Genomic DNA, 53987 nt, shown 5'->3' with positions numbered 1-53987 from the left:
AGCATTCGGCGCTGAGCGCGAAGTTGCGCGAACTGCAGTAGTGCCGTGCCGCCGCGGCGACACCGTCATGGTCCTGTCGACGGAAACAGAGCACCTCACGGTGATCATGAACGACCCGGTGTTTTCCCCCGAGCATGGGTGGGACGCCGTGCTTTGTATCAACTTCACGAGTGTCCATCCCAACATTCCGCATGACGATGCCTGCATCGCGGATGAGGGGTGCCACCGATTCATTCGACATCCCAGCTACGCGATCTATCGTCTGGCCACCGTTTTCAAGGCCGAAACACTTCGTGCGAAGCTGGACTGCGGCGAAATCCGCTCGCACGACCCGGTGTCCGAAACGCTGTTCGAAAGGCTTCGTGCCGGCCTGTTCGTATCGACCTTCGTCAGCGAAAAGATCAAGCGGTTTGTGCGCAACTGTGCGCCAGGCCTGATGCACTGCAGCCTGCAGGAAACAGATCGGAAGTCTTGATCGCCCGCGCCGCGATGTCTCCGTCATGCCGCGCAGCGCGACAACTCCGTCGCCCCTGGCATGCGCCTGCGCAATGCATCGCAGCACGTGGCGTGCACGGCCCTCGACCGCGCCGAGGCCTGCGCGCAGAACTAAGGAATGGTGCCGACACCCGGATTCGAACTGGGGACCTACCGCTTACAAGGCGGTTGCTCTACCAACTGAGCTATGCCGGCGCGGCGCGGATTCTACCCGATCGGGCACGGTCGGATGCGCCCGCTCACTCGCAGGCCACGTCCTGGGTGCCGACGCCGACGTAGCCGCCCAGGCGTACGCGCCAGTCGACGTCCGGCTGCACGGCAAGGTCGATCCAGTAGTTCGGGATTTCGTCCGTGCGCGGTTGCAACTCCGGTTCCAGGCCCGCGGCGCGCACCTGGTCGCGGCGTTGTTCGGCGTTGGCAAGGTCCCGGAACAGGCCGAGAGAAATCGTGTTCTCGCGTTCGCCGGCGGTGACGACGTAGTAGTCGCGCAGGCCCTTGGCCGAGAGTTCGCGTGCTGCCGCCAGCGCCGCCTCGCGGCTGGGCTGCGCCGGCAGGAACACCCAGAAACCGCGGTTGGCGAGGACGCGGGTTTCGCGGAACTGGATGCGTTCGGCGTTGGGCGTGAGCGCGTTCACGGCGCGGCGCAGGTCGGCCTGGGTCAGGAACGGGCCGATCTGCAGGCAGCGCAGGTCGGCAAGATCGGCCTCGGTGGTCCGCGGCGCGGCGAGCTCCGGCACCGGCGTGTCCGGATCGGCGCGCTCGATCTCGCTGAGCAGGCGCAGCGGCGGGATGCCCGGCTCGCTTGCCGGCAGCGACGGCGCCGCCGGCGGCGTGCGCAGCATCCACCACGCGGCGACGCCGAGGTTCATCAGCAGCAGCAGGACGAACAGGGCGCGAGCGAACATCGGAACCGGAGCGGAGGACGTGCGTGCATTCTAGAGGAGAGCGGTGCGGGCCGATGCCCGCGCCCGGTCGGCCTGACGTTCATCCCGCGGTCGTGTCCGCGCGAAGGCTCATTCCCCGCACGCGTCGGCCGCCCAGGCAAGCAGGCCGTGCAACACGAGATCGGGCACGTGCTCGTGCGGCGGCAGCCAGCGGCGCAGCGGTTCGCTGCCGCCGCCGGACAGCAGCAGGCGCGGCGCCGCAACCTCGAGCCGGTGCGCAAGCTCCTGCCAGCTGCGCTCGATCAGCGCGGCGGCGGCAAGGACCGCGCCGCTGCTCACCGCATCCTCGGTGCTCGCGGCAAACCGCCGCACCTGCGCCGGCGCGCCGCGCAAATGCGGGGCGCGTGCGAACAGCGCCTCGCGCATGGCGTCTGGCGTGGGTGCGATGAGGCCGCCAAGATGCAGGCCGTCGACGTCCACCGCGTCGACGGTGAGCGCCGAGCCCACGCTCGCGAGCAGCACGGGCGTGGACGCGCGCGCGCGCGCCGCGAGCATCGCCAGCCAGCGATCGACGCCCAGCCGCTCGGGCTGCGCATAGGCCACGCGCAGCGCGGAGGTCGCCGCCTGCACCGCCGGCTGCCGCACGCGGTGTCCGTGCCGCGCCAGCGTCTGCGTCACGCGCCGCGTCAGCGCGGGCGCGGCGACCGACGCGAGCAGCGCGTCCGTCGGCGCGACCCCGCCCGCGAGCCAGGCATCGAGCTGCGCGAGGGCGGCATCGGCATCGTCGATGTGCGCGAAGGCCTGCACCGGCTGCAGTACGCCGCCGTCGTGTAGCGCGCACTTGAGCCGGGTGTTGCCGAGGTCGACCAGCAGGGTCATGCGCGGCGCAGACTCACGTCGCCGCTGAACACGGTCTCGACCGCGCCGCCGATCTCCACCTGCAGCGCGCCGCTGTCGGCGATGCCGCGTGCGATGCCCTGCCGCTCGCCGTGTGCGCCCACGATCCGCACCGGCGCGTCGCGCAGCGCGTCCAGCCGCTCCCAGCGCGCGCGGAACGCGGCGAGGCCGTCGCGTGCGAATTGATCGAACGCGTCGAACCAGGCTTCGATCACCGCGGCGGCGAGCGCCGCGCGCGAGACATCGATGCCGAGGCCGGCGAGGTCGATCCAGGCCTGGTCGATGTCGTGCCGCGCGCTGTCGGGCATGCGCAGGTTGAGCCCGAGGCCGGCCACGACGCCGTCGCCCTCGCCCGTCGTTTCGACCAGCAAGCCGCCGAGCTTGCGGCCGTCGGCGACCAGGTCGTTGGGCCACTTCACCCGCACCGCCGCGGCGTCGCCGGAGGTCGGGCCGCGGGCGCGCACCGCCTCGGCCGCGGCGATGCCGAGCGCCAGGCTCAGGCCGGCCTGCGCGCGCACGCCGCCGGACACGCGGCGGAACATCGACAGGTAGAGATTGGAGTCCGGCGGCGACACCCACGCGCGCCCGCGCCGGCCGCGGCCGGCGGTCTGGGCGTCGGCCAGCAGCACGGAGGCGTCCTGTTGCGCGCGGCCGCGGCGCAGCAGTTCGGCCTGGGTCGAATCGACGCGATCGAGCACGTCCAGCACACCGAGACGCGCCCGCACCGCGGGGGCGAGCGCCGCGCGCACGGCGTCGGCATCGAAGCGCGCCGCCGCCGTCATCGCTGCCGCGCCCGCAGACGCGACCACACCCGTGCGCGCTCGAAGCGGTGCTCGGTGCCGGCGCGCAGCCGCGCGAGGTTGCCGCGGTGGGTGAAGAGCAGGAACGCGGCCGCGAGCACGGCGAACGCCAGCGTGGCCGGTCGCGCGTCCGCGGCGACGAACAGCGCCGCCGGCACCAGCAGCGCGCCCGCACAGACCGTCGCCAGGCCGACATAGCCGGTGGCGGTGAGCACCAGCAGCCACGCCGCGAACAGCAGCGGCGTCGCCGCCGGCCACAGCACGAACAGCCCGCCGACCAGCGTCGCCGCGCCCTTGCCGCCGCGAAAGCCGTGATACAGCGGCCACACGTGGCCGGCCGCGGCCGCCAGCACGCAGGCGAAGCCCTGCGCCGACGCCCGGAGCGGGGCGTCGGCATCGTGCAGTGCGACCCCGGCCCACGCCGCGAGCGCGCCCTTGCCGATGTCGATCACCACCACGCCGAACGCAAATTTCCATCCGAGCGTTCGCAGCGCATTGGTCCCGCCCGCGTTGCCGCTGCCGCGCTGGCGGATGTCGACGCCGACGAACCGTCCAAGCCACAGGCTGCCGGACACCGAGCCGATCAGATAGGCGAGCAACACGGCGGCGAAGAACATCGGCATCGCGACAGTGTTCCAGAGGCGCGCGGCTCAGGCCAGCGGCACCGCCGCCGCGATCATCTGTCGCGTCGCTGGAACGCCGCCACCAGCGCCTGCGGGCCGGCGTGCGCGCCGATCGCGGGACCGGCTTCCACCAGCCAGCCCGCCTCGCAGTCGAGCAGGCCGCGCAGCGCGTCGAGCAGCGCCTGGCCGTCGGCGGCCGCATCGCAGTGGCCCACCATCACCCGCCAGCGCTGCCCGCGCGGCAGGCGTGCGGCGAGATAGCGCGCGAAACGCGCCGGCACGTTGCGCGTTCCCCACAGCGCGCCGGCGATCGCGAGCCTGCCGTCGGGCTGCATCTTCGCCACCGGCGTCACGCCCAGCGCCAGCACGATCGGGCCGGCCCAGCGCGGCACGCGGCCGCCGCGCACGCCGTAACGGATGTCGCGCGCCACCGCCCAGGTATAGGTCTCGCCGCGCAGACGCGTGGCCAGCGCGGCCACGGCGGCGGCATCGGCACCGTCGCGCGCGGCCTCGGCGGCCGCCATCGCGATCAGCCCGACCCCGCACGACGCATGCCCGCTGTCCACCACGCGGATCCGCGCCGCACCGGCGCGCGCCGCGGCATGTTCGCCGGACTGCAGGGTGCCGCTGAGTGCGCGCGAGATGCCGGTGTACACCACGTCCGCGTGGTGGCTGAGCAGGAATTCGAACTGGCGGCGGAAGTCGCCCGGCGGCGGCTGCGAGGTTTTCGGCAACGCCGGCCCCGCATGCAGCCGACGGTAGAACTCGGCCGTGCTGATCGAGACCTTGTCGAGAAAATCCTCGTCGCCGAAATTCACCCGCACCGGCACCACGGCAATGCCGAGGCGCTCGCACTCGGCCGCCGGCAGGTCGGCGCCGCTGTCGGTCAGCACGGCCACGGCCTGCGCGCTGGAGGCGCTGCGGTGCTGCGCCAGCATGTCGTCCGCCTTGCGCCCGGTCACGCTGCCGAACCGCCCGGCCACCTCGAACAGCGCCGCCGGCGACGCCACGTGGGCATGCACGCGCACGCGCTCGCGCCCGCCGGCCACCACCACGCTCACCGCGTCGATGGCCGCGAACGCGGCGCGCAGGGCCGCCGGATCGAGCGCCTCGCCGGCGACGATGCATTCGGTGCACCACGGATGCGCGTGGTCGAATGCCTCCACGCCGTGCGCGCCGGCGAACGGCGCGGGCATCACGGCATCCGCCGCGCAGCCGGCCGCACCCGCATCGCCGGTGGCGATGAACGCGTGGATGCCTTCGAGCAGTTCGACGAATCCCATCGCGCCCGCATCCACCACGCCGGCCTGGCGCAGCACCGCGAGCTGCCGGGGCGTCTGCGCGAGTGCGCGGCGTGCCTGTTCGAGCGCCTGGCCGAACCAGACGGACAGGTTGCCGGACGGGGCGACCTGCAATGCCTCGGCGAACGCCCGGATCACGCTCAGGATCGTGCCTTCGCGCGGTTCGGACAGCGCCGCGCGGGCCTGCTCCGCGCCGGCCGAGACAGCGGCGGCGATGTCGCGCGGCGACAGCGAATGCGCATTGCCTGCCGTTTCGCTGGCGCCATGGAGGAACTGCGCGAGGATGGCGCCGGAGTTGCCGCGGGCCCCGTCGATGGCATCGTCCGCCACATCCCGCAGCAGCGTGCCCACCGACGACGCGCGCCGGCTCAGACTGCCGCCCAGCACGCTGCCCAGAGTGAAGGCCAGATTGCTGCCGGTGTCGCCGTCGGGCACCGGGAACACATTGATGCGATTGAGTGTTTCGCGGCAGGCCAGCACCCGCCCGGCACCGGCGAGCAGCGCGCGGCGCAAAGCCGGCGCACGGATGCGTGGCGCGTGCGCGGCGGGCGCGGGATCGAGATCGGGGACAGCCACCATGGCCGTGCAGTGTGCCCATGCGGCGTGCGGCGCGTCTTGCTGCGGCGCAGCGTGGATCTGCGCCTGCGCCGAAACGACACCGCGGCCGGATCGGGCGTCCTGCACGCGACCGTGGAAACGTCTACACTGCACTGTGTGGCCGGACTCCGCGTGTGCGTGCGCGGTGTCGATCCGGTCGCGACGGCACGTCCCCGGGGGATGCCATGACACGCGTCGCATTGAGTCTGTTCCTGTTCGCCTTTTCCGCGCTCGCGGCCGCGCAGGTCGTGACGCCCAGCCTCGCCAGCAAGGACGGCGGCGGCGGCTGCCCGGACGCGGCGACGCCCGAAGCGGAGCCCGCAGCACCCGCCGTCGGCCGCGCCGACGACGTCGCGCCGCCCGCCGCCGCGGCGGATGTGCCGGCCAAGGCCACGCCGCTGCGCCCGGCCCCGCCTGCCGTGCGTCCCAAGCCGGTCATGCGCTGGCACTCGTTCCTGCCGGGCATGATGAAATAAGCCGGTACGCGGCACGCTCGACAACGCGGGCTGAATCGGACAGTCACACGCGCGACCTGCGGCGGAACCTTGGCGCGTATGCGCGTTCCAACCCTGCACATGGATGTGGTGGCAAGGCGCGGCTCCCCACAACACTCCCCGCGCCCTTGCCATCGTTCCGCACCATCGCGACATTACGCCGTATGAAACGATGGTTGCGCCGCCTCGGCGGCCTGCGCACTTCCCCGCTCCGGATCGACGACGCGTCCTGGCATCGTCTGCTCCAACGCGTCACCGGAGCGCGGGAACTGCCGCAGGAGCAGCAGGTCCGCCTGCGCGACTTCGCCGGACGCTTCCTCGCCGACAAGGCCATCAGTGCCGCGGCCGACCTCGAACTCGACGACGACCGTCGGCTCCTGCTGGCGGTGTCGTGCTGCCTGCCGGTGCTGCACCTGGGCTACGACTGGCTCGACGGCTGGCACGAACTCATCGTCTATCCGGGCGAATTCGGCGTACGCCGACGCGACATCGACGAAGACACCGGCGTGCTGTCGGAGTGGGACGACGAACTCGTCGGCGAAGCCTGGGATCGCGGTCCGCTGATCCTGTCGTGGGCCGACGTGGTGGCCGACCTCGACGAACCCACCGCCGGCTACCACGTCGTCGCACACGAGATCGCACACAAGCTCGACGCGCTCGACGGCCACATGGACGGCACGCCACCGCTGCCCGATGCGGCGCGGCGGCGCGCGTGGATCGCCGCGTTCCAGCACGCCTACGACGCGGTGCGCGCGGATGTGGACGCCGGCCGCGAACCGGTCATCGATCCCTACGCGGCCGAAGCACCGGACGAATTCTTCGCGGTGACCACCGAGTACCACTTCACGGACGCGTCCTACTTGCGCGAGGTGCTGCCGGACGTGGCGCGCGAGCTCGCCCTGTTCTACGGCGAAGCGCCCGCCTGACACGCGCCGGGCGCGTCACACGCTCGGCGAGAACCGCACCACGAATGCCGCGCCACCGAGCTCGCGCGAACGCTCCACCTGCAGTTCGCCGCGGTAAGCCTTGACGATGTCCTGCACGATCGCAAGCCCGATGCCGTGGCCGTGCACGCGCTCGTCGCCGCGCACGCCGCGCTGCAACAGGCGATCGACCTGGTCGGGCGCGATACCGGGCCCGTCGTCCTCGATCGTCATCAGGATCCCGGCACGCCGGTTCGGCGCGATGGTCATCGTGCGCACGCTCAGCAGCACGCGGTGGTGCGCCCACTTGAACGCGTTTTCCAGCAGGTTGCCCATCAGCTCCATCAGATCGCCCTGCTCGCCGTAGAAGCGTGCCGAGGCGTCGATGTCGAACTCGCACAGGATGTTCTTGGCGGCGTAGACCTTCTCCAGACTGGTCACGATTTCTTCCGCGCACGGACCGATCGGCAACGGCGCGGCGAAGGTCTGGCGTCCGGAAGTCACCGCGCGCGAGAGCTGGTAGGCGACGATCTCGTTCATGCGCCCAACCTGGTCGCCGAGCGTCTCGCGCAGCTGCTCGCCCTGCGCGCCGGATTCGAGCTCGCTGCGCATCACCGCAAGCGGCGTCTTGAGGCTGTGCGCGAGGTCGCCGAGGATGTTGCGGGTGCGTTCGATCTGCTCGCGGCCCACGTCGATCATCTCGTTGAGGCTGTCGGTGAGCAGGGTGAGCTCGGTCGGATAGGCGCCGTCCAGCCGTTCCGCGTTGCCCGCCGTGACCTGCTCCATGTCCGCCACCACGCGGCGCAGCGGCCGGAAACTCCAGCGCAGCACGAGAATCTGCAGTCCGAGCAGCAGCAGCGCGGCGGCGCCGAGCCAGCCCCACAGCGTGCGGCGGAACACGGACACCTGGCGATCGAGCACGCCCGCCTCCTCGGCCACGTGCACGGTGAGCTTGGCTTCGCGCGTTTCGCTGATCTCCCACGCCATGCCGACGCTGGCGCGGTAGAGGCTGCCGTTGGGCGTGGCGATGGGACCCTCGAAGCGCTGCTCGCCCGGCGCGAGCGCATCGCTCAGCGGCAGGTTGCGGCCGAGCGCCGACTCCGAATCCCAGCGGAAATCGTCGGCGAGGATGGTGACGTACAGTCCGCTGCCCGGCCGCGAAAGCCGCGGATCCTGCGGCGTCTCCGGCGGCACGATGTCGCCGGTGCGCAGCAGTTCGGTGCCGCCCATGACCGCCCAGGCCATGTTCTCCAGCCGCTGGCGCAGGCCGCTGCTGGCGGTTTCGACGAAGGCGCGGTCCAGCGCGTAGCCGGTCAGCCCGAGAAAGGCGACCAGCCCCAGGCTTGCCGCCAGCAACTGGCGCGCCTGCAGCGAGACCATGCGGGTGGCCACGACCGATCCCTGGCGGAGCGACGCGGGTCTATTCGTTGCGCGGAATCGCGAAGCGGTAGCCGCGTCCGCGCACGGTTTCGATCGGCTTGAGAACGCCTTCGGGGTCGAGCTTCTTGCGCAGGCGACCGATGAAGACCTCCAGCACGTTGGAATCGCGGTCGAAGTCCTGCTGGTAGATGTGCTCGGTGAGATCGGCCTTGGAGACCAGTTCGCCGGCATGCAGCATCAGGTACTCGAGCACCTTGTATTCGTAGCTGGTGAGATCGACGCCGACGCCGTCGATGGTGACGGTCTGCGCGGCAAGATCCAGGCTGATCGGGCCGCAATCGAGCGACGGCTTGCTCCAGCCCGCGGCGCGCCGCAGCAGCGCATTGAGGCGCGCCAGCAGCTCTTCGACGTGGAACGGCTTGACCAGGTAATCGTCGGCGCCGGCCTTGAGACCTTCCACCTTGTCCTGCCAGCTCGACCGCGCCGTCAGGATCAGAATCGGAAATTTCTTGCCTTCGGTGCGCAGCAGCTTGACAAGCTCCATGCCGGACATCTTCGGCAGACCCAGATCGATCACGCCGACATCGAACGGCACCTCGCGCCCGAGGTAGATGCCTTCCTCGCCGTCCTGGGCGGAGTCGACGGCATACCCTTCGCGCTTGAGGCGCGCGGCGAGGGTTTCACGCAGGGGGGCTTCGTCTTCCACCAACAGGATGCGCATGCGTTCTCCTTCTTGTTGTGTGCCTGCGGACAGGCGTGGTGCGCGAGGGCGCGGGCAGACGCCCGCGCGCGACAGGTCACGTCGATGGTAGCGCGGATCAGCGCTGCGGCGAGCCGTCGTCGCGACGGCCGGACTGCTCGGGGAGGGGCGTCTGTTCAGGTCGCAACGCGCGCTGCACCATCAGCGACGGCACCTCGGACTGGGCGCCGCGCGACGGCACCGCGCGACCCCGGCCGCCGCGCTCGCCCACGTCCGGGCGTTCCGCGCGCTCGGGCCGGTCGCGCTGCGGGTCGTCCCACATGATGCGCACGCGGCCTTCGGGGGTATAGACCTTGATCCGGCTCACCTCGCGCCCGCCGCGGGTGCGGCGCTCGGCGGACAGCACGCGCCCGCCTGTCTCGCGCTCGATGCGGTTGACCGCCTCGGGCAAGCGGTTGCGCGGATCGTCCGCACGCGACTGCGCCGTGGCCGGTGGCAGCGCACACACGGTGAAGGCGATGGCGAGGAGGATTCTTGGCATGCTGAATTGCGAAATCTTAACGATCGGCCGGAAGACTGCAATCCCCTTGGCATTCGTTATTTACGCGCCAGTGTGGGTCGGAGGCGGTGAACTCGCAGTTAACTTTCCCGCCGGTCCGGCGGTCCGCTCAGGCACCGGCAGGCCAAGCGGCGGAGGGCGTTCAGCTTGGCGCGTGGGCGCGGCCGACCCGGCCTAGAAGATTTCCCCGACGCAGCAGCGCAGCGAGCCGCCGGCCTTTTCGATCTCGTCGAGCGCCACGCTGCGGATGCGGAAGCCGCAGTCCTCGAAACGCCACCGGGTCGACGGCCGCAACCGGTCCGCGGCGGCCTCGCTCATCCAGACGGTCTGCGGCCCCAGCGCGATGCAGTTGCCGGCGAACGCCTGCTGTTCCGCGCGATCGAGCGTGATCACGTGCGGCGCGTAGCGCGCGGCGATGGCGTCGGCGGCGGCGGGATCGGCAAACCCCTCCGGACAGATCACCAGCGCGCGCGAGGCCAGCACGCTCATCACCACGTTGGTGTGGTACTCGCCCGCCGCCAGCGCGAAGACGAAGCTGACGCCGAGCCCGAAGGCGGCGTGCATCGCGGCCGCGCCGACGGGGTCGCAGCGCTCGGACAGACCGCAATAACCGATGCCGCGGGCACGGTCGATCACGAGCGAGCCGGTCAGCTCGCAGATGCCCGCTTGCGTGCGCAGATCGATCAGGGTCCGTCCCAGCACCCTGGTGAAGAAATCGCGAATGTCCGCACGCTCGGCCTCGCGTTGCCGCACCGGGTGGCGCATGTGGCCCACGATGACGCGGCCCGGCGCGGTGGCGAAGACATTGTTCGGGAACACCGCGTCCGGCGTCGCGGGGTCGCCGGGAAAGCAGACCGTCGGCACCTCGTCCGCGAGTGCGCGCTGCAGGCCGCGGTGCTGCGCCAGCGCACGCTCCGGCGCGACCGTCCCCGACGCCATGTAGCGGTTGTCCAGCGCGGACTGCGCCGCGAGCGAAAACCCTTCGGGCGCGACAAGAAACGCGCCGCTCGCGCAGGCCGCGGAGTGCGTACCCGCCGGATCGGGCGCGGCGCGGAATGCCGCCGCGTCTGTCAGCAGCACGACCAGCCCCCGGCCCATGCGACGGCGGACCGCGGCGGCCCCACGCCGGCGTCCGGACCCGTCGCGACGGCGCTCATGCGGCGCGGCGCCCCTGCGCCTGCGTCGTCGAGATCGCACGCTCCAGCAGCGACCAGTCCGCGCCGTCGCGGTGCGCGCCCTCGCTCAGCACCTGGCGGAAGGCGCGCCCGCCGGGCTGCGCATGGAACAGCCCGAGCAGATGCCGCGCGATGTGCTTGAGCGCCAGGCCCTGCGCAAGCCGTGCCTCGACGTACGGCCGCAGCGCCCGCAGCAGGGCCTCGCGCGGCAGCGGTTCCACGGCGGGCGCGAACAGGGCGCGGTCGAGCAGATGCAGCAGGTACGGATCGTGGTACGCGGCGCGCCCCAGCATCACGCCATCGACGTGGGCAAGATGCGCCTCGGCGGCCTCCACGCTGGCGATGCCGCCGTTGATCACCACCGTCAGCTGCGGCCGCTCGCGCTTGAGGCGGTACACGTCCTCGTAGCGCAGCGGCGGAATCTCGCGGTTTTCCTTCGGGCTCAGGCCCTGCAGCCAGGCCTTGCGCGCGTGCACGACGAACGTGTCGCAGCCGGCGGAGGCCACGGTGTCGATGAAGTGCAACAGCGCAACGTAGTCTTCCTGCTCGTCGACACCGAGACGGCATTTCACGGTGACCGGCACGCCGCGCCCGGCGATCGCGGCGCGCATCGCGCCGACGCACTCGGCCACCAGCGCCGGCTCGCGCATGAGGCACGCGCCGAAGCGACCGGACTGCACCCGGTCCGACGGACACCCGACGTTGAGATTGACCTCGTCGTAGCCCGCATCCACCGCGATGCGCGTGGCTTCCCCCAGCAACACGGGATCGCTGCCGCCGAGCTGCAGCGCCAGCGGCCGCTCGACCGGATCGAAACCGATCAGGCGCGCGCGATCGCCCAGCACCACGGCATTGGCGTGCACCATCTCGGTGTACAGCCGCGCATGCGGCGCCAGCACGCGATGGAACACGCGGCAGTGGCGGTCGGTCCAGTCCATCATCGGGGCCACGCAAAGACGCCACCCCGCGTGCGGCGCGGAGCCTTCGACCGTTCCCGCCCGCAGCTTGCCATCGTCAACCATGCCACCGCTCCACCGCATCTTCGATCCGCAGGACCGTCACCTCGCCCCGTTGACGGCATCGGACAGGTTCTGGCGAACGGTCCGGCACGACGGGAGACGACCTCGGGCCGCCATCATCCCACGAAGGCGAAACCCGGTTCGAGGGTGACGCGGCGCGACGCATGGATCCTGCGGTGGCAACGACCCCGCAACCGGCGAACCTGGCAAGGAACGCGCGTCAGCGCGCGCTGCGGCGGGCGGCGGCCTCGTTGCGCAGTACGCGCAGTTCGGCCACGGCGGCGCGGGTGGCGGAGGTTTGCGGCAGGCGTCGCAGCGCCTGCTGCAACAGGTGCAGGTCCTGTTCGCGGCCGAGGGCATCGGCCGCCTGCGAGAGCTGCGCGAGATCGCCCATGTGATCGCGCAGCCAGCCGGTCGACGCGCGTGCCGATGCCGCCACGGGGGCCGACGTGTGCTTGCGCAAGGTACGCAATGCATTCCACTGCATGCGCAGCCGCCGCAGCCGGCGGCGCCAGCGGTGGCGTTGCTCGAGCGTGGAGCGCCGGGCCGCGACCACCGCCTGCGCGCGCTGCACGCGGTGGACGCTGCGCTCCAGCGCCCTGTGCACGGTGTCGGCATCGAGGGTGTTCCACGGCAGCGCCGCGATGGCGTCCGCCAGCGTGGCGACCTGCGCGCCGCGCGCCGCGAAGGCCGGGTCGGCGTCGCGTTCGGAGCGGAGCAGTGCGTCGCGGCGCCGCGCGAGCTGGCGGCGCAGCGTTGCCCAGCGCGTTCGTGCAGTTTCGTCCTCGATGCGGCGGCGCACGCGCGTCGCGGTCTCGGCCGCCACGTGCGCATCGCGCAGCGCCGACAGCGACGTCGCGAGCGCCTTCAGGCCGGCGTCGATCGCCGCGCCGTCGGCACGGAACGCCTTGCGCCCGAGCAGCAGGATCGAACGCAGGCGGCGGATCGCCTTGCGTGCCTCGTGCACGCCGCGGTGCGGCGAGCGTGCGTCGCCGAGTGCGGCGCGCAAGGCGTCGAATTCGCGCATGGCGAGTGTGCGCAGCGCAACGCCAAGATCGCCATCGTCATGCACGGGGCTCGCCTCGCAACGCACGCCGTGCCCGGTCGGGGCGCCATCGCGGGAGAAGGGATGCTGGCCGTCGCACACGCGCTCCTCGGTGGCCGCACGGACGCGGCACGCAACCGGCAAATCCTCGCATGCCGCACGAGCACGCTGCGTGACAGTTTTTTGACATCGCCGCGTCGCGGCGACGACGGTCTCACACGGCAGCGCGCGCAGGCAGGCGACCGACGAACCGGTAATACGGCACGCGCAACCAGGGCACGTAGGGCAGCGGCGCGCGCGCCTCGACGAGTGCGTGCCGCGGCAGACGGGCGATCAGATGATCCAGATGCGCTGCGTCCAGGTGCACGCCATCGTGCGCGAACCAGCGCCGCCAGAAGGCGCGCGACACGTGCCCCTGATGCAGCCGGCCGGGTGCCGGACGCATGGCGCCCGCATGGAAATCCACGGCCGCCAGCACGCCGCCCGGTGCCAGCATCGCCACGGCGTTGTCGATCGCGGCGCGCCAGTCGGGGATCATCGTCAGCGCGTAGGACAGCAGCACGCAGTCGACCGGCGCATCGGGACGCCAGCGGGTGGCGTCGCCCTCGATGATGCGCACGTGCGGCCAGCCCCGCGTGCGGCGGCGCGCGATCTCGAGCAGCGGCGCGCACAGGTCGACGAGTTCGAAGCGCAGATCCTCGCGCCGCTCGCGCGGAAAGAACTCGAGGTTGCGGCCGGTGCCGCCGCCCAGTTCGACCACGCGCGCGCCGCGCGGCAGGTCGAGCGCGCCGATCAGCTCCGCACGCCCGTGCAGCAGACGATCGCGGAAGCGATCGTAGTGCTCGGCCTGCGGGCCGTAGAACGTGGCCAGGCGCGCGCCAAGGTCGCCGTCCGGCATGCCGCGCAGCAAGCGCGCCAGCACGCCGGCATCGGCGCGCAGCGATTCAAGCCGGCGCATCGGCGATGAGGAAGCCGGCATAGGTATGCACGCGGTCGCGCGGCTGCAGCGACGCGGCGAGCTCGTCGCGGAACTGGAGCAGCTCGCGCAGGCGTCGGCGCTGCGGCCCGACCTCGATCGTGTCGAGGTAGGCCGGCCGCGTCTGCGCGCTGCGCAGCAGGATCCTCGCGCCCGGCGCCGCCGAGGCCAGGATCGCGTCCCACTCCTGCACCAGTGCGTCGGGGTAGTAGCTGCTCATCCAGTCCATGTGGTCGAGCAGCACGTAGCGCGAGATGCGTCCCGGGTGGCGCCGCAGGAAGTCGGTCACGGTGCAGGTGTGGTGCTCGATGCGATCGACCAGGCCGCCGCGCAGGGCGTGGTAGCCCGCCTCGGTCAGATACGCCGGACAGCAGTCGCGCGCGTAGCTGCCGGTGAAGTAGACGCGCCAGAAGTAGTTGTCGCGCAGCGGCAGGTTGCGCACCACGTATTCGATCGCGCCGCGGATGAAGCCGGCCACGCCGCCGTCGTGCTGCGCCTCGACCAGCTTGCGCTGCGGGTACGGCACGCCGAGCAGATTCATCGTCGCCTGACGCGACAGCACCCAGTTGACCGGCCGGCTCCACAGGCGGTCGGCAACGCGGTCGTCGTAGATCGCACGCTGCTCGGCCACGCTGCCGGCATCGAACATCTGCTGCAGCGACTGGCGCAGGCTCGGCCGCAGTTTCAGATACTGCCCGACACCCCGCGCCGCCAGGCCGGACAGGCCGTGGAAATAGAAGCTGCCGCGGCGGCTCGCGAACCAGCGCCAGTGCCGGTCCCAGAACTCGCGTGCGAACGGCGACAGCCGGTCGCGCAGCCGCGTCCGGTACAGGGTATCGGCCTGCGCGTGAAAGCCGTGGCCGAACAGCGCGAAGACGTCGTCGAAATCGAGCGCGCGGATCGCGGCGATCTTGAGCTCCAGCAACGCGGTCTGGCGCGGGTTGGCGTCGACGGCATGGACCCGGCGCGGCGCATCGAGGGCGTAGTCGAGCGCATTGCAGCCGGCGCTGGTGATCACCAGCACCTCGTCGTCCGGCCCCAGGTGCAGCACTTCGCGGTCGATGGCGGGGTCTTCCCAGCAGGCGTTGTAGACCAGCGAACGCGAGTAGATCGCGCCGAAGATGCGCTGATCGATGCGGTCGCCGAGGCCGGGGCGGAGTGCGTGCGCGTTGGCCGACATGGTCCGGGACTCGCGGATGGAGAAGCGGGCGACGCTAGCGCCGGCGCATGACCGCCGCGTGACGCGGACGGTCAGAAAAACGTCACCGCGCCGCAACGCGGCTGCGACGCACGCGCCCGAGACTGTCGTCCCCGGGACACTCGGGGCCACGGCCATGACGCAACGCTACCGCAGCATCTTCGTGTCGGACGTTCACCTCGGCACGCCGGACTGCCGCGCCGACTATCTGCTCGATTTCCTGCGCAGGACGCGGTCGGACGTGCTCTACCTCGTCGGCGACATCATCGATCTCGAAGCGCTGGCGCAGCGCAGCTACTGGCCCGCATCGCACGGCGCGGTGCTGGCCGAGTTCGCGCGCATCGCCGCGCGCGGCACGCGCGTGGTGTACATCCCCGGCAATCACGATGCCGCGCTGCGTCCGCTGCATGGGCAGTCCATCAGCGGCGTCGAGATCCGGCTGCACGAGGAGCATGTCGGCGCGGACGGGCGCCGCTATCGCGTCAGCCACGGCGACGAGTTCGACCCGGCCCACATCGGCCGCGACTGGCTGACGTGGATCGGCGAGATCGCACACACGGGCCTGCGATGGTGCAACCGCAGCTTCAACGGACTGCGCCGCCAGCTCAGGCTGCCCTACCTGCCGCTCGCGATCATCGCCAAGTCGCGCATCGCCGCCGCCCTCGCCTACATCGACGGCTACGAACGCCGCGTGCTGGCCGACTGCGCGCGCTCGGGCTTCGACGGCCACATCTGCGGCCACATCCATTTCGGCAACATCCGCAGCGACGCCGGCGTGCTGTACCTCAACGACGGCGACTGGGTGGAACACTGCACCGCGCTGGTGGAGGACGAGCGGGGCGCGATGCGGCTGCTGCACTGGAGCGAACACGTGAGCGAGCTTGCCCGCGACGGGATCGACGGACGGGTGCCGTCGCCCGCGCTGCCGCTGGCATTCGCGTCGCTGACGTCGGCGCGGGTGGCACTGGCGCGGGAAGACGGGCGGATGGCGGCATGACCCGACGGCATGCTCCTGCCGGGGCGATGCGCCCGCGTTGCCGCCGGCGCGGCCCGTTGCATCGCACTCAAGCGATCGGACGCACGCCGCGCGGCGCGATGTAGCGCTCGAACTTGCGCCGCTTGATGCGCGACAGGTCCACGTGGATGAGACCGTCGACACTGCCGCCGAAGGCCGCATCGATGCCGAACGCGAGGAAACGCGCGCCGCCGGGCTCGCACAGCTCCGTGTAGTGCCTGTACAGCGCCGGGATGCGCGCGCCGAGTGCGTCGAGATTGTCGCGCAGCACGCGCATCGCCGCGTCGGCATCGAGATCGCCGAACTCGGTCGGCGAGCACGGCAGCAGGAACGGATTGGGCGAACGCACCAGCCCGTGCTCGCCGCCGAAGTAGTGGCTGTAGTAACCCACCATCAGCTGCAACGCGCGCTGCGGCAGCGCGCCGCTGATCGACACCGGACCGAACAGCGAGCGCACGTGCGGATGCGCGCGCAGCCAGGCGCCGATGCCGAACCACAGGTCGTCGAGGCTGCGCGTGCCCCGGTATTCGGGCGCGACGAAGCTGCGGCCGAGCTCCATCGCGCCATCGAGCATCGGCAGCAGCCGCGCGTCGAAGTCGAACAGGCTCGCGGTGTAGAGGCCGCGCACGCCGCGTTCGGCCAGCACGCGACCCGCATCGACCGCGCGGTAGGCACCGGCGACCGCATCGGCGCGCGCGTCCCACAGCACGATGTGGTCGTACCAGCTGTCGTAGACATCCGTGTCCATGCGCTTGCCGGTGCCCTCGCCCACGCTGCGGAAGGTGCGTTCGCGCAGGCGCGCGATATCGCGCAGCAGGGCCGAGTCGGTCGGCAGGCGGCCGGCGTGGATGCGCTTGCCGTCGAGCGTCTCGCCCAGCAGCGCGAGGTGGTCGAGATCGCTGCGGATGCGCGCCGCCGGCGGCCGGTGCACGAGCGCCGCGTGCCGCGCCGGCCAGTGCTCCCTGCGACGGCCCAGGGTCTCCACCGCAGCGCGCACGTCGCGGCTGACGCCGCGCCGGTCGGCGCCGAATTCGTCGATCGCACGCGGCGCGCCGACGCGCACCACGACGCGGCTGCCGCTGCGCGCGAACAGCTCGCGCGGCAGCAGCGGCGTGCCGAGCGGGCGGAACACCGCGGAGAGTCCGTAGAACAGCGCCGAATTGCGGCCCTCGATCCGCACCGGCAGGATCGGCGCGTTCGCCGCCTGCGCGAAACGCACGTAGCCGTCGCGCCATTGCGCGTCGCGCACGCCGCGCAGCGTCATGCGCGCGACTTCGCCGGCAGGAAACACGATCACCGCTTCGTCTCGCGCGAGCGCCCGCCGCACGTCGCGCACGCTGTCGGCTCCGACCCTGCCGCCGAAGATGCGCAGCGGAATGAGCAGGTCCGCAAGACCGTCGAGCGCGAGCAGCACGTCGTTGGCGAGGATCTTCACGTCCGGCCGCACGCTGCCGACGCAGGCCAGCAGCGCGAGGGCATCGATGCCGCCCATCGGATGGTTGGCGACGATGACAACGCGGCCGCTTTCGGGAATACGCTCGCGCTCGACCTGGTCGACGAGGTAGCGCGCATCCACGAGTTCCAGCGCCGCCTCGACGAAGGCCAGTCCGCGCAGATGCCCGCAGCGTTCGAGGAAGGCCTCGATCCTGTCGAACTGCGACAGCCGGGCAAACGAGCGCAGCAGCGGCCGCGCGATGCGCCCGCGCTCCCCGGCGAACCAGCGCGCAAAGCGCGCCTCGATCTTGCGTCCCAGATGCCGCATGCGATCGATCACGAGTGGGCCTGCGCGCACGCTAAGGCGCGTGCGTGTCAGCCCGGTGACACGCGCTGAACGCGATGCGCGCGTGTCGCGCCCCGGGCGTGCGAGCGTGCTCTCAGGCGCGCCGCCACATGCTCGCGCGCACGCGGCCCGCTGTAGGCGACCGGCGGGACGGTCCGGACGTGTCTGCCTTAATCGGTCTGCGCGTCACGTTCGCGTGGCGGCGCTGACGTGGCGTCTGCCACTGCTGGCTGCCGACGACGCGCGGCGCTCAGCGCAGTCTCGGCAGCGTCTGGCGGCACGATGCGAGGCCGTCCCACGGATCGTGCCTGAGCGCGGCGGCGCGGCGTTTTGCCTTGGCCAGGTCGAACGCGTCGGGGCCGGCGATGCGGCCCAGATCCTCCCAGCGCAGCGGCACCGCCACCGTGGCGCCTTCGCGCGCGCGCAGAGACCAGTTGGTGACGCTGGTCGCGCCGCGGCCGTTGCGCAGCCAGTCGATGAAGATGAGGCCGTTGCGCTTGGCCTTGCTGGCGGTGGCGACGTAGCGCTGCGGCGATGTCGTCGCCATCGCGTCGGCCACGGCTTCGCAGAAGGCCTTGGCCTCGTCCCAGCCGGCTTTCGGTTTCAGCGGCACCACCACGTGCAGGCCCTTGCCGCCGGACAGCCGCACCCAGCTGCGCAGGCCGATGTCGGCGAGGTTCCGGCGCACCTCGCGCGCGCCGGCCACCACGTCCTTCCACGCCACGCCCGGTCCCGGATCGAGATCGAACACGAGCCGGTCGGGATGCTCCGGATCGTCGTTGCGCGCACCCCAGGGATGGAACTCGAGCACGTTCATCTGCACCAGTTCGAGCAAGCCATCGACGTCGTGCACGCTGACGTAGTGCACGCGATCGCCGTCCTTCTCCTTCAGTTCCACCGCGCCGACGTTGGCGCCGAGGCTGCTGGCGTAGTGCTTCTGGAAGAAACACGTGCCGGCCGCGCCGTCCGGGCAGCGCACCAGCGACAGCGGACGGTCGGCGAGTTCGGGCAGCAGCCACGGTGCGACGGCGCGGTAGTAGTCGGCGACGTCGCCCTTGGTGAATCCGTGCTTCGGATAGACGACACGCTCGGGATGCGTGATCTTCACGCCCGTGTCGGCGGCGGCCTGCCTCATCGGACGTTTCGCAGGTGCGGACGCCTTCTTCGCGACCGCGCTCTTCTTCGCGGCCACCGTCTTCGGTGTCGCTCGCTTGGTTGTCGCAGGCATCGCCGCCACCTCCGCCACCGTCTTGTCCACGCGCAGCCGCTGGAAACTCGCCTGCCGCAGCAGGCCTTCCTTGCCCCAGCCGCGGAACGCGACTTCGGCCACGAGCTCGGGGTCGACCCAGTGCACCACGCCCGCCGCGCGCGGCAGGTGCGAAGGCAGGTCGACCGTCGGCGTGTCGCGCGCGAGCTTGCGCAGGCGTGCGCCCAGGCTGCGCAGCATATCTGTGTCGTAACCGGTGCCGACGCGCCCGACGTAACGCAGGCCGCCGTTATCGCGCGCCGCCATCAGCAGCGCGCCGAAGCCGGTGCGCGAGCCCTTCGGCGCGCTGTAGCCGACGATGACGAACTCGTCGGTATTCGCGTGCTTCACCTTCACCCACGCGTCGCCGCGGCCTTCGCTGTAATGGCCGTCGACGCGCTTGCAGACGATGCCTTCGACGCCCTGCGCCGTGCTCGCCTCGAACACGCGCGGACCCTGTCCGACGATGTGCGTGCTGAAGGCGAGCGCCGGATCCGGCACGCTCGCCACCAGGTCTTCGAGCAGCGCCTTGCGCTCGACCAGTGCGACGCGGCGCAGGTCGACGCCGGCCAGCACCGGCAGGTCGAACAGCAGGTAGCGCAGCGGCGCGTTGCTGTCGCCGCCGAGCGTGCGCTGCAGCGCGGAGAAATCGCTGCGGCCTTCGCTGTCGAGCGCGACGAGTTCGCCGTCGAACTGCGACTCCGGCACGCGCAGCGCGGCGAGCGCGGCGGCGATCTCGGGGAAGTCGCCGCTCCAGTCGAGGTTGTTGCGCGAGCGCAGCGCGACGCCGTCGTCGCCGGTCGATGCAAGCAGGCGGTAGCCGTCCCACTTGATCTCGTGCAGCCAGCCGTCGCCATCGGGCGCGGCCTCGCGCAGCGAGCACAGCATCGGGCCGACGAGGTTGCCGTCATGCTCGCGGGCGCCGTCGAGCGCCAGCGCGCGCTTGCGCCACGTCGCGACACCGGCGCGGCGCGTGGACGGTTTCTTTGCCGCGACGGACTTCGCCGCGCGCGGTGCGGCTTTCTTCGCGACGGCGACGGCATCCGCATGGCGGCGGCCGGACGCGGTCTTCGCCACGGCAGCGCCGGTGCCGATATCGGCGTCGGCCGCGAGTGCGTCGGCATCCGTGTCGGCCGCGTAGTCGTCGCTGCGCTTGATCAGCAGCCACTGGTTCTTGCTGCCGCGCCGCTGCTGCGTGCGCACGAGTTTCCAGCCGCCGCGCAGGCGTCCGCCGTGCAGTTCGAAATCGAGCTTGCCGGCGGCGATGGCTTCGAGCGGGTCGCCGACCATGCTCCAGACGCCGTGGTCGAAGATATCGACGTGGCCGGCGCCGTAGTTGCCTTCGGGAATGTCGCCGGCGAACGTCGCATACGACACCGGGTGGTCTTCCACTTCCACCGCGAGACGCTTCTCGCCTGGTCGCAGCGACGGGCCTTTCGGTACGGCCCAGCTCTTCAGCACGCCGTCGGCTTCGAGGCGGAAATCGTAGTGGCGCGCGCGGGCGTGGTGCAGCTGGATGACGAAGATCGGACGATGCCCGCGGACCGCGGACTCGCCCTCGCCGGAGGGCTCCGGCGTGGCGTCGAAGCGGCGCTTGCGGACGTAGTCGCGCAGGCCCATCGGTCAGGCGCGCTTGCGGGCCGGCGCGGCCTTCTTCGCCGCCTTGCGCGCCGGCGCCTTCTTCGCGGGCGCCTTCTTCGCCGGAGCCTTCTTTGCCGGCGCCCTCTTCGCGGGCGACTTCGCGGCCTTCGTTGCGCTCTTCGCCGCCGGCGTGCGCGTCTTGCCGGCGATGCTCTTCTGCAGCAGCGCCATGAAGTCGACCACGTTGGTGGTGGCGTCGGCGGGCTCGTCGTCCTCGACCTCGGGCGTGACCACACCCTGCTGCTTCATGCGCTTCTCGATCACATCGTGCAGCCGTGCGCGGAACTCGTCCTTGTAGTCGTCGGGCTTCCAGTCGCCGGACATCGACTCGATGAGCTGCTCGGCCATCTGCAGCTCCTTCGGCGTGATGCGGTAGTCGCTGTTCTTGCCTTCCGGCACGCGGTATTCGTCCGCGTCGACCACTTCCTGCGGGTAGCGCATCATCACAAGCACCAGCGCGTTGCCCTCGGGCATGACCGCGGCCAGGTGTTCGCGCGTGCGGATGACCACGCGCGCGATGCCGATCTTGCCGGTCTTCACCAGCGTCTCGCGCAACAGCACATAGCCTTTCTCAGCCTTTTTGCCGGGCACCAGCACGTAGGGTTTCTCGAAGTAGCGCGGGCCGATGGCGCTGGCGTCGATGAAGGCCTCGACTTCGACCGCGTTGTGGCTTTCCGGCGCGGCCGACTTGATGTCCTCGGGCTGCAGCACGACGTAACTGCCCTTGTCGTACTCGAAGGCCTTGACGATTTCCTTCCACGGCACTTCCTCGCCGGTCTCGGCGTTGACGCGCTCGAAGCGGATCGGCGCGTTGTCGCGCGAGTCGAGCATGCGGAAGTGGATGTCGGTGCGCTTCTCGCCGGACATCAGCGAGACGGGGATGTTGAGCAGGCCGAAGGAGAGGGTTCCGGACCAGATGGGGCGGGCGGCCATGGGTCGTCTCGGCGCAGGGGCGGGACATCCGTGCAGCAAGAGAAATGCCAGAGCCGTGCGCGCTACGTCCGGCGTGCGCAGCAATGCAGCGGCGTCGCAGCAGTTCGTCCTCCCGGCGCAGGCCGGGATCCGGTGACGTGGCTCCTGCACCATTGCCGCGCTGGCTGACCACAAGGAGCAACGTCGCTGGGTCCCGGCGTTCGCCGGGATGACGGGGTCGGGAGCGCGCGTGGACTGGCTGCGGCGTCGAAGCGTGCGGACTGCAGGGCTCGAGGCCTGCCGAGTGGCGATCTGCAATCGTGGAGCCGGCCTGCGCTTGCCGTGTCAGTCGCCGCTCACTGCTGCGGCCCGCCCACCACCGGCAGCACCAGTCCCGTGATGTAGCTCGAACACACCGGCGCCGCCAGGAACACGAACGCCGGCGAGAGTTCTTCCGGCTGCGCCGGGCGCTTCATCGGCGATTTCTCGCCGAATTTCGCCACCGCCTCCGCGTCGCGGTCGGCCGGGTTCAGCGGCGTCCAGACCGGACCGGGCGCCACCGCGTTCACGCGGATGCCGCGGTCGAGCAGCTGGCTCGCGAGCGACATCGTGAAGGCGTGGATCGCGCCTTTCGTCGACGAGTAGTCGAGCAGTTCCTTGCTGCCGGCAAGGCCGGTGACGGAGCCCGTGTTGATGATGCTCGCGCCTTCACCCAGGTGCGGCACGGCGGCGCGCGCCATGTACATGTAGCCGTAGATGTTGGTGCGGAAGGTCTCGTCGATCTGTTCGTCGCTGAGGTCTTCGATGGCTTCGACGTGCTGCTGGAACGCGGCGTTGTTGACGAGCACGTCGAGCCGGCCGAATTCCTTCACCGTCTGCGCCACGGCGGCGTCGCAGAAGGACGAATCCTTCACGTCGCCCGCGATCAGCAGGCAGCGGCGGCCTTCGGCTTCGATGCGCGCTTTCGTCTCCTTCGCGTCCTCGTGCTCGCTCAGGTACATCACGGCGACGTCCGCGCCTTCGCGCGCGAACAGCACGGCCACCGCGCGCCCGATGCCGGAATCGCCGCCGGTGACGATGGCGACGCGGCCGTCGAGTTTGCCGCTGCCGGCGTAGTCGGGCGCGAGGAATTTCGGCTTGGGGCGCAGTTTCGCTTCGATGCCGGGCTTGTCCTGGTGCTGCTTCGGCAGCGGGTTCTCCGGCTGCTCGCGCGCGCCCGCCTGCACGGGCGCCTTCGATTCCTTGTCGGGGCGCGCCTCGTTGCTGCGCATGGCCGCGTCCTGCAGCTTGCGGTGCTTTGCGGCGGTGCCGCCGGCGGCCTTTTTCGTCGTCGTCTTCGCGGGTGTCTTCGCCATGACGGAATCTCCTGGGGAAAGCGCCTGTGATGCGAGATTCGGGCCACGTCCGCCGCGCTCGGCTACACTTTGCGACCCCCGCACAGACCCCGCCGATGTCCGCGACCGACTCCGCCGCGCTCGAAGACCGCGCGCTCGCCAAGACCTGGTTCTACCCGTTCCGCCTGCCGTCGGGCCGCACCACGCCCACGTACGGCGTCGGCGAACTCGATCCGATCCACCACACGCGCTCGCAGATGCTCGACGCGCTGCTGGCGCAGGAATTTCCCGGCGATCGTTCGGCGCTGACGGCGGTCGACCTCGCCTGCCACCAGGGCTGGTTTTCCGCGCAGCTGGCGCAGGCCGGCTTCGGCCGCGTCACCGGCGTGGACACGCGCGACGAACACATCGCCGATGCGACGCTGATCCGCGATGCGCTGGGACTGTCGCAGTGGCAGCTGCACCAGAGCGACGTGCATGCGCTGCAGCCGCAGGACGTCGGCGGCGTGCACGACCTGGTGCTGTGCTTCGGCCTGATCTACCACCTCGAGAATCCGGTCGGCGCGCTGCGCGTGGCGCGGTCGCTGACGAAGCGCGTGTGCGTGGTCGAGACGCAGGTGGTGCCGGGCATGACCGGCTGGGTCGACTACGGCAGCTACCGCTTCGTGCGGCCGCTGAAGGGCAGCTTCGGCATCATCGACGAGATCGACGATACGCACGGGCCGGAGGCATCGACCACGGGCATCTGCCTGGTGCCGAGCGTCGAGGCGCTGGTGTGGATCATGCAGCGCGTGGGGTTCAAGCGCGTCGAGGTACTGCCCGTACCGGCCGGCGGGTACGAACAGCTGGTGCACCACAAGCGGGTGATGGTGGCGGGCTGGGTGGACTGAGCCGGTCCACGCCGACCGCGGCTCAGCCGGGAGCGAGCTGGAAGTCGGCCACCACGTCGAGCACCGCGAGTTCGAGCACGCGGTCGCTCGAGATCACCCCGCGCAGCACGCCGTCGCGCAGCGCGCGCTCGACGTCGGCGCCGCGCAGTTCGGTGGCGTCCAGCACCTTGCGCACCGCCGCGGCGCGCTGCGCAGGCTGCGCGCCGGCCAGAATCACTTCGATCTGAAGCTGCATGATCACGTTACCGGACAGACCTGCCGGTAACTGTCATGGCGGCGGCCATTCTCCCAGCGCCGCGGCCGCCGAACCGGGTTCAGGCCGGTGGCGCGCTCGGCACCGACGCCGCGGGCGCCTGCAGCGCCGGCACCGGCGGACGCGGCCCGCTGCGGCGCGCGAGCCAGACGAGCGCCCAGATCAGCAGCACCGGCACCAGGATCGGCGCGGCCAGGCCGATGCCCACGGCGGCGACGACGAGCACCGCCAGCACGATGCCGCCGATGGCGGCCAGCAGCGCGAGCGGCACCGCGATCACGGCCGCGACGATCGCCGCCAGCACCCCGACGACAAGGCCGACGAGCCCCACCAGGCCGCCGAACAGCCCGCCGATCAGGCCGCCGCCCAGTTCGAGCCCGCCGCCGACCACGCCGGCACCGACGCCGAACATCCACGACGGCGCCCAGATGCAGGCCACGAGCGCGGCGAACAGCAGCAGGCCGAAAAAGACGAGGATGGGATGTTTCATGAGGATCTCCTGAGCCGGCGCAGCGCATCCGCGCACGGTGTACAGAGCACGACGCGCCGCCCGGGCGAGTGTGACGCCGCGCCAACCCCGTCGAGCGGCGCGCTGCGTTGGCAGCCAGGGTCCGACCCGGACTGCCCGCCACGGAGCCTTCGCATGCACCGCCTCACGGACCGTTTCGCCCCGTCCCCCGTCCCTTCCCCGTCCGCGCTGCGGATCGGAGCGCTGAGCGGCGCGATCGCGCTGAACCTGCTGGCCGTGTTCGGCCTGACGCTGATGCAGGCGACGCTGTCGGCACCGGTTCGACGTCCGCCGCCGTCCGATCCCTTGGTGATCGACATCGTCGCGCGTCCGAAACCGCCCCTGCCGTTGCCGCCCATGCCGGCGAGTCCACCGCGTCCGGTGCCGCGCGATGTGGCCCCGGTTCCGGTCCCCGCGCCGGTCGTCCCGGTGGACGCCGCCTGGGCCACGGACGCGCTGCCGGCAGCGGCGCAGGCGGCGCCTGCGGACGCGACGCCGGTCGCCGCGCCGCTGTCCCCGCCCGGCGCCCACGATGCCCTCACCTACCTCGACGCGCCGCCGCCGACCTATCCGCCGCTCGCACGCCGTCGTGGCTGGCAGGGCGAGGTGATTCTGCGGGTGCACGTGGGCCTCGACGGACGGCCGCTGGCGGTGGAGGTGGAACGCGGCAGCGGCCACGCCCTGCTCGACCGGCGCGCACGCGAGCATGTGCTGGCGTCCTGGCGCTTTGCTCCGGCGCAGGCGGACGGTCGCGCGGTCGAAGCCTGGGGCCGGGTGCCGATCCGGTTTGCATTGCGCTGACGGCTCGGCGCGCAACAAAACACCGGCAGCGTCTGAACGCTGCCGGTGTGGTTCGACGTCGCGATGTGGGCCGGGGCCGCGACCGGCCCCGTCCCGGCCCCGTCAGCGATCGCGACGGTGTCCGTACCCGCGGCCGCGGCGGTCGTCGTGGCGATCGTGATCGTGGCGGTCGCGGTGCCGGTAACCGTCGCGATAGCCCTGCGCGTAGCGCGGCGGGTAGTAGCGCACCGGTGCGTAGTGGCGGCGCGGCGGCGCGTAATAGCGCGGCACGTAGACCGGCGGCCGATACGCGGGACCGTGGTAGTAGTAGCGCGGCCCCCACGTTTCGTGCACCACGTAGAGCGGCACGTTGGAATAGCGGTGGTAGGGGCGTCCGTAGGCGAACGAGACATCGCCGATCGAGACGAAGATGCGGCCGTCGTCATAGGCGTGTGCCGACTGTGTCGCCGTCAGCCCCACCGCCCCGGCGGTCGCGAGGACGAACGAGAGGATCAGCTTGCGCATGGCCTTGTCCTGCGGGAAACGTCGGTATTCGACGCCGCGCAAGGATCGGCCACGCGGAGTGAATCGCCGTGCAACGACGCCGGCCGGAGTCTGCTGCACGGTGAACGCGCCGCGCGTTCAGCTTGCGTGGGCGCGCGCCTCGAGCCGGGCGATCGCCTGCGGAATCTGCGCGGCGCCGTCGATGCGCAGCAGGCGCGGTTCGTCGTCGCGCAGGCCGTGTTCGAGCTCGTGCGCCCAGGTCACGTGGTAGGGCACGTGCACGCCCCAGCCGCCGAGGCCGAGCACCGGCTCGATGTCCGATCGCAGCGAGTTGCCGATCATCGCGAAGCGTTCCGGCACCGCGCCGCATTCACCGATCACGCGGGCGTACGCGCCCGGGGTCTTGTCGGACACGATTTCGATCCGGGTGAACAGGTCCGCGAGTCCGGACTGCGCGATCTTGGCCTCCTGATGGAACAGGTCGCCCTTGGTGATCAGCACGATGCGGTGCGTGGCCGCGACGGCCTCGACCGCCGCACGCACGTCGGGCAGCAGCTCCACGGGATGGGTGAGGATGTCCTTGCCGAGCACCACCAGGCGGTGCAGGTGGTGCGCGCTGATGCGTTCGGCGGTCAGCTCGATCGCCGTCTCGATCATCGACAGCACCATGCCCTTGGCGCCGTAGCCGAAGATGCCGAGATTGCGGCGTTCGGCCGCGAGCAGGCGATCGTGCACGTGCGCGTCGGCGAGGTCGACGTAGTCGCCGAGGATGCGTTCGAATTCCGCGTGGGCCGCCTGGAAATAGCCCTCGCTGTGCCACAGCGTGTCGTCCGCGTCGAACCCGACCAGGACGATCGCCGACGCCGGACGTGCCTCAGTCGCCGTCGTCGACATCGTCATCTTCGCGCTGTTCGCGCAGCGACTCCTCGCGTGCCTTGGCCGCGTTCTGCAGGTCTTCGCGGTCCTGGTCGAGTTCGTCGCCGAGCGGCGCGGACCCGGGGTTCGACACGGTGGTGTCCGCCGGCCGGTACAGGCTGTCGGAGCTGGACGCGCAACCGGCCGCCATGACGACGACGGCGAGCAGGAAGACCGATGGGAATCGCATGGGCAGGCTCCGCGCAAGGCACCGGGCCGGAATGCCGCGGCGAACCCCGCTAGAGTGCCATGCAGGCCGCGCCGGTTCCATGCCCGGATGCGGCGGGGCGGGCGGGAACGGCGATGTGACGCGACGCGTCAGAAATCGCCCGGCCCGCGTCGATCAGTCGAACGGCGACGGCATCGGATCCGCGGCGGCGGCAGGCGCGCGCAGGCCCAGGGCCAGGGCGTCCAGGCACGCGCCGCTCCAGTCCAGCAGCGGCCACAGCACCAGTTCGCGCAACGTCAGGATCAGCATGACCATCGGACTCCCCCTGTGGACCGTCTGTCCACGGACGGGGTGAATGCAGAAACCGGGCCAGCACTGATCCCCGGGCCGCGCGATGGCGTATGTACCCATCGTCCGAACCCGGGCCGCACCCCACTCTGCCAGAATCGGTCCGTTTCCCGAGCGAGCCCGCGGATGACCCACCGCCACGCCCTGCAGGCCCTGCTGGCCGCGACCGGACTGAGCCTGGTGCTGCTCCTGCTGCCAGTGTGGATCCCGTCGCTGGCGTGGCTCGCGTGGCCGCTGATCCTGGTGTCGACGCTGTTCCACGAACTGGGTCACGGCATCGCCGCCTTGCTTGCCGGCGGTGGTTTCGACGCCCTGCGCATCTATGCCGACGGCTCCGGCGTCGCGACCACGCGCAGCGACGGCAGTCGGACGATGGTGGCCGCGATCGCGGCCGGCGGTCCGCTGGGTCCGCCGCTGGTGGCCCTGGCGCTGTTCTTCGCCGCGCGGCGCGCGGGGTCGGCGCGGGTGGCGCTGTGGATCATGACCGGCATGCTGGCGCTCGCGCTGCCGCTGTGGGTGCGCAATGCGTTCGGTGTGGCCTTCGTCGGCCTGTTTGCCGCGCTCCTCGCCGTTGTCGCCGTGCGCGGCTCGGCCCGGGTTGCGCAGGCGGTCACGTGCTTTCTCGCGATCCAGCTGTGCCTGTCCGCGTTTTCCCGCGCCGACTACCTGTTCACGGCGCAGGCACGGACGGGGCTCGGCCTCATGCCGTCGGACACCGCCCAGATCGCGAACGCACTGTGGCTGCCGCACTGGGTCTGGGGGGGCGCGCTCGCGGCGCTCTCGCTCGCGATCCTGGCGCTCGGCGTGGTGTTGTTCGCGAGCGCGTTGCGGGCGGGGGCACCGCCCGTGCCGTCCGGCGCCGGGGCGCCGGAGTGAGGGTCACTGGCGCGCCGCCGCCTTGCGCGATTCCTGCTGGATCCGCGACTGCGGCGGATAGGTGTAACGCTCGATGCCCAGCGCCATGTAGCGCCGCGCCAGCACCGGTGCCGAGGCATCGATCACGCGGCGCGCGCGCGCCACGGCTTCGTCCGTCGGCACGTACACGAACAGGAACGCGCCGCCTTCGCGTGCGTGCTTGAGGTCGTCGTCGATGTAGCCGGCCTCGGTGCCGACCGCACGCGCGATTTCCTGCTTCATGCGATCGAGGAAACCGGGCTCGGGGTCGTGTTCGAGCTGCTCCACGACAAACGCGCCGGACGCCGTCGCCACTTCGTCGGCCGGAAATCCGGCGTCGAGCAGCCGTGCTTTCACCTCTTCGGCCCGTTCGCGGCTGCCGTAACCGGCCACGAGATAGTTCTTCGGGTAGAACATGCCCCACGAAGCGTCCGATTCCTTGAAGAAATTCCAGCGTTGACCCATGTCGTTCTCCCTGTTGTCCGACGCGCCCGACGACTCAGGCGCTGCCGCGTTGCGAAAACCAGATCCAGCCTGCCCACAGCAACATGAACGCTTCGAGACCTGCGACGGCAAGCGTGGTGCTCCCGACCGGCCAGTGTGCGACGAGTCCCGCGATGCGCCAGAGCACGATCGGCAGGTAGATGCACAACGCGAACAGCAGCCCGACCTCGTGCCAGCGCGGCGTCCATGCGAGCAGTGCGAAGAACAGCGCCAGGCCGAACTGCAGTCCGCCGTAGACGGTGAGGTATTCGGCGCGCCCTGCGCCGTCGAGCGCGAGAAAACCCTGCGCGGTGGCGGTCTTCGACGCCCAGAAGGTGCACCAGAGGGCGAACACCAGGTACAGCGCCGCGTTGAAACCCAGATAGATCTTCAGCATCGAATGCATCTCCGTAACGCCGGACGGCCGGCCGCACCCTGAGGTACGGCCGGCCGGGGGCGCGTGGATTCAGGCCGCGCCGACAATCAACGGACGCGGAACGGGTCGTTGCCGTCGCCGCGGTCGGGACCTGCGTTGGGCGCGGTGCTCTCCCACGCGTCGCGGGCCGCGGCGCGCGCCTGATCCCACTCCATCCGCGACTGGCCGCGCGCGGTGTTCCAGCCCGACGACAGTTCGCGCTCGTAGTCGTCGTTCCACGGACGGTCGGGGTTGCTGGCGCGGGCGTAGGTGCCGTAGCGGTAGGCCTGGCGGTAGTCCTCGTACGGATAGGCCGGGTCGTAGTACGGCGCCTGCTGGTAACGCTCGCGATACTGGGCATCGACGCTGTCGTAGGTGCGGTAGGTACGGTCGCTGCGCTCCCACGCATCCTTCACGGCCGGCTGCGCGGCGTCCCAGTCGAGCTCGGACGTGCCGCGCACCTGGCCCCAGTCGCGTGCCAGGTCGCTTTCCAGCGCCGCGTCCCAGGTGCGGTCGGCGTAGCGGCCGCGCGCGGTGGTGCCGTACTCGTAGGCGGGTGCGTAGTGGGTGTCGAAGTCGCGCTCGGGCGAGACGTACGGACGGTTGGCGTATTCGCCGCGCCAGTACTCGCGTTCGGCGGTCGGGTCGATGGACTCCGCGACACCCTTGCCGGCGGACGCGCCGGCCAGCGTGCCGACGGCGGCGCCGACGAGTAGGCCGATCGGCCCGAAGATGGCGCCGGCCGCGGCACCGGCCGCGCCGCCCGCCGCGCCGCCGAGGCCGACGCCGACCGGGTGCGCACCGGGCGTGCCGGTGATGGGATCGCGGTTCTGGTCGGTGCCCTTGCGGTCGCCGGTGACGGTGTGTTTGCTGGGATTGGTCATGGTACGCATCTCCTTGCGATGGGGTCGGCGACTCGCGCCGGTGCGTTGCCGCGGCAACAATCGGAATCAGCAAGCGGCGTGCCATGCACGCGCCGGCGCGCAAACCGCGGCGCGGTGCGGATCGCGCGCGCTTGTCGGTCTGCGCATCGCACGGCAGCGGCGCGGCGCCGCTGCAGATCGCCCTGCGGCACGTGCAGCGGCACGAGCACGGGTGTCGCGCTACGCTGTGCGTCCCACCGTCGAGGAGACACCGCATGAGCCTGTTCGATTTCGTCAAGAGCGCCGGGGAAAAGCTGCTCGACCTCAATCCCGCCAAGCAGGCGTCCGACCTGCTCGTGGAGCACGTGCGCAAGTTCAGACTCGGCGGCGACGATCTGAAGGTCGAGCGCGACGGCGGCAAGGTCACCGTGAGCGGCCGCGCGAAGACGCAGGAAGAGCGCGAGAAGATCGTGCTGGCGCTGGGCAATGTCGCCGGCGTGGAGCAGGTGCAGGACGTGATCTTCATCGACCCGTCCAACACCGGCCCGGCGCCGACGCCGCCGAGCCCGCTCGATGCGCCCGCCCCGGCTGCGCTGCAGACCGCGCCGGCCGCGCAGTTCTACACGGTGCAGAAGGGCGACACGCTGTCGGCCATCAGCAAGCAGTTCTACGGCAACGCGAACCTGTACAACCGCATCTTCGAAGCCAACCGGCCGATGCTCACCCACCCGGACAAGATCTACCCGGGTCAGGCGCTGCGCATCCCGCCCAAGGCCGACTGACGGCCGTGCGCGCGGCGCAGCTGTTCCGCCGCGCGCTCGCGTTGCTGTTGCTCGCGGGCACGGCCGACGCCGCCGTGCCGTGCGAGGAGCGCGTGCTCGCGGCGCTGGGCTGGCGCTTCGTCGCGGACGACGGCGCCGTGGCGCGCATCGAGGCGGGCACGCCGTGCGACCGCGCCACGCTCGACGAGGCGCATGCACTGGGCGATCTGCGCGTGCGGATGCCCCGCGGAATCACCTACGCCGCACGCGCGACGCTGTACGCGCAGCTGCGGGACCACCCCGCGACACATTGCGCCTACGGTTTTGCGCTCGGCGCGGCGACGCGGCGCGCGGTCGACAGCCTCGTCGCCAACCCGCGCTACGCCTTCTTCGGCCTGCAGACCGGCTGGATCGGCTTCGGTGCCGGCGGTGCGCGCGCCGACGGCTGGGAACGCATCCGCAGTTTCGGCCGCGGCTACCGCCCCGCCGGATCGAACCGGCGCGCGATCGAGGCCTTCTACACCGGCAGCGTGCGCTCCGAATGCGGCGTCGGCCGGCAGATCGCGCAGTACGCGACGCTGGCCGAGCTCTTCGGCGGCGACGGCTTCGATCGCGCGTTCGCCGCCGACGAAATCGTCATCGGCACCTTCAACCAGCTGCACGGCACGCGCAGCATCCTGCTCGGCAGCGAAGCGGGAACCTTTACCCGCGACGGACTCGCCGTGCAGGCCTCGCGCGACGGACGCCAGGCCTTCGCCGGCCTGCCCGGCTTCATCGAACACGTGTTCGACGCGCAGACCCTCGACGACAGCACCAACCGGGCCGAGAACTTCGTGATCTACGACGTCGACGCCGCCGCCGCGGAGGCCTTGCGCCGGCACGGCGGTTTCGCGCACTACAATCGGATCAACCGCGAACTGTGGGAACTCTCGCGCCAGGTGAACCCGCATGCGTGGGGCCGCGGCTTCGAGCGCCTGCTGATCGACCGCGACGCCGCGCTGCGCGCGCGCCAGGGGCCGAACGCCCGCGCCACGCTCGCGCGCATGGACGCATTGCTCGACGATCCGTTCTACCGCGGCATGCGCATCTATGTGCACAAGCTCGGCGTCAAGCCGGTCGGCTTCCACATCGCGCGCCTGCTCGACCGCAATCCGCGCACGCCGTACCGCATCGAACTGGTGCTGCATAATCTGCACACGACGTTGTTCGACCGCTACCTCGACGACCGCCTGCGGACCTGCGAGACCGACCTCGGCGGCCAGACGCCCGCGAACGCATCTCACCAGTCGGTGGGTTTGTAGTCCTTCAAAAACTGGCCCCACACATGCTCGCCGGTGTTGAAGCCGGCGATGATCGGATCGACGATGCGCGCGGCGCCGTCGACGATGTCGAGCGGCGGGTGGAATCGTTCCTCGACCACCTTGCGCGCCGCGATCTCGGCCGGATCCTCGTCGGTCACCCAGCCGGTGTCGACGCTGTTCATGTGGATGCCGTCGTTGAAATAGTCCGCGGCCGAGGTGCGCGTCATCATGTTGAGCGCGGCCTTGGCCATGTTGGTGTGCGGATGGCGCGTGGTCTTGAAGTTGCGGTAGAACTGGCCTTCCATCGCCGACACGTTGACGATGTGCTTGTCGCGTTCCGGAGTGCACAGCATCAGCGGCTTGAGCCGCGCGTTGATCAGGAACGGCGCGATGGCGTTGACCAGCTGCACTTCGAGCAGTTCCACCGACGGCACCTCGTGCAGCAGCAGGCGCCAGGAATTGCGTCCGCGCAGGTCGATCTGTTGCAGGTCCTGGTCGAGCCGGCCGTCCGGGAACAGATGCGATTGACCCAGCAGTTCGTCCGCGAGCAGCGGCACCTGCGACAGTTCGGCGGCGCGCAGCAGGCCCTGCGCATTCGCCGTCGCCAGCGCGTTCGCATCCGGCACCAGGTCGGCCGCGCGCAGGCCTTCGTAGCGGCCCAGGAGCTTGCGCACGTGCGCCGGCGTGTCGGCCGCGGCGGCGGTTTCGCCGGCCATCATGTGAGCGTAGAACGCCGGCGGGCGGCGCACCGTCTGGCAGGCGTTGTTGACGATGAAGTCCAGGCGCTCGTGCGTGCGCAGCAGTTCGGTGCAGAAGGCTTCGACGCTCGGCGTGTGGCGCAGGTCGAGCCCGAAGATCTCCAGCCGGTCCGACCAGTCCGCGAAATCCGGTTCCTGCGCATAGCGTGCGGCCGAATCGCGCGGAAAGCGCGTCGTGACGATCAGGTGCGCGCCGGCGCGCAGCAGCTTGAGCCCGGCCTGGTAACCGATCTTCACCCGCCCGCCGGTCAGCAGCGCGACGCGGCCGCGCAAGTCGGCGGTTTCGGTGCGCTTGTGGAAATTGAACTGCGCGCAGTCCGGGCACAGCTGGTCGTAGAAATGGTGGATGCGCGTGTACTTGCGCTTGCAGACGTAGCAGTGCTGCAGTTCGAGCGATTCGCGCGGCGCGCTGTCGTCGATGGTGTCGTGCGCGGTCAGGTTCGCGTCCGCCGGCTGCGGCGGGAAGTAGTTCGGCGTGGTGAACACCGGCTTGCGGCGCAGTTCGCGGATGCCGGTCGCGTGCAGCACGGCATCGTCCTTCTGCAGTTTGGCCTGCATGTGCTGCCGCTTGCGTTCCTTGCGCAGCTTGCGGCTGGACACGGGGTCGGGATGGTGGAAGCGGCTGGCGGCGGCCTTGAGCCGCTTGAGGTCGGCCTCGGGCAGGGCGTCGCGCAGCGCGGCGTCGCCTGCGACGGTCTCGAGAAACTCGGCGGCGGCGTGCAGGCGCTGCAGCAGATCGTCCGGCACGGCCGGCGGCGAACGGGGGATGTCGGTGGTCGTCATGGGATCGGTCACGGCGCGCCGCAACGGGTCGGCGGGCGCAGGCAGAGGCGGCGGAGCCCGAAACCGCGCGCGCGGCGCGGGCTCGCCGCGGCTCCGGGGCGCGCAGAGTGGACTGTCCGGGCCGCGCTTGCAAACCGGGGCCGCGGCTGCGTGTATCGTCTGCGGGGTCGACAGGAGGAAATCGCCCATGAAACGCGCCGTGTATTCGCAGCGCGGCCCCGTGCCGCAGGATGTCATCGACGCGGTGGAATTCACCGTGCCCGCGCTCGCCGAGGGCCAGGCGCTGGTCGAAGTGCTGGCGGCGCCGATCAACCCGTCCGACGTGCTGACGCTGACCGGGCGGTACGGGCTGCTGCCGCCGCTGCCGGCGGTGGGCGGCAACGAGGGCATCGGACGCATCGTCGCACTGCGCAGTTCGCGTCCCGGGCTGCCGATGGGCCGGACCGTGCTGTTGCCGGTCGGCTGCGGCAGCTGGAGCACGCACGTGGTGGTGGACGCGGCACGCCTGATGCCGCTGCCGGACGATGCCGATCCGCGGCAGCTGGCGATGATGACCGTGAACCCCCCGACCGCGCTGCTGATGCTGCGCGAGTTCGTCGATCTGCAGCCCGGCGACTGGGTGATCCAGAACGCGGCCAACTCCGGTGTCGGCGCCTACCTCGTGCAGATTGCGAAGCTGCGCGGCCTGCGCACGGTGAACATCGTGCGGCGCGACAGCGCGCTGCAGGCCGTACGCGATGCCGGTGGCGACGTGGTGCTGGTGGACGGCGACAGGCTCACCGAGCGCGTGGCCGACGCCACCGGCGGCGCGGCGATCCGGCTCGGCATCGATGCGGTCGGCGGCGCGGCCACGGATCGTCTCGCCGGCTGCCTGGCCGAACGCGGCGTGCTGGTGAATTACGGCGCGATGAGCGGCGAACCGTGCCATGCCTCGCCGGCCGCCTTCGTGTTCCGCGACATCACGCTGCGCGGCTTCTGGCTCTCGCGCTGGTTCAGGCAGGCCGACGCGCAGCAGCGGCAGGCCGTCTTCGGCGAGGTGGCCGCGCTGATCGCACGCGGAACGCTGCACGCGCCGGTGGCGGCCACCTACCCCGTCGAACGCATCCGCGAGGCCGTGACCGCCGCCGCTGCGGGCGAGCGCAACGGCAAGATCCTCGTCGTGCCCAACGCCTGAGCGACGCGGCGCGCAGCCGCGGCCTCAGGCGCGCGCGAACGCGAGCAGATCGGCGTTGAGCTGGTCCTTGCTGGTGTCGCCGAGGCTGTGGGTGCCGCCCTTGTAGATCTTCAGCTCCGCATTCTTCACGAGCTTGGACGACAGCATCGCGGAGGCACCGATCGGCACGATCTGGTCGTCGTCGCCGTGAATGATGAGCGTGGGCACGTCGAACTTCTTCAGATCCGCGGTGAAGTCGGTTTCGGAAAACGCCTTGATGCAGTCGTAGGCGTTCTTGTGGCCGGACATCATGCCCTGCATCCACCACGACTGGATCAGCCCCTGCGACACCTTCGCGCCGGGCCGGTTGAAGCCGAAGAACGGGCCGCTCGCCACATCGAGGAAAAACTGCGAACGATCGGCGAGATAGGCCTTGCGGAAGCCGTCGAACACTTCCATCGGCAGGCCGCCGGGATTGGCATCGGTCTTCAGCATGATCGGCGGCACCGCGCCCATCAGCACGGCCTTCTTCACGCGGGCGGTGCCGTGCCGTCCGATGTAGCGCGCCACCTCGCCACCGCCGGTGGAGTGGCCGATCATGATCGCGTCCCGCACGTCGAGCGCGGCGAACAGCTGCGCGAGATCGTCGGCGTAGGTGTCCATGTCGTTGCCGTTCCAGGGCTGGCTCGACCGGCCATGACCCCGCCGGTCGTGCGCGATGCAGCGGAAGCCGTTCGAGGCAAGATGGAACATCTGCGCCTCCCACGCGTCCGCCGTCAGCGGCCATCCGTGGCTGAAGGTGACGATCGGGCCGCTGCCCCAATCCTTGTAGTAGAGCTGCGTGCCGTCGCTGGTGGTGAACGTGCTCATGGTCCTGGCCTTGCTGGAGTGGGAGGGGATGGAACCCGGCGGCGTCGCGGCGAACGCGGGAAGCGAGAGCGCGGCGCCCGCGGCGAGCGCGCCGACGAGGAGCTGCCGCCGCTGCGGATCGACTGGGAGGGTGTCGGACATGTCGCGACTCCTGCGGCGCGGTCCGCAACACGCGTGACCCCGACGCCGACAGGCGGACTGTGCGCCACCCGGGCGCGGCGCGATTGGACGATCGTGCTGGACCGCGCGTGGCGATGCCGTGCGCGCGGCGACACACCGCGGCTGCCGCGGGTCTGCTTGCGCGCGGATCGGCGTGGCGAAGCGCACCGATCCGCGATGCCCCGGCTCAGTCGCGGAGCGAATCCGGCGCGTTGGCGAGCATCGGCGCCTCACCATCGGCGGCGCCGCGCGGCGTCGGCCGCAGGCGCAGGCCGCGGTGGCCGCAGACGTCGACGTTGCGGTAGAGCTGCGCGCGTTTGCCGCGGTACTGCAGCTGCACATCGTAGCGGCAGCCTTCGCCTGCGACGCTCACCGTGGCGGAGCCGCCGCCACCGCGCAACGGACGCGCCAGCGCCAGCGGCACGAAGGCATCGCTGCCGGCCGCGGCGGCGGACGCGGTCACCACGCTGTCGTGGGTGCGGTTGACGAGCGTGAGGTAGTGCGTCGGCGGCTCGGCCGCGCACGCACACGATGCAACGAAAAGGACGATGGCGACGGGAACACGCATGTCGAATACTCCGGCGGGAACGGTCCGTCGTGCGCACGCGGGCGCGGCGGCGGTGAGCGCATCGAATCGCATCCGCACGCGCGCGCCCATCGAAGCGTGACGAATCGTCGCCTCGCCGGGACGAATCGTAGGGCGGCGTTGCGGCGCTTTCCGGCCCTCTTGCGTGCGCCTACGATGCAAACGGACCCCGCTTCCGGAACGCCATGGACATTCGCCTCGGCAACACCACGATCGGCCTGCGCCGCTACCTCGCGCTCTGGACGGTGGTGGTGCTCGTGTTCGCGCTGCAGAGCGTGGTGCACGACGCGTTCCACGGCCACACCTGGTCGATCGTCGATTACCTGCGCTGGTCGATGATCCAGTGGTACACCTGGGCCGCGCTGGCGCCGCTGGTGTTCCGCCTCGGGCAGCGCTATCCGTTGCAGGCGCCACTGCGCATGGAGTCGCTCGGCACCCACGCGCTGGCGAGCGCGGGCGTGACGCTGCTGTCGGTGATCGCAGGCGCGCTGGTGTCGACGCTGTTCGAACCGACCTCGTTCTCCGAACAGTTCTGGCAGTTCGCCGGCAAGCATGTCGGCACCGGGCTGATGACCTACTGGGCCCTGCTCGCGATGCAGCAGGCGCTGCACTACCAGGCCGAGAAGGCACGCCGCGAGATGGAAGCGAGCCGGCTCGCGACCGAACTTGCGCAGTCGCGCCTGCAGGTGCTCAAGACCCAGCTGCAGCCGCATTTCCTGTTCAATACCCTGCACGCCATCGTCACCCTGCTCGACGAAGACAAGGTGTCGGCCGAGGACATGCTGCTGCGCCTGAGCGACCTGCTGCGCGCGTTCCTCGAGGACTACGACGGCCAGGAGATCACGTTGCGGCGCGAACTCGAACTGCTCGACCTCTACCTCGGCATCCAGCGCATGCGCTTCAAGGACCGTCTGACCACCCGCGTGTACGTCGCGCCCGACACGCTCGATTGCGCCGTGCCGAGCCTGCTGCTGCAGCCGATCGTCGAAAACGCGATCCGCCACGGCATCGGGCGGCGCGTGGGCAGCGACTGCATCGAGATCGAAAGCCGGCGCGAAGACGGCATGCTCTGCATCGACGTGCGCAACCGCAACAGCGTGCTCGGCGATGGCGACGAACGCGACGGCCACGGCATCGGCCTGTCGAACACGCGCCTGCGCCTGAAGGAGCTGCACGGCGACGCGGCGCAGATACGCCTGGACATGATGGTGCCCGAGGGCGTCGCCTGCCGCATCCGCCTGCCCGTCCGCAGTCTCGACGAGACCGACGACGCGCCCGAGCACGCCCCGGCATGAGCATCGCGACGCTCGTGGTCGACGACGAGCCGCTGGCGCGACGCGCGATCGTGCGGCTGCTGCAGGACGATGCGGACATCCACGTGCTGGGCGAATGCGGCGACGGCGCCTCGGCGGTGGCCGCGATCCGCAGCCAGTCGCCGGACCTCGTCTTTCTCGACATCCAGATGCCGGCGATGACCGGGCTGGACGTGATCGGCGCGATCGGTGTCGAACGCATGCCGGCGACGGTCTTCGTCACCGCGTTCGAGCAGTATGCCGTGCGCGCGTTCGAGGCGAACGCGGTCGACTATCTCGTCAAGCCGTTCAGCCGCGAGCGCTTCGCCGGCACGCTGCAGCGCGTGAAAACACGGCTGGCAGCCAACGACGATGCGACGCGCAGCTCGGCCCGCATCCTGCAGGCGATCGCCGAACTGCGTCAGCGCGACGACTACCTCGAACGCATCCCGGTGCGCACCGACGAACGCGTGGTGTTTGTCGACGTGGACGACATCGTGTGGATCAAGGCGAGCGGCAACACCGTGCTGATCCATCTCGCCGACCGCGTGCACGAATTGCGCGACACGATGACTGCGCTCGGCGCGCGCCTGGATCCGCGCCGCTTCGCCCGCGTGCATCGCTCGGCGATCATCAACGTGCGGCGCGTGCGCGACATCCATCCCTGGTTCAACGGCTACCACGTGGTGACGATGGACACCGGACAGCAGCTGCGCATGAGCCGCTACCAGCACGAGGCGTTCCTGCGTCTGGTGGGATCGCGGCGCGACGCCGACGCCTGAACGACGCCGACGCGCCGCGGCGCTAGCGGGCCGGCGCTGCCGGCGCCGTGTCCACGCGTTGCGCCAGCATGCGCGATGCGCGCACGCCCAGCTGCGCATGGGCGGCATGCAGTGCCGGCACGCTGAACTCGACCAGCGCGCGCGGCAGCACGCGCGCGGCCACGTAGTCCGCGAACGGCGCGTCCGCGTCGACGCCCGCCGCGGATCGCTCCCACGTGGCGACGGCGGCACCGGCATCCCAGGCGGGCGCGCGTGGCGGTGCCTTCGTGGCATCGAGCGCGGTGGCGATGCGGCCGACCAGTGCGGCGGCGCCGGCCTCGCGTGCGTCCGCATCGCCGAGCGGCTCGGACATCGGCAGCGGCGACGCCAGCTGCACCTGTCGCACCTGCACGAACCACGCGTCCTCGCGCGCCAGACTGACGTCGCGATGCACCACCCAGCCGACCACATCGGACGGCAGCGCCATGCCGCGCAAGCGGGCGACGTACAGCAACGATGCGCGCGGTGCGAACCGGAAATGTTGCGGCAGGCGCACGCTGGCGTCCGCGCCGGGCAAGGCGACGCTGCGGAACTGCCAGGCGATGGCGCCTGCGGCGCGCTCCAGGTTCGCGCGGTGCTCGGCCTCGATCGCGGCCGGATCGCGTGCTGCGGGCGTCGCGGCTTCGGCGCCGGGACTGTCGTCACGCTCGATCGACCGGTCCTCCCGTATCGCGAATCCGGCTTCGTCCGCCGCTTCCGCATCGTCGGACCCCTCTTCGTCCGACCAGTCCCCGTCGCCCTCCGCCAGCTGTTCGGCACGTGCCGCCTCCAGCCGCTGCGCCAGCTCCGGATCGTCCTCGCGGATCAGCGCGATGTCTTCGTCGGTCAGCATGTAGGCCATCTCCTCCACGCCTTTTTCCACGGTGCGCATCGCCATGAACACCATCAGCGCGCCCACCACCAGGCTCAGGAGGAACGGAATGCGGATGTCGGATTCCTCGTCGCCCCAGTTGAGGAACAGCGCGACGATCGACAGCGGCCAGAAGAAGAACGCGAGAACGGCCAGCAACGGGCTGCGCTTCCAGATCCTTACGACGATCCAGATGTTGAGCACGAACAGCACCAGCAGGTAGCCGGTAAACGAGATTGCACTGCCGAGCATGGCGTCAGTCCACCCGCACGGCGCGCACATCGGCGCGCGCCAGCGTCACGGTGGCCTGTCCCGTGCTGCGCAGCACACGCAGCAGCACGGCATCGGCGTCGGCCTGCTGCACGACACCGGCGCGCTGGCTGCCGTCTGCAACCTCGATGCGCACCCTGCGCCCGGCCAGGCGCGCAAGCTCGGGGAATTCGACACGCCGCGCACGCTCGGCCGCGACGGGCACGCCCGGCGCCATCGCCGCTCCCATGTAGCGCAGCACCCAGGCTTCATCGTCGTCCGCGGCGCGCACGCCCGCAGCCGGCAGCGCCAGCGCGACGGCCAGCATCCCAGTTCTACCCCACATCGTTCGATCCCCGCTCGACCCCAGAGCGCAATGATACCGGGCCCGCCATCGCGCGTGCGCACGGCAGTGGCGGCGCCCGTGCGAACCGCATCGCCCGGCAATTGCCGGGGACGCACGCACCGCTTCGCCCCACGCCCACCGCCCGGCAAGCGCGTGGCGCGCCTCCCGCTCCGGTCCGGAACGGGAGGCGGCGCAGACGTCAGAACCGGTATGTGGCCGTCAGCCGCAGGCTGTCGAAGTCGAAGTCGGTGTCGCTGCGACGCAGCTGGGTGCCGTCCGGGTTGACGATGACAAACGGATTGGTCGCCGGTGCATTGCCCCGGGTCACGTCGACGCGGTAGCCGTCGTCGTCGAGCTGGGTGAGCAGGTATTCGAGGCCGACGGTGAACTGGTCGAAACGGCGCTCGTAGCCGACGCCGTACTGCAACCCGTCGACATTGTCGTTGCCGTTGCCGGCGAAGGCGTTGGCGCCATTGCTGGTGCCAAAGCTGTTCTCGACCTTGGCATAGGCATAGCCGGCGGTCGCGTACAGCAGGTTGTCCTCGCCGTCGCCGAACGCGAAGCCGGCGCGTCCGCGCAGCGCGAACATGCCGTCGATCTTGCGGTACATCGTGTAGTACGCGGGCGTGGTGCTGAACGCGCTCACCGCGTCGCGCACATCGTTCATCGCGTACTCGCCCAGAAGACCGAACACGAAGCTTCCGGACTGCCAGTCGTAGCCGCCGCGCAGACCCCAGTCGGCGCCACCCTTGTTTTCACTGCAGCCGCCGGCAGGCTGCGCAGTCTGCGCCGCGCCGTTGCAGAAGCCCGGAGAGAAGGCGTTGGCACCGGCGGCGGTGTTCACCGCATCGTTGAAGTTGCCGTCGAGATTGGTGTCGAACAAGAAGCGGTCGTTGCCGTTGTCGTCGGGTTCGCCGGCCTCGCCGACATGGCCGCCGACATAGCCGCCGGTCCAGTCCTTCGCGTGAAGCGGAGCGGCGAACGCGGCAAGGGCGGCGGTCGCGATGGCGGCGCGAAGTAGTTGGTTCATTGGTCACTCCTGAATGCGTGCAGGGTTTCACGCGAGGTTTCATACGCCGTTCGCGTGGCGCCGGATGCGGACACCGCTGTTCGCGCTTTGGGCAACGTTCATGCATCGCACGTGCAGGTTGCACCGCCGAGCGCCGCAACCGCGCGTGGACGCCCCCGACATCGGGCAGGTTGCACGCGTGCCCCGAAGCAGGGTCACAGACACGGCCGACAACAGGTGACGGGCTTCACCACATGAACTCGACCCATCGGCCTAGGGTGCAGCAGGTATCGCCCCGGGGTTCGGCCGATGCCCGTAGCTGAGCACCCGCGTGATCCGCCATTGCCCGTTCCGCTGCCGCCAGACGATGGTGAAATCGGCCAACCCGTCGCAGGCGCCGCTGTCGAACCTGCAGAAGCGATGCGACCCCTGCGCGATGGCGCCGAAGTCCTTGATCGCATGCACACGCAGGCTACCGGGCACCAACTCACGCCGGAACTTGCCACACGCATGCTGTGCGGTGTTCGCGAGCATCGCGTCGCGTGTCCACGTGACACCACCGGTGTCGTGGTAGAACTCGACCGCCGGATCGAAATGCGCCGCATGCCTGCGCAACTGCGCCGGCACGCTGCAGCGGTTGAAGGCATCGAACACGGCGGCATCGAGCGCGGCGACGGTAGCGAACAGCGGGTCGGGCGCGGACAGAACAGGCGCACCGGCGGCATATGCCGTCGCAGCCGCGCCGGTCAGGACGAGGACTGCGGCGGCGATCGGAGCGAGGTGGTTCATGCAGACCAGACCGTCACACGCGCCGGATGTGACCTCGCCTCCGGACACGTGCGACATCGCGTCGAACCACCCGGGCGCGTCACGTGCGCGGCCCGGACCTCACCCGCGCCGCGCCGCCTCGATGGCGGCGATGTCGATCTTGCGCATCGTCATCATCGCGTCGAACACGCGTTTGGCCACGACCGGATCGGGATCGGTGGTGCCGGCCACCAGCACGCGCGGAGTGATCTGCCACGATACCCCCCACTTGTCCTTGCACCAGCCGCAGGCGCTCTCCTGCCCGCCGTTGCCGACGATCGCGTTCCACAGGCGATCGGTTTCCTCCTGCGAATCGGTCGCCACCTGGAACGAGAACGCCTCCGAATGTTTGAACGCCGAGCCGCCGTTCAGGCCCAGGCACGGGATGCCCAGCACGGTGAATTCCACCGTCAGGATGTTGCCCTGCTTGCCGCCCGGAAAGTCGCCGGGGGCGCGGTGCACCGCGCCGACCGCGCTGTCGGCGAAGGTCTGCGCGTAGAACGTGGCGGCGTCAAGGGCGGTGCCGTCGTACCAGAGGCAAATCGTGTTCTTCGGGCTCATGCGCGTTCTCCTGCTTGCGGTGGGATCAGGACATCTCCAGGCCGAAGGATACGATCGATCCGGGGCTCGGGCCGCACCTCGTCCACGCAGGCAACGGGTGCGAGCCGCTTGACGCGCGCGCCCGCGGCGGGGATAACCCGCGCATGCCGACCAATACACGCTCCGACGCGTTTAGTGCCGTCATCCTCGAGCCCGACGACCCAGGCGCCGGCGCTGCCTGGGGCTTCGTCGTGCTGCCGAAGGATGTCAGCGACCGTCTGCCGCGGCGCGGCCGCACCACGGTCGAGGCGACGATCAACGGACACGGCTTCGTCGCGACGCTGGAGCCCGACGGCCAGCTGAGCCACTGGCTTCGACTCAATGCGAAGGTGCTGCGTGGCGCGGCGGTGCAGATCGGCGAGCGCGTCGACATCGGCATCGCGCCGCTGCCGGCCGAACCGGCGCCGACGCCGCCGGCCGACTTCGCGAAGGCACTCGCCGCCAATCGGGCGGCCGCCGCGGTCTGGACGTCGGCGACACCGATCGCGCAGGTCGATTGGATCCACTGGATCGAATCCGGCCGGTTGGCGAAGACACGCGCCGAGCGGATCGCAAAGGCCTGCGACATGCTCGCGTCGGGGAAGAAGCGGGTGTGCTGCTTCGATCCGTCCGGGTTCTACGCCAAGTCGCTGTCCGCGCCCAAGGCCGCAGCGCGATAAGTGCGCGGCGCAGGCGCTTGGTGCCGGCAACGCGCGGACGCTGCGGCCTCCGTCAGCGCACCCGCGCCGCCGCCAGGAACAGCGCGGCCGACGCCAGCCACAGCACGACGATCACCCCGATCGGCACCATCGCCGCCGCATCGCCGGCGCCGGCCGCGAGCGGAAGGAACACCGCCTGCGCGATGGCCGTGACGCCCATCGCGATCGCCATGCCACGCGCCCGGAAGCGCGCGACGCACGCGCCGACGAACGCCACCAGCGGCACCGCGAACACCGCGAGATTGACGGCGCTGGCGCCATCGCCGATCACGCCGACGGCGAGATTCGCCCAGACGAGCAGCAGGCCGGCGAGCACCCCGACGCCCGTCGCGGCGCGATAGCGCAGGTCGCGCGACAGGGACAATCCGAGTTCGACCGCACCGCACGCGGCCGCGAGCAGGCCGCCCGCAACGAGGAAATCGACCCCGTCCCAGTCGACCTCGCGCGTGAACCGCATCGCGATCAGCGGCAGCACGAGCAGTGCCGCGGCACCGGCCCACATCGCGAAGCGCCAGCGGCGCCAGCCGTCGGTCGTGTCGGAAACGCTCGGTCCTGGCCTCATGGCGTCGCTCCTGGGTGCGGGGAGCCGCCATTGTCTGTCGGCCGCGAGAAGCCGCAATGCAGTCGATGTGAAGGGGATGCGAAGCGAACGCCCCGCTGTCTACTCGAAACCGTCGCGCAGCAGATCATCGGTCACGGTCAGCGTGACCGTGGCCGTACCGACACCGCTGCGCCCGTTGACGATCCGGTAGATGAAGTCGTCCTCGCCCGCGTAGCCGGCGTCGGGCGTGTACACCACACGACCGGCTGCGAGCACGACCGTGCCATGCACGGCGGGCCCCACGTCTGCGACGGCGAGGCGCGGTCCGCCGGACGCGTTGTCGTTTGCCAGGACGGGAATCTCGCTGGCGCGGTTCCTTGCCACGCGCGCCACATCGTCGGCGCCGACCGGCGGATTGGGCGTCACCGCCACGGAAACGCAATAGCAGGTGGCCGTCGAGCATTCGGCGTTGTTGCACGTCGACGAGTTGACTCCGGTGGCGGAATAGTTGCAGCTCTGGCAGGTGTTGTAGGCCGGCGTGGTGCAAACCGACAGTCCCTGGTTGAGATCGGACGGGAACGTACCCACCTGGAACCCGCCGGGCGCCGTGCCCGGACACGAGCCGCCGATCGCGCCCTCCGCCGCCAGCAGCAGCGTGGCGGCCACCAGCGCGAAACCCGGGGACCGTGCGGCGTGAATCCTCGATGGCGTTCGATGCATGTGCGGCTCCCGTCGTGGCACTGCCAGGTCTGCGTGGATACGGGAAAGCGCGCCAAAGGCTGACACGGAAGGGGCCCGGCGGTCACCGCGCGGGTGGCTGCTCGAGCCCGTCTGCGAACCGCCGGGCCGGGCGGCGTTCGTCCACGCCGTGCAACCCGACGCGCGCTGGCCGTCTCTCATCTGCCGAGCGCCGACATCTCGCGGCGCAACCAGGAGAGGACGATGCACCCACGACGCGAGAACGCGTGCGACACGATCACCGCCGCAGGCGATTGCGGTTCCCGGCCCGGTCGGGCAACAGCTGCGCTGCGCCGAAGCACGACGCGCCTGTGCGCCGCGTTCTTCGCGCTGGCGGCGATGAGCACTGCCTGGGCACAACCGGGACCGCCGCCCGATCCCGCTGCGGTCACCCTGGGCGCGGACGAGAACCGAGAGGTCATTCTGGCGTTGGCGACAGTGATGCGCGAGCGCTTCGCCTTCCGCGAACGCAGCGATGCCGTGGCGCGCGAGATCGAGGCACTGGAAGCGGCCGGCACGTTCCGCGACGCACGCACGGCGGCAGACCTGCTGGCACTGATCGAGGCGCGGATCGCGCCGCTCGTCGACGACCGGCATTTCCGCGCGCGCTACATGGGGCCCGAGGTCGTCGCCGGCTTCAACGAAGCGGGACCGTCCACGGACGAGATCGCCGCGTTCCATCACGAGGTGCGACTTCGCGGCGGCGAGATTCCGGAAGCGCGCTGGCTGCCCGGCAACGTGGGCTACCTGCGCATCGGCATGTTCATGGATGTTCCGGCCAGCGCGGAAAAACTTGCCGCGGCCCTGACCATGCTCGTCGACACCCGCGCGCTGATCGTCGACGTGCGCGGATCTCCGGGCGGCGAACCGGCGGGCGTCGCGAACGTGATCGGCCATTTCGTGAGCGCACGCACGCCGACCGTGCGCACCCAGGTCGGTTCGGATGCCTCCACCGCCCGCACCTTCCACGCGGAACCGAGGACACCGCAATTCGCCGACACGCCGCTGTACGTGCTGGTCGACGGCGACACCGGCTCCGGTGCCGAGGAGTTCGCCTACGACCTGCAGGCGATGGATCGCGCGACGCTGGTGGGCGAGACCACGTCGGGCGCCGCGACACCGGGCGGCTACCGTCCGCTCGCGCACGGATTCGTCGCCTTCATCCCCATGCAGATCGTCGCCAGCACGATCACCGGCACCAACTGGGAAGGCGTCGGCGTCGTCCCGGACGTGAAGGTGCCGGCCGCGGACGCGCTGACCCGGGCACACCGTCTCGCACTCGAGGCCATCCTCGAGAATGCGCAGGGCGTGGATCGCGCCATCGCGGAAGAAGGCCTCGCCTCGCTCGAGCCTGCGCCCGCGCCGTAGCGTGCCGGCTGGCCCAAGTGCGCCGGGCCGCGCAGGCATTGCTTGGAAACACCGGTCAGGCCCACTGCTGCGCGGAGCAGTGGGCCTGACCACGTGTTGATGTCTTCTCCGAATCGTCGGTCGCACGTTGACGCCGATGTTCTTTCCACAACCACGAAACTGGTTTTCATGGCCTGCTTCGATGGCGTTGGAACGATTCTGACGAGAACACAAAACGGCACGTGCATCGCGCGAGGACTCGGGTGCATGAGGCGCCGCTCTGCGCGCAGCCGCTGCCTGCAGTGCGCGGGGCGCAGCGAATGTGCCGTGATTCAAGCTTCGCCCTGACGCACGCTCCGGGCTCCGCGATTCGCCGGGAATTTGTTGGCCCAGGCATTGTTGTCCATACTGCGCCACCCCGTTGATGCCAATGACGCGCGCGGCAGCCGGTCCACCCGCGACGCACAGGAGTGCCCATGATCCGTCTCGCCACTTCGGCCGCGCTGGCCGCACTGCTGCTTCCCTCGTCCGCATTCGCCGCATCGCAGGCCGGACCGGCCTTCGCGATCACGCGCGTCGAGGGACACGCGGTGGGCGACAGCCACGGTGCCGGGCGCGACGGTCTCGGCCCTGACGCCGAGCGCGCCGCCGTCACCGAAATGCGCGCCAACATCGCGCGCCTCGGCCTGCAGGACACGCACGCGTTTTCGCTGTCCGCCAAGAATGCCGCCGCGCTGCAGTGGCCGATGCTGGTGGCCGACGGCCTGCCCGGCGACGAGCGCAGCGTCACCAGCAACCATGTCGACCACGACGGCACCTTCCCCGCAAAGCTGCGCGACTACAGCTGCGGCACGCGCACCTACGACACCGCCGCCGGCTACAACCACCGCGGCACCGACATCGGTCTGTGGCCGTTCGGCTGGCAGACCATGGCGCAGGAGTCCGTGGCCGTCACTGCCGCCGCGGGTGGACGGATCGTGCTCAGGCGCGACGGCCGCTACGACCGCAACTGCAGCATGGACGCGCCGGACGATCCCAACATGGTGTTCGTGCAGCACGACGACGGCACCGTGGGCTGGTACCTGCACCTGAAGAAGGACAGCCTCACCGCAAAGCAGGTCGGCCAGCGCGTGGAGGCGGGCGAGTACCTCGGCGCGGTCGGCAGTTCCGGCGTCTCCACCGGCCCGCACCTGCATTTCGAACTGCGCGCGGACAACAGCAACAGCGCCGCGGTGATCGATCCCTACCAGGGGCAGTGCAACGCCGTCGCCAGCCGCTGGGCGGAGCAACCGGAGTACCTGGCGCCGCGCCTGCTGGCGGTGGCGACGCACGATGCGGCGCCGGTGGTCGATGCCGGCTGCGGCCAGCCGGAGAACCCGAACTACCAGCGCGTCTTCGAACCCGGCGATACCGTCTACGTGGCCGCGTACTACGGCGACCAGGTGCCGAACCGCGCCTCGACCATCGTGATGCGCGATCCCGCCGGCGCCGAGGTCGTGCGCTTCAACCATGCGCCGACGTCCGCGGACATGCAGGGCGCGGCGTACTGGCAGGCGAGCTACTGGTACTTCCAGCTCGACATACCCGCCAACGCCACGCCGGGCCGCTACCAAATCGAGGTCAGCTACGAGGGCAAGTCGCACACGACCTCGCTGCTGATCGGTGCGCCGGTGTACGCCGCCAGCGGCCTGTGGTTCGACCCCGCGCAGAGCGGCCACGGCTTCACCGTCGAGGTGATCGAAAGCGGCGGCGCGCCGCAACTGTCCGTGGCGTGGTTCACCTATCTCGACGGCGAGCCGCGCTGGCTGTTCGGCATCGCGCCCATCGTCGGCAACGGCGCGACCCTGCCGATGCTGATTTCCACCGGCGGCCAGTTCCCGCCGGCGTTCGACCCGGCGGCCGTCGACTTCGTCCCGTGGGGCAGCCTGCAGTTCACCTTCAGCGCCGAGGACCGTGCGCAGATCACCTGGAACAGCACCGTCGAGGGCTTCGGCACCGGCAGCCTGCAACTGCAGCGCGCGGCGAAGGCGTCCGACGTGAACCTCGACAGCTTCGACAGCGGCCTGCGCGCCTGCATGTCCGGCAGCTGGTACGCGCCGTCGCAGTCCGGTCACGGCCTGCAGCTGCTCGTCACCGGCGAAGGCGCCGCGCGCCAGCTGCTGGTGGCGTGGTACGTGTACGAGAACGGCAAGCAACTGTGGCTCAGCGGCGCCGGCGCGGCGACTGCGGACGGCGCCACGATCGCGCTGAACCGTACCGGCGGTGCCCAGTTCCCGCCCGACTTCGACCCCGCCGACGTCACCATCGCGCCGTGGGGCAACGTGCAGTTCCAGCTCGTCGACCCGCAGCACCTGCGCCTGACGTGGGGCGATGCGAACGTGCTCGACCTGCAGCGCTCCACGCAGATCGTCAGTGCGGCGTGCCTGTGATGCGGCGACGCGTGTCGGCGCTCCTGCGCGCGTAGCGGCCGCTGCGTGCTTGCTGCGGCATCAACATCGCCGACGGTCGGGACATGTGACGGGTCACCCTGCCGCCGCGCCCGATCGGCCGTCGCGGCGCGGAGGTGCGAGACCCGGACCAACTGCCGCAACTGCGCTTGCCCCGCCGTCGCGCAAGTCTTCGCTGAGCGAAGCGGACCCGGCTATCTGCAGTGCGCCACACGAACCAAAGTAGCGCCACGGCAACGGGCATGTCCGCGCCCGTATCCGTGTCCGTGCCGAAGGAACATCCGCTGAACCGGACTTCGCATTCGAGAACGCCACCGTTGATCTAGAAGTCGACGACAGCCACGTCCCCCGGCAGATCGAGCTCGCTTGCAAACAGGATCGCATCCCCGAGGGTTTCATCGTCGTTGTGGGCCGCGGTGAGCATGTCGTAGGGATCGGTGCCGTCGCCGATGCAGAACCAGTCGATGGCTTCCTCGATGTCCTCTGCGTCCACTCCGATCACGCCGACATAGCGCACACCTTCGCGCATCCACTCGGCGACAAGCACATCGAGCCCGGAGCGAAGCCCACGCCTGGAATGCAACACGATCCTGCGGGCGACTTGCATCCGATATTCGATCCCGGCATCGGAACTTGATTCTGACACCGCGTCCGTCACGGACGCACGTCTCCATCGCGTTGCGCCACGACGACGAAGAGACGTCGTCATGGTCAACCCGGGAGCCGCCCCTGCACGTTGCACCGCACCGCGTGTCGACAGCGCGACTCCGGCCGCCTAGCATCGCGGCACCTCTTCGCTTCGCCGGATGGCAACCGTGCACCGTGCCCTGATGCTGCTGTGCCTGCTTGCCGCGAGCCTTCCGGCGCGTGCGACCGAGGTGCTGGAACTGCTCGACTTTCGTCTGGTCGACGGACGCGGAACGCCCGTGCGCCAGGTGCAGCGGCTGGTCTCGCACGATGGCGTCATCGTTCAGATCGACGACGCGGGACACGCGCCACAGACAGGACCCGGCACCCGCTCGACCCGCATCGCGCTGGACGGCGCCTGGGTGATGCCCGGCCTGATCGACACGCACGTGCACGTGGCGCGCTTTCCCGACACGCGCGCACGCGCCGAAGCGATCCTGCGCAGCGCGGTGCGCGGCGGCGTCACCGGCGTGCGCGACCTCGGCGGCGACGCGCGCGCATTGGCCGATCTCGAGCGCGCCATCGCCAGCGGCGAACTGGTGGCGCCCGCGCTCGTATTCAGCGCCATGTTCGGCGGGCCGGATGTGTTTCGTCAGGGGCCGACCGCGCAGATGGCGAAGGACCGCACACCGGGCGACGTGCCGTGGGCGCGCCGGATCGATCCTGGGAGCGACGTGCGCCAGTTCGTGGCCGAGGCCAAGGGCAGCGGCAGCACCAACGTCAAACTGTATGGCGACCTGACCGCCTCGCAGGCGCAGGCAATCATCGCCGAGGCCACGCGTCAGGGCCTGACGACCACCGCCCACGCCACTGTCTTCCCGGCGCGACCGAGCGACCTCGTCGAGGCCGGCATCGGCTCGTTGTCGCACGCGGCCTACCTCGTCTGGGAAGCGATCGACACCGTGCCCGACGACTATTCGCAGCGCACCGCCGCGCCATGGAAGCGCATCGCGCCCGATCATCCGGCGCTGCTCGCGCTCTATCGGCGCATGGCCGAACGCGGCACCACGCTGGACGCCACGCTCTACGTGTACCGCGCCATGCAGGACTACCCGGGCATGCCGAAGATGGCGTGGACGGACGACGCGGCGGTGTGGGGCGAGCAGGCCACGCGGCACGCCGCCGCCGCCGGCGTGCGCGTCACAGCCGGCACCGACTGGTTCGAACCGCGCGACGACACCGATCTCCCGCACACCCATGCCGAACTCGCCCTGCTTGTCGAGAACGCCGGATTCACGCCGATGCAGGCGATCGTGGCCGGCACCCGACACGGCGCGATCGCGCTGGGCCGCGAGGCGACGCAAGGCACGATCGAGGTCGGCAAGAGCACCGACCTGCTCGTGCTCGATGCAGACCCGACGATCGACATCCACAACACCACACGCATCCGCTTCACGGTGCGGCGCGGGCGGATCGTCGATCCTTGAGCGAGCAGGTCGCGCGCAAGAGAACGCAGGCAGGTCTACGTCCGACGAAATGGAGTGGACCTGACATCTCTAAGCGCCACAACTCGACCCTGACCCGGGTTCCGTTTCTACGACAGTGAAAACTCGTCGTGATCGAAGGCATATCGCCACCACGGGAGGACGAGGTACCGCACGATGTGGACCCGGCCATGCGCCGTCGCGGGTGACACGGCCGTCGCTTCGACCACGAACGGACCGAGCACGAGCGACGACACCTCGTCCTCGCGCAAGTCCACGCGGTCTCCGAGCAGATTCGCGCCGACGATTTCGCCGCGTTTCGCGAGCAGTGCATACAAATCCTTCTTGCATGCGTCGAGAGACAGGATGGAAGTTGCGTAGCCGGTCGCGACAAGAAGGCACGTGACTGTCGCAGCCGCCAGCAGCGCTTTTGTCGAGCGCGTCATCGTCATCCGTCCCTGTGCGACGACGGCATCAGCGACGACGCTTGCCCGCGGGTGCGGGAACACCTCGCTGCGTCATGAACTGCTTGAACGCGCTGACGGGATCGACGTTCATCGCCTCGCAGATGTCGATGAATTCGAGCACGTCGATGCGGCGCTCGCCGCGTTCGATCTTCGAGACGAAGGTCTGCGTGTTATCCAGCGCATGGCCGAGGTCGACCTGCGTCATGCCCTGCCCCACGCGCAGGTCGCGCAGCAGCTGGAGGAGGGTCTGGTAGTCGTCGCGATGGATCGAACGTGGCATCGGCTTGCCCGGTGGATGCCGTCACGCTAGAGTCCGATTTCGAATAGTCCCAAATCGGCTTTTCCGGGCGCACGGGATGTGCGCGGGTGTTCGCTTCAAGGATGAGCGATGCAGACACGGCGGGCGTCGTGGATCGTGGTCGCGATGGCGTGGGCCTGCGCGGGCGAGGCTGGCGCGGACGCGATCCGCTGTGACAGCTGCCGGCAGGCGACCATGCGCGCCGTGGCGCGGGAAGCGGGCGTGGGCACGCATCATGTCTACAGCCTTGCGGAACGGAAGGTGCGCAGCTACGAGGTGGTGTCATTCGGCGACATCACCGAAGCGCGCGCAGTGCCGACACCGCGCGAGATCTCGCGCAGCGTGGATGGGCTCTGGGAAATCCTCGTGGTGTCGGACGGCACGATGAGGATGACGATCAACGTTCCTTACGAAACGCTGGGCTTGCTGCCCCCTGGAGCACGCGATCTGGGCAGCTGTCGAAACGTAGCGAACGCGTGCGAAGCGCTGCTACTCGCGAGGCTCGCGGCCGGGAACATTCCGACAGCATCGATGGGCGTCAACGCGCTTCTCGACCAAGCCCAATCACTGGTGGGGCTGCGGGAAGGCGTAAGGCTGGTCTGGCATGTATCGATCGGCGAGCAATCGCTAGGCAGCTACTTACAGGAGCTTGGCGCGGAAGGCAGCGATGTGATGCAGACGGGAAATTCTTACCTGCGCACTGAAATGCAGTGAAATGTCACTCTGACCCGGGTTGTGGCAGACGGTGCTCGGCCTTCGCTGACATCGGATTCTTCAGGGACGACTCGATAAAGGTGGGGGAAACCTCAGACTCTGACCCGGGTTTTAGTCCGATACGCCCCCGCGATGCACCAGCGTGCAAGTCAACGCGTGCCGCGGTTGTGCCGCGGTCAGGCGAGACGCATGTGCGTGGCACTCACTCCGGGCCGTCGCGCAGCGCATCGTCGGACAGCCAAACGCCCGACGGCGCAGCTGTGCACACGCCATCCACGCGCGGCGGGCGCGAGCAGACGAGTTCGAGTTTCGCGTTGAGATTGGTGATCGGCCTGAATTTGTCGGGGCCGATGCCGGTGATGGACGTGCGGAAGAAACCCTTGTCCGCACCGATGCGATCCAGCGCCGCCTGGGCGGCCGTCGCGCTGGACGAATACGCCTCCATGCGGATCGTGCCGCCGTCGAGCACCGCGTCGTGCAGCGTCACGTCCGGGCCGAGCAGCGCTTCGAGATACTCGATCACCTGCAGCTCGCTGTAGTTGCCATTGCGACGCGGATCGCCGGCAGGGCACACACTGCGATCGCCCGGCTTGTCGCAGGGAAAATACATCTGCGCCGCGAAGGGCCGGCCATCTTTGCTGGTCGTTGCGCGGGCGCGCACGTCGATGTGGGTGAATTCGCCAGACGCCCTCAGCGCACGCTGGATCGCGTCAACGGCGGCATCGTCCGTGGCGAGGCCTTCCAGACGGCCCTCGCCGTTGCGGTACAGCGTGACGTCGGTGATACGCGTGCCCGCCGGCACGTAGCGCGACACCACGGCGACGAGGTGGTCGCGCGCGTCGCGCTTGAGGCCGGCCATCGCAGCGGCGGCGGTGGGCAGGTTCGTGTCGGCTGCCGGAAAGCGCGGCGTCGGGCCGAGCCGCTTGCGCACCTCCTCGCGCAGCGTGCGCGCGGCCTGCCGCGTGGCCTCCGTGATCGGATGCGGGTCGACGCGACTGGCCGGCACCTCCAGTCGCTCCAGCGGGCCGTCGATCTCGATCCGATAGCCCTCGGCCAGGCGGCCCGGCGCGCGCGCCGGCTGGTAGTAACTGGCCTCCGTGCCTTCGCGGATGCGGATCGACCATGTGGTGCCCGTGGTGGTGGTCGACACGCCGACGTGGTTGGCGTCGAATTCGTGCAGATACATGGCGCTGCTGCCGTTCGAACTCTGCGCACCGATATGGTCGACGCGGCCGGTGCCGCCGATGCGCACGCCCGCGTTGACGGCAATCGAGAGCAGGCCGATGTCGACCTGCTCGAACCACAGTTGTGGCCTGGCAAACGGGTTGACGGCGATCCGCAACCACGGCTGGCGCACGCGATCGACGAGCACGGCGAGGTTGTCACCCGACAGCAGCAGGTAGTGGGCGCTGGCGAGCTGCACGGTGAAGCAGGCGGCATCGGGGTCGACGCTGCGCGGTGCGCGGTCGGCCCAGGCGGTGGAGACGCCGCAGCTGCCGACGCCAGCGCAGGCCTGCGCCGGATCGGGTGCGAGCGTCACGTTGCGCGGGATGGGTGTTTCGTCCGGATCGTTGTCGAGCACGCGGGAGCCTTCGACGACGTAGACACGTTGCGTGCCGGGAAAGACGCGGTTCTCGTTGCCCGAGACGATGCGCACGGCGCAGTCATTCGCGCGGATGTGGAGGAAACGCAGGTTGCCGAGCTGGCCTGCGTCCGGCGCCCACGGGCGGTCGACGGACTGGCGGATGCGATCGGTCTGGGTCTGGTAGAGCTGCGGTGAGTTCGGCAGCAGGCTGGGTTCGGCGAAGACGGATGCGGTGACGAGCATCGCGGCGAGGAAGAGCGCGATGCGAGCGATGAGGCGGGGCATGCGGAGGCCGTTGGGTGCGTGCGCTGACAACATGATGCGGCGATGCGGGCGTCGTGCGCGAGGGGTGGCATGCCCTGGTCGCTGCGCACTGCCGCATGTGACAAAGCGGAGGGGTCAGGTTGATCCAAATAATGCTGCTGAATGTGCCGAATGAACCTGACCCTTTCGCGCCGAAACCTCACTCTGACCGCAGTTTTTGTATCCCCAGCGATCGGCTTTGGACACGACGTTAGGGCTCGCCGTACAAGGGTTGGCCGCAATTGACGCAGGGAGGAGATTGTTCTCTCCGGTACAAGAACGTTCCCGTGATGAAGCTTGCATGGAAGCGCTTCCCGCAACGGGGGCAGCGGAACATGGCGAGCCCGAATGCTGAAGCCACGAGAGCCAAGCCGAAT

General features: G+C 70.2%; 58 protein-coding genes and 1 tRNA gene (1 of these 59 only partly in view). 18 read left to right on the top strand and 41 right to left on the bottom strand.

What is annotated here, in order from left to right; genetic code table 11:
- Together HNQ52_RS16230 and HNQ52_RS16225 are read left to right on the top strand one after the other, a co-directional pair.
- Window positions 1-41: the 3' portion of a Panacea domain-containing protein gene (locus tag HNQ52_RS16230; protein WP_183962255.1), read on the top strand. Its footprint begins 514 nt before the window's first position; the window shows 41 of its 555 coding nt (coding positions 515-555); the start codon falls outside the window, past its left edge; its stop codon occupies window positions 39-41.
- 26 nt (window positions 42-67) lie between these two features.
- On the top strand, window positions 68-475 hold the full coding sequence (locus HNQ52_RS16225; protein WP_183962253.1) for a hypothetical protein: 408 nt from the start codon (window positions 68-70) through the stop codon (window positions 473-475).
- A gap of 139 nt (window positions 476-614) precedes the next feature.
- On the opposite strand, the gene HNQ52_RS16220 is transcribed toward HNQ52_RS16225, so the two are convergent.
- The 6 genes from HNQ52_RS16220 to HNQ52_RS16195 all read right to left on the bottom strand — a co-directional run bounded on the left by HNQ52_RS16220 (window position 615) and on the right by HNQ52_RS16195 (window position 5579).
- Window positions 615-690 (bottom strand) — tRNA-Thr (locus HNQ52_RS16220).
- 44 nt (window positions 691-734) lie between these two features.
- On the bottom strand, window positions 735-1400 hold the full coding sequence (locus tag HNQ52_RS16215; RefSeq protein WP_183962251.1) for an SPOR domain-containing protein: 666 nt from the start codon (window positions 1398-1400) through the stop codon (window positions 735-737).
- Window positions 1401-1508: 108 nt separating this feature from the next.
- A complete protein-coding gene (locus HNQ52_RS16210) occupies window positions 1509-2258 on the bottom strand; it encodes a type III pantothenate kinase (RefSeq protein WP_183962249.1) in 750 nt (249 codons plus the stop codon).
- Window positions 2255-3058: a biotin--[acetyl-CoA-carboxylase] ligase gene (locus HNQ52_RS16205; protein ID WP_183962247.1), complete on the bottom strand. Its 804-nt coding sequence runs from the start codon at window positions 3056-3058 to the stop codon at window positions 2255-2257. The genes HNQ52_RS16210 and HNQ52_RS16205 overlap by 4 nt, the downstream gene beginning before the upstream one ends.
- Entirely contained in the window at window positions 3055-3699 is a 645-nt protein-coding gene (gene plsY / locus HNQ52_RS16200; protein ID WP_183962245.1) for a glycerol-3-phosphate 1-O-acyltransferase PlsY, read from the bottom strand. Before plsY ends, HNQ52_RS16205 begins: the two co-directional genes overlap by 4 nt.
- Window positions 3700-3752: 53 nt before the next feature.
- Window positions 3753-5579, bottom strand: a complete 1827-nt coding sequence (locus HNQ52_RS16195; protein ID WP_183962243.1) for a DegV family protein — start codon at window positions 5577-5579, stop codon at window positions 3753-3755.
- 203 nt (window positions 5580-5782) lie between these two features.
- Here HNQ52_RS16195 and HNQ52_RS16190 point away from each other — a divergent pair, with 203 nt between their 5' ends.
- Window positions 5783-6073, top strand: coding sequence for a hypothetical protein (locus tag HNQ52_RS16190; protein ID WP_183962241.1), 291 nt, complete (start codon window positions 5783-5785; stop codon window positions 6071-6073).
- Between the two features lie 182 nt (window positions 6074-6255).
- Window positions 6256-7017 carry a M90 family metallopeptidase gene (locus HNQ52_RS16185; RefSeq protein WP_183962239.1) on the top strand — a complete coding sequence of 254 codons (762 nt, stop codon included), beginning with the start codon at window positions 6256-6258 and terminating at the stop codon, window positions 7015-7017.
- Between the two features lie 15 nt (window positions 7018-7032).
- On the opposite strand, the gene HNQ52_RS16180 is transcribed toward HNQ52_RS16185, so the two are convergent.
- The 8 genes from HNQ52_RS16180 to HNQ52_RS16145 all read right to left on the bottom strand — a co-directional run bounded on the left by HNQ52_RS16180 (window position 7033) and on the right by HNQ52_RS16145 (window position 15048).
- A complete protein-coding gene (locus tag HNQ52_RS16180) occupies window positions 7033-8394 on the bottom strand; it encodes an ATP-binding protein (protein WP_183962303.1) in 1362 nt (453 codons plus the stop codon).
- Window positions 8395-8434: 40 nt separating this feature from the next.
- On the bottom strand, window positions 8435-9115 hold the full coding sequence (locus tag HNQ52_RS16175) for a response regulator transcription factor (protein ID WP_183962237.1): 681 nt from the start codon (window positions 9113-9115) through the stop codon (window positions 8435-8437).
- A 97-nt stretch (window positions 9116-9212) separates the two neighbouring features.
- Window positions 9213-9635, bottom strand: coding sequence for a PepSY domain-containing protein (locus HNQ52_RS16170; protein ID WP_183962235.1), 423 nt, complete (start codon window positions 9633-9635; stop codon window positions 9213-9215).
- 192 nt (window positions 9636-9827) lie between these two features.
- Window positions 9828-10751, bottom strand: coding sequence for an arginine deiminase-related protein (locus HNQ52_RS16165; protein ID WP_183962233.1), 924 nt, complete (start codon window positions 10749-10751; stop codon window positions 9828-9830).
- Window positions 10752-10806: 55 nt separating this feature from the next.
- Window positions 10807-11850 carry a tRNA dihydrouridine(20/20a) synthase DusA gene (gene dusA, locus HNQ52_RS16160; protein ID WP_183962232.1) on the bottom strand — a complete coding sequence of 348 codons (1044 nt, stop codon included), beginning with the start codon at window positions 11848-11850 and terminating at the stop codon, window positions 10807-10809.
- 217 nt (window positions 11851-12067) lie between these two features.
- Window positions 12068-12919: a CHAD domain-containing protein gene (locus HNQ52_RS16155; RefSeq protein WP_221282124.1), complete on the bottom strand. Its 852-nt coding sequence runs from the start codon at window positions 12917-12919 to the stop codon at window positions 12068-12070.
- Window positions 12920-13106: 187 nt separating this feature from the next.
- The gene (locus HNQ52_RS16150; protein ID WP_183962228.1) at window positions 13107-13850 is read right to left on the bottom strand and encodes a class I SAM-dependent methyltransferase; all 744 of its coding nucleotides are present in this window, start codon (window positions 13848-13850) and stop codon (window positions 13107-13109) included.
- The gene (locus HNQ52_RS16145; RefSeq protein ID WP_183962226.1) at window positions 13837-15048 is read right to left on the bottom strand and encodes a BtaA family protein; all 1212 of its coding nucleotides are present in this window, start codon (window positions 15046-15048) and stop codon (window positions 13837-13839) included. The genes HNQ52_RS16150 and HNQ52_RS16145 overlap by 14 nt, the downstream gene beginning before the upstream one ends.
- Before the next feature lie 154 nt (window positions 15049-15202).
- On the opposite strand from HNQ52_RS16145, the gene HNQ52_RS16140 reads away from it, so the two are divergent.
- Complete coding sequence (locus HNQ52_RS16140; RefSeq protein ID WP_183962224.1) at window positions 15203-16063, top strand: UDP-2,3-diacylglucosamine diphosphatase; 861 nt, start codon at window positions 15203-15205, stop codon at window positions 16061-16063.
- 67 nt (window positions 16064-16130) lie between these two features.
- Here the strand turns inward: HNQ52_RS16140 and olsF are convergent, their stop codons facing one another.
- From olsF to HNQ52_RS16120, 4 genes are all read right to left on the bottom strand, one after another.
- Window positions 16131-17843 carry a bifunctional ornithine lipid synthase OlsF gene (gene olsF, locus HNQ52_RS16135; RefSeq protein WP_183962222.1) on the bottom strand — a complete coding sequence of 571 codons (1713 nt, stop codon included), beginning with the start codon at window positions 17841-17843 and terminating at the stop codon, window positions 16131-16133.
- A 268-nt stretch (window positions 17844-18111) separates the two neighbouring features.
- A complete protein-coding gene (gene ligD / locus HNQ52_RS16130) occupies window positions 18112-20727 on the bottom strand; it encodes a DNA ligase D (protein ID WP_183962220.1) in 2616 nt (871 codons plus the stop codon).
- 3 nt (window positions 20728-20730) lie between these two features.
- On the bottom strand, window positions 20731-21681 hold the full coding sequence (gene ku, locus HNQ52_RS16125; protein WP_183962218.1) for a non-homologous end joining protein Ku: 951 nt from the start codon (window positions 21679-21681) through the stop codon (window positions 20731-20733).
- A gap of 335 nt (window positions 21682-22016) precedes the next feature.
- Window positions 22017-23015, bottom strand: a complete 999-nt coding sequence (locus HNQ52_RS16120; protein WP_183962216.1) for an SDR family oxidoreductase — start codon at window positions 23013-23015, stop codon at window positions 22017-22019.
- A 95-nt stretch (window positions 23016-23110) separates the two neighbouring features.
- Between HNQ52_RS16120 and HNQ52_RS16115 the strand changes: the two genes are divergently transcribed.
- Window positions 23111-23884: a class I SAM-dependent methyltransferase gene (locus tag HNQ52_RS16115; RefSeq protein WP_183962214.1), complete on the top strand. Its 774-nt coding sequence runs from the start codon at window positions 23111-23113 to the stop codon at window positions 23882-23884.
- Window positions 23885-23906: 22 nt separating this feature from the next.
- Here the strand turns inward: HNQ52_RS16115 and HNQ52_RS16110 are convergent, their stop codons facing one another.
- Both HNQ52_RS16110 and HNQ52_RS16105 read right to left on the bottom strand, forming a co-directional pair.
- The gene (locus tag HNQ52_RS16110) at window positions 23907-24119 is read right to left on the bottom strand and encodes a hypothetical protein (protein WP_183962212.1); all 213 of its coding nucleotides are present in this window, start codon (window positions 24117-24119) and stop codon (window positions 23907-23909) included.
- Window positions 24120-24198: 79 nt separating this feature from the next.
- A complete protein-coding gene (locus HNQ52_RS16105) occupies window positions 24199-24627 on the bottom strand; it encodes a hypothetical protein (RefSeq protein WP_183962210.1) in 429 nt (142 codons plus the stop codon).
- A 153-nt stretch (window positions 24628-24780) separates the two neighbouring features.
- On the opposite strand from HNQ52_RS16105, the gene HNQ52_RS16100 reads away from it, so the two are divergent.
- Window positions 24781-25446: an energy transducer TonB gene (locus HNQ52_RS16100; protein WP_183962208.1), complete on the top strand. Its 666-nt coding sequence runs from the start codon at window positions 24781-24783 to the stop codon at window positions 25444-25446.
- A 102-nt stretch (window positions 25447-25548) separates the two neighbouring features.
- Here the strand turns inward: HNQ52_RS16100 and HNQ52_RS16095 are convergent, their stop codons facing one another.
- The 4 genes from HNQ52_RS16095 to HNQ52_RS16080 form a co-directional block, all read right to left on the bottom strand.
- Window positions 25549-25950 (bottom strand): hypothetical protein, encoded by a 402-nt coding sequence (locus HNQ52_RS16095; protein WP_183962206.1) that lies wholly within the window; start codon window positions 25948-25950, stop codon window positions 25549-25551.
- Between the two features lie 117 nt (window positions 25951-26067).
- Window positions 26068-26823 carry an HAD family hydrolase gene (locus tag HNQ52_RS16090; protein ID WP_183962205.1) on the bottom strand — a complete coding sequence of 252 codons (756 nt, stop codon included), beginning with the start codon at window positions 26821-26823 and terminating at the stop codon, window positions 26068-26070.
- A complete protein-coding gene (locus HNQ52_RS16085; RefSeq protein WP_183962204.1) occupies window positions 26804-27034 on the bottom strand; it encodes a hypothetical protein in 231 nt (76 codons plus the stop codon). Before HNQ52_RS16085 ends, HNQ52_RS16090 begins: the two co-directional genes overlap by 20 nt.
- Window positions 27035-27187: 153 nt before the next feature.
- Window positions 27188-27328, bottom strand: coding sequence for a hypothetical protein (locus tag HNQ52_RS16080; RefSeq protein ID WP_183962203.1), 141 nt, complete (start codon window positions 27326-27328; stop codon window positions 27188-27190).
- Window positions 27329-27487: 159 nt separating this feature from the next.
- On the opposite strand from HNQ52_RS16080, the gene HNQ52_RS16075 reads away from it, so the two are divergent.
- Window positions 27488-28237 carry a M50 family metallopeptidase gene (locus HNQ52_RS16075; RefSeq protein ID WP_183962202.1) on the top strand — a complete coding sequence of 250 codons (750 nt, stop codon included), beginning with the start codon at window positions 27488-27490 and terminating at the stop codon, window positions 28235-28237.
- Window positions 28238-28240: 3 nt separating this feature from the next.
- On the opposite strand, the gene HNQ52_RS16070 is transcribed toward HNQ52_RS16075, so the two are convergent.
- The 3 genes from HNQ52_RS16070 to HNQ52_RS16060 all read right to left on the bottom strand — a co-directional run bounded on the left by HNQ52_RS16070 (window position 28241) and on the right by HNQ52_RS16060 (window position 30037).
- Window positions 28241-28720, bottom strand: coding sequence for a poly(ADP-ribose) polymerase family protein (locus tag HNQ52_RS16070; protein WP_183962201.1), 480 nt, complete (start codon window positions 28718-28720; stop codon window positions 28241-28243).
- Window positions 28721-28754: 34 nt separating this feature from the next.
- Window positions 28755-29135 (bottom strand): DUF4345 domain-containing protein, encoded by a 381-nt coding sequence (locus HNQ52_RS16065; protein ID WP_183962200.1) that lies wholly within the window; start codon window positions 29133-29135, stop codon window positions 28755-28757.
- Window positions 29136-29221: 86 nt separating this feature from the next.
- Entirely contained in the window at window positions 29222-30037 is an 816-nt protein-coding gene (locus HNQ52_RS16060) for a hypothetical protein (RefSeq protein ID WP_183962199.1), read from the bottom strand.
- 254 nt (window positions 30038-30291) lie between these two features.
- Between HNQ52_RS16060 and lysM the strand changes: the two genes are divergently transcribed.
- Together lysM and HNQ52_RS16050 are read left to right on the top strand one after the other, a co-directional pair.
- Window positions 30292-30798: a peptidoglycan-binding protein LysM gene (gene lysM, locus HNQ52_RS16055; protein ID WP_183962198.1), complete on the top strand. Its 507-nt coding sequence runs from the start codon at window positions 30292-30294 to the stop codon at window positions 30796-30798.
- A gap of 5 nt (window positions 30799-30803) precedes the next feature.
- Window positions 30804-32078 (top strand): hypothetical protein, encoded by a 1275-nt coding sequence (locus tag HNQ52_RS16050; protein WP_343059398.1) that lies wholly within the window; start codon window positions 30804-30806, stop codon window positions 32076-32078.
- Here HNQ52_RS16050 and HNQ52_RS16045 read toward each other — a convergent pair.
- Complete coding sequence (locus HNQ52_RS16045; protein ID WP_183962299.1) at window positions 32057-33604, bottom strand: SDR family NAD(P)-dependent oxidoreductase; 1548 nt, start codon at window positions 33602-33604, stop codon at window positions 32057-32059. The genes HNQ52_RS16050 and HNQ52_RS16045 overlap by 22 nt on opposite strands.
- Window positions 33605-33806: 202 nt before the next feature.
- Here HNQ52_RS16045 and HNQ52_RS16040 point away from each other — a divergent pair, with 202 nt between their 5' ends.
- Window positions 33807-34793, top strand: a complete 987-nt coding sequence (locus HNQ52_RS16040) for a zinc-dependent alcohol dehydrogenase family protein (RefSeq protein ID WP_183962197.1) — start codon at window positions 33807-33809, stop codon at window positions 34791-34793.
- 24 nt (window positions 34794-34817) lie between these two features.
- On the opposite strand, the gene HNQ52_RS16035 is transcribed toward HNQ52_RS16040, so the two are convergent.
- Complete coding sequence (locus tag HNQ52_RS16035; protein WP_221282122.1) at window positions 34818-35783, bottom strand: alpha/beta fold hydrolase; 966 nt, start codon at window positions 35781-35783, stop codon at window positions 34818-34820.
- 205 nt (window positions 35784-35988) lie between these two features.
- Window positions 35989-36369 (bottom strand): hypothetical protein, encoded by a 381-nt coding sequence (locus tag HNQ52_RS16030; protein ID WP_183962196.1) that lies wholly within the window; start codon window positions 36367-36369, stop codon window positions 35989-35991.
- A 203-nt stretch (window positions 36370-36572) separates the two neighbouring features.
- Here HNQ52_RS16030 and HNQ52_RS16025 point away from each other — a divergent pair, with 203 nt between their 5' ends.
- Both HNQ52_RS16025 and HNQ52_RS16020 read left to right on the top strand, forming a co-directional pair.
- Window positions 36573-37682 carry a sensor histidine kinase gene (locus tag HNQ52_RS16025; RefSeq protein ID WP_183962195.1) on the top strand — a complete coding sequence of 370 codons (1110 nt, stop codon included), beginning with the start codon at window positions 36573-36575 and terminating at the stop codon, window positions 37680-37682.
- Window positions 37679-38461, top strand: coding sequence for a LytR/AlgR family response regulator transcription factor (locus HNQ52_RS16020; RefSeq protein WP_183962194.1), 783 nt, complete (start codon window positions 37679-37681; stop codon window positions 38459-38461). Before HNQ52_RS16025 ends, HNQ52_RS16020 begins: the two co-directional genes overlap by 4 nt.
- Window positions 38462-38483: 22 nt before the next feature.
- On the opposite strand, the gene HNQ52_RS16015 is transcribed toward HNQ52_RS16020, so the two are convergent.
- The 5 genes from HNQ52_RS16015 to HNQ52_RS15995 form a co-directional block, all read right to left on the bottom strand.
- On the bottom strand, window positions 38484-39602 hold the full coding sequence (locus HNQ52_RS16015) for a hypothetical protein (protein WP_183962193.1): 1119 nt from the start codon (window positions 39600-39602) through the stop codon (window positions 38484-38486).
- A gap of 4 nt (window positions 39603-39606) precedes the next feature.
- Window positions 39607-39945 carry a hypothetical protein gene (locus HNQ52_RS16010; protein ID WP_183962192.1) on the bottom strand — a complete coding sequence of 113 codons (339 nt, stop codon included), beginning with the start codon at window positions 39943-39945 and terminating at the stop codon, window positions 39607-39609.
- A 199-nt stretch (window positions 39946-40144) separates the two neighbouring features.
- Window positions 40145-40975 carry an outer membrane protein gene (locus HNQ52_RS16005; RefSeq protein ID WP_183962191.1) on the bottom strand — a complete coding sequence of 277 codons (831 nt, stop codon included), beginning with the start codon at window positions 40973-40975 and terminating at the stop codon, window positions 40145-40147.
- Window positions 40976-41227: 252 nt separating this feature from the next.
- Window positions 41228-41743: a nuclear transport factor 2 family protein gene (locus HNQ52_RS16000; protein WP_183962190.1), complete on the bottom strand. Its 516-nt coding sequence runs from the start codon at window positions 41741-41743 to the stop codon at window positions 41228-41230.
- Between the two features lie 99 nt (window positions 41744-41842).
- Window positions 41843-42322: a VOC family protein gene (locus HNQ52_RS15995; protein WP_183962189.1), complete on the bottom strand. Its 480-nt coding sequence runs from the start codon at window positions 42320-42322 to the stop codon at window positions 41843-41845.
- 143 nt (window positions 42323-42465) lie between these two features.
- Here HNQ52_RS15995 and HNQ52_RS15990 point away from each other — a divergent pair, with 143 nt between their 5' ends.
- A complete protein-coding gene (locus HNQ52_RS15990; protein WP_183962188.1) occupies window positions 42466-43020 on the top strand; it encodes a YdeI/OmpD-associated family protein in 555 nt (184 codons plus the stop codon).
- 52 nt (window positions 43021-43072) lie between these two features.
- Here HNQ52_RS15990 and HNQ52_RS15985 read toward each other — a convergent pair whose 3' ends face one another.
- Window positions 43073-43621: a hypothetical protein gene (locus HNQ52_RS15985; RefSeq protein WP_183962187.1), complete on the bottom strand. Its 549-nt coding sequence runs from the start codon at window positions 43619-43621 to the stop codon at window positions 43073-43075.
- Between the two features lie 99 nt (window positions 43622-43720).
- Window positions 43721-44320: an Ig-like domain-containing protein gene (locus tag HNQ52_RS15980; RefSeq protein WP_183962186.1), complete on the bottom strand. Its 600-nt coding sequence runs from the start codon at window positions 44318-44320 to the stop codon at window positions 43721-43723.
- Window positions 44321-44542: 222 nt separating this feature from the next.
- On the opposite strand from HNQ52_RS15980, the gene HNQ52_RS15975 reads away from it, so the two are divergent.
- Entirely contained in the window at window positions 44543-45706 is a 1164-nt protein-coding gene (locus tag HNQ52_RS15975; protein ID WP_183962185.1) for a S41 family peptidase, read from the top strand.
- A gap of 455 nt (window positions 45707-46161) precedes the next feature.
- Window positions 46162-48114: a M23 family metallopeptidase gene (locus HNQ52_RS15970; RefSeq protein WP_183962184.1), complete on the top strand. Its 1953-nt coding sequence runs from the start codon at window positions 46162-46164 to the stop codon at window positions 48112-48114.
- 340 nt (window positions 48115-48454) lie between these two features.
- Here the strand turns inward: HNQ52_RS15970 and HNQ52_RS15965 are convergent, their stop codons facing one another.
- Window positions 48455-48790 (bottom strand): hypothetical protein, encoded by a 336-nt coding sequence (locus HNQ52_RS15965; RefSeq protein ID WP_343059396.1) that lies wholly within the window; start codon window positions 48788-48790, stop codon window positions 48455-48457.
- A 157-nt stretch (window positions 48791-48947) separates the two neighbouring features.
- Between HNQ52_RS15965 and HNQ52_RS15960 the strand changes: the two genes are divergently transcribed.
- Entirely contained in the window at window positions 48948-50246 is a 1299-nt protein-coding gene (locus HNQ52_RS15960) for an amidohydrolase family protein (protein WP_183962183.1), read from the top strand.
- A 107-nt stretch (window positions 50247-50353) separates the two neighbouring features.
- Here the strand turns inward: HNQ52_RS15960 and HNQ52_RS15955 are convergent, their stop codons facing one another.
- Together HNQ52_RS15955 and HNQ52_RS15950 are read right to left on the bottom strand one after the other, a co-directional pair.
- Entirely contained in the window at window positions 50354-50689 is a 336-nt protein-coding gene (locus HNQ52_RS15955; protein WP_183962182.1) for a hypothetical protein, read from the bottom strand.
- Between the two features lie 28 nt (window positions 50690-50717).
- Window positions 50718-50990 carry a helix-turn-helix domain-containing protein gene (locus HNQ52_RS15950; protein ID WP_183962181.1) on the bottom strand — a complete coding sequence of 91 codons (273 nt, stop codon included), beginning with the start codon at window positions 50988-50990 and terminating at the stop codon, window positions 50718-50720.
- A gap of 108 nt (window positions 50991-51098) precedes the next feature.
- Between HNQ52_RS15950 and HNQ52_RS15945 the strand changes: the two genes are divergently transcribed.
- Window positions 51099-51722 (top strand): hypothetical protein, encoded by a 624-nt coding sequence (locus HNQ52_RS15945; protein ID WP_183962180.1) that lies wholly within the window; start codon window positions 51099-51101, stop codon window positions 51720-51722.
- A gap of 202 nt (window positions 51723-51924) precedes the next feature.
- Here HNQ52_RS15945 and HNQ52_RS15940 read toward each other — a convergent pair whose 3' ends face one another.
- Window positions 51925-53592 carry a hypothetical protein gene (locus tag HNQ52_RS15940; protein WP_183962179.1) on the bottom strand — a complete coding sequence of 556 codons (1668 nt, stop codon included), beginning with the start codon at window positions 53590-53592 and terminating at the stop codon, window positions 51925-51927.
- Window positions 53593-53987: the final 395 nt, after the last annotated feature.

The sequence above is a fragment of the Chiayiivirga flava genome (assembly GCF_014202825.1).
Taxonomy (GTDB): Bacteria; Pseudomonadota; Gammaproteobacteria; order Xanthomonadales; family Xanthomonadaceae; genus Chiayiivirga; species Chiayiivirga flava.
The sequence above is the reverse complement of the archived record's forward strand: the minus strand, read 5'-3'. Positions and strand labels throughout refer to the sequence as shown.

Bases quoted from the DNA above. Each gene is read 5' to 3' on its own strand.
- HNQ52_RS16225 (WP_183962253.1), top strand. From the start codon at position 68: ATGGTCCTGTCGACGGAAACAGAGCACCTCACGGTGATCATGAACGAC.
- HNQ52_RS16215 (WP_183962251.1), bottom strand. From the start codon at position 1,400: ATGTTCGCTCGCGCCCTGTTCGTCCTGCTGCTGCTGATGAACCTCGGC.
- HNQ52_RS16210 (WP_183962249.1), bottom strand. From the start codon at position 2,258: ATGACCCTGCTGGTCGACCTCGGCAACACCCGGCTCAAGTGCGCGCTA.
- HNQ52_RS16205 (WP_183962247.1), bottom strand. From the start codon at position 3,058: ATGACGGCGGCGGCGCGCTTCGATGCCGACGCCGTGCGCGCGGCGCTC.
- plsY (WP_183962245.1), bottom strand. From the start codon at position 3,699: ATGCCGATGTTCTTCGCCGCCGTGTTGCTCGCCTATCTGATCGGCTCG.
- HNQ52_RS16195 (WP_183962243.1), bottom strand. From the start codon at position 5,579: ATGGTGGCTGTCCCCGATCTCGATCCCGCGCCCGCCGCGCACGCGCCA.
- HNQ52_RS16190 (WP_183962241.1), top strand. From the start codon at position 5,783: ATGACACGCGTCGCATTGAGTCTGTTCCTGTTCGCCTTTTCCGCGCTC.
- HNQ52_RS16185 (WP_183962239.1), top strand. From the start codon at position 6,256: ATGAAACGATGGTTGCGCCGCCTCGGCGGCCTGCGCACTTCCCCGCTC.
- HNQ52_RS16180 (WP_183962303.1), bottom strand. From the start codon at position 8,394: ATGGTCTCGCTGCAGGCGCGCCAGTTGCTGGCGGCAAGCCTGGGGCTG.
- HNQ52_RS16175 (WP_183962237.1), bottom strand. From the start codon at position 9,115: ATGCGCATCCTGTTGGTGGAAGACGAAGCCCCCCTGCGTGAAACCCTC.
- HNQ52_RS16170 (WP_183962235.1), bottom strand. From the start codon at position 9,635: ATGCCAAGAATCCTCCTCGCCATCGCCTTCACCGTGTGTGCGCTGCCA.
- HNQ52_RS16165 (WP_183962233.1), bottom strand. From the start codon at position 10,751: ATGGGCCGGGGGCTGGTCGTGCTGCTGACAGACGCGGCGGCATTCCGC.
- dusA (WP_183962232.1), bottom strand. From the start codon at position 11,850: ATGGTTGACGATGGCAAGCTGCGGGCGGGAACGGTCGAAGGCTCCGCG.
- HNQ52_RS16150 (WP_183962228.1), bottom strand. From the start codon at position 13,850: ATGCGCCGGCTTGAATCGCTGCGCGCCGATGCCGGCGTGCTGGCGCGC.
- HNQ52_RS16145 (WP_183962226.1), bottom strand. From the start codon at position 15,048: ATGTCGGCCAACGCGCACGCACTCCGCCCCGGCCTCGGCGACCGCATC.
- HNQ52_RS16140 (WP_183962224.1), top strand. From the start codon at position 15,203: ATGACGCAACGCTACCGCAGCATCTTCGTGTCGGACGTTCACCTCGGC.
- olsF (WP_183962222.1), bottom strand. From the start codon at position 17,843: ATGCGGCATCTGGGACGCAAGATCGAGGCGCGCTTTGCGCGCTGGTTC.
- ligD (WP_183962220.1), bottom strand. From the start codon at position 20,727: ATGGGCCTGCGCGACTACGTCCGCAAGCGCCGCTTCGACGCCACGCCG.
- ku (WP_183962218.1), bottom strand. From the start codon at position 21,681: ATGGCCGCCCGCCCCATCTGGTCCGGAACCCTCTCCTTCGGCCTGCTC.
- HNQ52_RS16120 (WP_183962216.1), bottom strand. From the start codon at position 23,015: ATGGCGAAGACACCCGCGAAGACGACGACGAAAAAGGCCGCCGGCGGC.
- HNQ52_RS16115 (WP_183962214.1), top strand. From the start codon at position 23,111: ATGTCCGCGACCGACTCCGCCGCGCTCGAAGACCGCGCGCTCGCCAAG.
- HNQ52_RS16110 (WP_183962212.1), bottom strand. From the start codon at position 24,119: ATGCAGCTTCAGATCGAAGTGATTCTGGCCGGCGCGCAGCCTGCGCAG.
- HNQ52_RS16105 (WP_183962210.1), bottom strand. From the start codon at position 24,627: ATGAAACATCCCATCCTCGTCTTTTTCGGCCTGCTGCTGTTCGCCGCG.
- HNQ52_RS16100 (WP_183962208.1), top strand. From the start codon at position 24,781: ATGCACCGCCTCACGGACCGTTTCGCCCCGTCCCCCGTCCCTTCCCCG.
- HNQ52_RS16095 (WP_183962206.1), bottom strand. From the start codon at position 25,950: ATGCGCAAGCTGATCCTCTCGTTCGTCCTCGCGACCGCCGGGGCGGTG.
- HNQ52_RS16090 (WP_183962205.1), bottom strand. From the start codon at position 26,823: ATGTCGACGACGGCGACTGAGGCACGTCCGGCGTCGGCGATCGTCCTG.
- HNQ52_RS16085 (WP_183962204.1), bottom strand. From the start codon at position 27,034: ATGCGATTCCCATCGGTCTTCCTGCTCGCCGTCGTCGTCATGGCGGCC.
- HNQ52_RS16080 (WP_183962203.1), bottom strand. From the start codon at position 27,328: ATGGTCATGCTGATCCTGACGTTGCGCGAACTGGTGCTGTGGCCGCTG.
- HNQ52_RS16075 (WP_183962202.1), top strand. From the start codon at position 27,488: ATGACCCACCGCCACGCCCTGCAGGCCCTGCTGGCCGCGACCGGACTG.
- HNQ52_RS16070 (WP_183962201.1), bottom strand. From the start codon at position 28,720: ATGGGTCAACGCTGGAATTTCTTCAAGGAATCGGACGCTTCGTGGGGC.
- HNQ52_RS16065 (WP_183962200.1), bottom strand. From the start codon at position 29,135: ATGCTGAAGATCTATCTGGGTTTCAACGCGGCGCTGTACCTGGTGTTC.
- HNQ52_RS16060 (WP_183962199.1), bottom strand. From the start codon at position 30,037: ATGACCAATCCCAGCAAACACACCGTCACCGGCGACCGCAAGGGCACC.
- lysM (WP_183962198.1), top strand. From the start codon at position 30,292: ATGAGCCTGTTCGATTTCGTCAAGAGCGCCGGGGAAAAGCTGCTCGAC.
- HNQ52_RS16040 (WP_183962197.1), top strand. From the start codon at position 33,807: ATGAAACGCGCCGTGTATTCGCAGCGCGGCCCCGTGCCGCAGGATGTC.
- HNQ52_RS16035 (WP_221282122.1), bottom strand. From the start codon at position 35,783: ATGTCCGACACCCTCCCAGTCGATCCGCAGCGGCGGCAGCTCCTCGTC.
- HNQ52_RS16030 (WP_183962196.1), bottom strand. From the start codon at position 36,369: ATGCGTGTTCCCGTCGCCATCGTCCTTTTCGTTGCATCGTGTGCGTGC.
- HNQ52_RS16025 (WP_183962195.1), top strand. From the start codon at position 36,573: ATGGACATTCGCCTCGGCAACACCACGATCGGCCTGCGCCGCTACCTC.
- HNQ52_RS16020 (WP_183962194.1), top strand. From the start codon at position 37,679: ATGAGCATCGCGACGCTCGTGGTCGACGACGAGCCGCTGGCGCGACGC.
- HNQ52_RS16015 (WP_183962193.1), bottom strand. From the start codon at position 39,602: ATGCTCGGCAGTGCAATCTCGTTTACCGGCTACCTGCTGGTGCTGTTC.
- HNQ52_RS16010 (WP_183962192.1), bottom strand. From the start codon at position 39,945: ATGTGGGGTAGAACTGGGATGCTGGCCGTCGCGCTGGCGCTGCCGGCT.
- HNQ52_RS16005 (WP_183962191.1), bottom strand. From the start codon at position 40,975: ATGAACCAACTACTTCGCGCCGCCATCGCGACCGCCGCCCTTGCCGCG.
- HNQ52_RS16000 (WP_183962190.1), bottom strand. From the start codon at position 41,743: ATGAACCACCTCGCTCCGATCGCCGCCGCAGTCCTCGTCCTGACCGGC.
- HNQ52_RS15995 (WP_183962189.1), bottom strand. From the start codon at position 42,322: ATGAGCCCGAAGAACACGATTTGCCTCTGGTACGACGGCACCGCCCTT.
- HNQ52_RS15990 (WP_183962188.1), top strand. From the start codon at position 42,466: ATGCCGACCAATACACGCTCCGACGCGTTTAGTGCCGTCATCCTCGAG.
- HNQ52_RS15985 (WP_183962187.1), bottom strand. From the start codon at position 43,621: ATGAGGCCAGGACCGAGCGTTTCCGACACGACCGACGGCTGGCGCCGC.
- HNQ52_RS15980 (WP_183962186.1), bottom strand. From the start codon at position 44,320: ATGCATCGAACGCCATCGAGGATTCACGCCGCACGGTCCCCGGGTTTC.
- HNQ52_RS15975 (WP_183962185.1), top strand. From the start codon at position 44,543: ATGCACCCACGACGCGAGAACGCGTGCGACACGATCACCGCCGCAGGC.
- HNQ52_RS15970 (WP_183962184.1), top strand. From the start codon at position 46,162: ATGATCCGTCTCGCCACTTCGGCCGCGCTGGCCGCACTGCTGCTTCCC.
- HNQ52_RS15955 (WP_183962182.1), bottom strand. From the start codon at position 50,689: ATGACGCGCTCGACAAAAGCGCTGCTGGCGGCTGCGACAGTCACGTGC.
- HNQ52_RS15950 (WP_183962181.1), bottom strand. From the start codon at position 50,990: ATGCCACGTTCGATCCATCGCGACGACTACCAGACCCTCCTCCAGCTG.
- HNQ52_RS15945 (WP_183962180.1), top strand. From the start codon at position 51,099: ATGCAGACACGGCGGGCGTCGTGGATCGTGGTCGCGATGGCGTGGGCC.
- HNQ52_RS15940 (WP_183962179.1), bottom strand. From the start codon at position 53,592: ATGCCCCGCCTCATCGCTCGCATCGCGCTCTTCCTCGCCGCGATGCTC.